We start from the raw sequence: 57,671 nt of genomic DNA, 5'->3' as shown, positions 1-57,671 counted from the left end.
ACAGCGCCCAGTCTCTGCAGGCGGCAAGCCTGATTGGCCACGGGGTGATGATCCCTGGAACCACGATTCTGGCGGGCACCAGCACCACCGAAGGCAACACCACAACGACCACCACGCCGTTTGGCGTTGAGTTGCAGCAGGCGGCGGAGAAAGTTACCGCCACCATTACCGACAGCAACGGCACGGTCGTGCGCACTATTGATATCGGCGAGCTGAAGGCGGGCGTTCACACCTTTACGTGGGATGGCAGCCTGACCGACGGCACTAAAGCACCAAACGGTTCTTACAAAGTAGCGATCAGCGCCAGCAACGGGACAACCCAGCTGGTGGCGCAGCCGCTGCAGTTCGCGCTGGTCCAGGGCGTGATTAAAGGAAGCGACGGCAACAAACTGGATTTGGGAACCTCTGGTTCCACCACACTCGACGAAGTTCGGCAGATTATCTAAGCCTTAACACTTATCAGGAGTAAGTCATGGCCTTTTCTCAAGCGGTCAGCGGCCTGAATGCTGCGGCCACCAACCTGGACGTCATTGGCAACAACATCGCCAACTCCGCGACCTATGGTTTTAAATCCGGTTCTGCTTCATTTGCGGACATGTTTGCCGGTTCCAAAGTCGGCCTGGGCGTGAAAGTTGCGGGCATCACTCAGGACTTTAGCGACGGCACCACCACCAACACCGGTCGTGGTCTGGACGTTGCTATCAGCCAGAACGGCTTCTTCCGTATGGTCGATTCCAACGGTTCTGTGTTCTACAGCCGTAACGGCCAGTTCAAGCTGGACGAAAACCGTACGCTGGTTAACATGCAGGGCATGCAGCTGACGGGCTACCCGGCAGCCGGAACGCCTCCAACCGTTCAGACCGGTGCGAACCCTCAGGCGATTACTATCCCGAACACCCTGATGGCGGCGAAATCAACCACCACCGCGACGCAGCAGATCAACCTGAACTCAACCGATCCTGTTCAAACTGCCCCGTTCGATGCGACCAACCCGGACACCTACAACAAAAAAGGGACCGTGACCGTATTCGACAGCCAGGGTAACGCCCACAACATGTACGTCTACTACGTGAAGACGGCCAACAATAAATGGGATCTTTACACTCAGGACGGCAGCGTTGCGGGTTCAACAGCGGCAAAAGCGGCGCAGATGAACTTTGATGCGAACGGTAACCTGGCGGGTGTCTACAACTACGACGCTGCGGGTGTACTGAGCGCAACGCCAAACGCCACGCCGGCCATTAACATCACCACGGGTTCTGTCAGCGGTGCGACGGCGGCGACCTTCTCCCTGAGCTTCCTGAACTCCATGCAGCAGAACACAGGCGCGAACAGCGTTGTGGCAACCACTCAGAACGGCTACAAGCCTGGCGATCTGGTGAGCTACCAGATCAACGACGACGGCACCGTAGTGGGAAGCTACTCTAACGAACAGTCTCAGGTTCTGGGCCAGATCGTGCTGGCAAACTTCGCCAACAACGAAGGCCTGAAATCGGAAGGCGACAACGTCTGGTCTGCCACCCAGTCCTCCGGCGTGGCGCTGCTGGGTACCGCAGGCACCGGTAACTTCGGCAAGCTGACCAACGGCGCGCTGGAAGCCTCCAACGTGGATATGAGTAAAGAACTGGTGAACATGATCGTCGCGCAGCGTAACTATCAGTCGAACGCGCAGACCATCAAAACCCAGGACCAGATCCTCAACACGCTGGTTAACCTGCGTTAAGCGGCTAACAGGAAAGCGCAATGGATCACGCAATATATACCGCGATGGGCGCGGCAAGTCAGACGCTCAATCAGCAGGCCGTTACCGCCAGCAACCTGGCAAACGCCTCTACGCCGGGCTTTCGCGCTCAGCTTAATGCGCTGCGCGCGGTGCCGGTTGAAGGGCTGTCCCTGCCGACCCGTACGCTGGTGACGGCATCAACCCCTGGCGCAGATATGACGCCAGGGCAGATGGACTACACCTCGCGCCCGCTGGACGTTGCCCTGCAGCAGGACGGCTGGCTGGCGGTGCAAACGGCCGACGGCAGCGAAGGCTATACCCGTAACGGCAATATCCAGGTGAGCGCGACGGGCCAGCTGACGATTCAGGGTCATCCGGTGATGGGGGAAGCGGGTCCGCTGACCGTTCCGGAAGGCTCTGAGCTGACTATCGCCGCGGACGGCACCATTTCGGCGCTGAACCCGGGCGATCCGGCCAACACCGTTGCACCCGTCGGACGTCTGAAGCTGGTTAAAGCGGAAGGCAAAGAGGTGCAGCGCGGCGACGACGGCATGTTTCGTCTGACCCAGGCGGCGCAGGCGACGCGTGGTGCCACATTACAGGCCGATCCGAGCATCCGCGTGATGTCCGGCGTTCTGGAAGGCAGCAACGTCAAGCCGGTAGCCGCCATGAGCGACATGATTGCCAGCGCCCGTCGTTTTGAAATGCAGATGAAGATCATCAGCAGCGTGGATGAAAACGCGGGCAAAGCTAACCAACTTCTGGCTATGAGTTAACAGGACTCCTTATGATCAGTTCTTTATGGATCGCGAAAACTGGCCTGGACGCCCAGCAAACCAATATGGACGTGATTGCCAACAACCTGGCAAACGTGAGCACCAATGGTTTCAAGCGTCAGCGTGCCGTTTTCGAAGATTTGCTTTATCAAACCATCCGTCAGCCGGGCGCGCAGTCTTCTGAACAGACGACGCTGCCGTCGGGCCTGCAGATTGGTACCGGCGTTCGCCCGGTGGCTACCGAGCGTCTGCACAGCCAGGGCAACCTGTCTCAGACCAACAACAGTAAAGACGTGGCAATCAAAGGCCAGGGCTTCTTCCAGGTGCAGCTGCCTGACGGGACCTCTGCCTATACCCGCGACGGTTCGTTCCAGGTCGATCAGAACGGCCAGCTGGTGACGGCGGGCGGTTTCCAGGTTCAGCCTGCGATTACCATCCCGGCGAACGCCCTGAGCATCACCATCGGACGCGACGGTGTGGTCAGCGTGACCCAGCAGGGACAGGCCGCGCCGGTTCAGGTTGGGCAGCTCAACCTGACCACCTTCATGAACGATACCGGTCTGGAAAGCATTGGTGAGAACCTCTACACCGAAACGCAATCCTCCGGTACGCCGAATGAGAGCACCCCGGGCCTGAACGGCGCGGGTCTGCTGTACCAGGGTTATGTTGAAACGTCCAACGTGAACGTGGCGGAAGAGCTGGTGAATATGATCCAGGTCCAGCGCGCGTATGAAATTAACAGTAAAGCAGTGTCGACGACCGACCAGATGCTGCAGAAACTGACGCAACTCTAAGGTGTAGCCCGGTGCGGTAAACGCCGCACCGGCTCCCTGTTTTCGAAGATGAAGGCAATGCAAAAAAACGCGGCGTTTCGTTATCCGATACTGACTGTTCTGGCTGTCACCCTCAGCGGGTGTGCTTTGATCCCGTCTAAACCATTGGTCCAGGGTGCGACGACTGCCCAACCCGTTCCCGGCCCTGCGCCAGTGGTCAACGGCTCCATTTTCCAGACCGCGCAGCCGATTAATTACGGCTATCAGCCGCTGTTTGAAGATCGCCGCCCGCGTAACGTCGGCGATACATTGACCATTGTGCTGCAGGAAAACGTCAGCGCGAGCAAGAGCTCGTCGGCGAACGCCAGCCGCGATGGCAAAACGAATTTTGGCTTCGATACCGTCCCGCGCTACCTGCAGGGACTGTTCGGCAACGCGCGAGCAGATGTCGAGGCCTCTGGCGGCAATACCTTTAACGGTAAAGGCGGCGCGAACGCCAGCAACACCTTCAGCGGTACGCTGACGGTCACGGTTGACCAGGTTCTGGTTAACGGCAACTTGCACGTTGTGGGTGAAAAACAGATCGCCATCAACCAGGGCACTGAATTCATTCGCTTCTCGGGCGTGGTTAACCCTCGCACCATCAGCGGCACCAACACCGTTCCGTCCACCCAGGTGGCGGATGCGCGCATTGAGTACGTCGGTAACGGCTATATCAATGAAGCCCAAAATATGGGTTGGCTGCAGCGCTTCTTCCTTAATTTATCGCCGATGTAAGCGAGGTGACCCATGTTTAAATCGATCTTCGCCGTGGCGCTCGCGCTGGTGGCCACGTTTGCCCAGGCTGACCGTATTCGCGACCTCACCAGCGTTCAGGGTGTGCGTGAAAACTCGCTGATTGGCTACGGCCTGGTGGTTGGTCTGGATGGTACCGGTGACCAGACGACCCAGACGCCGTTCACCACCCAAAGCCTTAACAACATGCTTTCCCAACTCGGCATTACCGTGCCGGCGGGAACCAACATGCAGCTGAAAAACGTGGCCGCGGTAATGGTCACCGCGTCCTACCCGGCGTTTGCGCGTCAGGGGCAGACCATTGATGTGGTGGTCTCCTCAATGGGTAACGCCAAAAGCCTGCGCGGCGGTACGCTGCTGATGACCCCGCTGAAAGGCGTTGATAGCCAAGTGTATGCGCTGGCGCAGGGGAACATTCTGGTTGGCGGTGCGGGGGCATCCGCAGGCGGAAGCAGCGTGCAGGTGAACCAGCTGAACGGTGGACGTATCACCAACGGTGCAATCATTGAGCGTGAACTGCCGACCCAGTTTGGCGCGGGCAACACCATCAACCTGCAGCTTAATAATGAAGACTTCACGATGGCGCAGCAAATTGCCGATACCATCAACCGCAGCCGCGGCTACGGTAACGCAACGGCACTCGATGCGCGCACCGTGCAGATCCGCACCTCCACCGGCAGCAGCAACCAGGTGCGCATGCTGGCTGATATTCAGAATATGGAAGTTAACGTTCCGGTCCAGGATGCGAAAGTGATCATCAACTCCCGTACCGGCTCGGTGGTGATGAACCGGGAAGTGTCGCTGGACAGCTGTGCCGTGGCGCAGGGTAACCTCTCCGTGACGGTTAACCGCTCCGCGAATGTGAGCCAGCCGAACACGCCATTTGGCGGCGGTCAGACAGTGGTAACACCGCAAACGCAGATTGATATGCGCCAGAGCGGTGGGTCGCTGCAGAGCGTTCGCTCCAGCGCCAACCTGAATAGCGTGGTGCGTGCCCTGAACGCCCTGGGCGCAACGCCGATGGATCTGATGTCCATCCTGCAATCCATGCAAAGCGCGGGCTGCCTGCGCGCCAAACTGGAAATCATCTAATGCTGACCGATAGCAAACTGTTGACCAGTGCAGCCTGGGACGCCCAGTCGCTCAACGAACTGAAAACCAAAGCAGGCAAAGACCCGGCGGCGAACATCCGCCCGGTCGCCCGCCAGGTGGAAGGGATGTTTGTACAGATGATGCTGAAAAGCATGCGCGAAACCCTGCCGAAAGACGGGATGTTCAGCAGTGATTCAACGCGTCTCTACACCAGCATGTATGACCAGCAGATTGCGCAGCAGATGACCGCCGGTAAAGGCCTCGGTCTGGCTGACATGATTGTGAAACAGACCGAAGCCGCGCAGGGCATTCAGCCTCAGGAACAGACGCAGCAGGTGCCGATGAAGTTCGACCTGGAAACGGTGACCAGTTATCAGAACCAGGCTCTGACGCAAATGGTGCGTAAAGCGATGCCAAAAGCCACTGGCAGCGGCGATGAGCCGCTCTCCGGTGACAGCAAAGACTTCCTGGCGCAGCTTTCTCTGCCCGCGCGTCTCGCCAGCGAACAGAGCGGCGTGCCGCATCACCTGATTCTGGCGCAGGCCGCGCTGGAGTCGGGCTGGGGTCAGCGTCAGATCCGCAAGGAAAACGGCGATCCGAGCTTCAACATCTTCGGCGTAAAGGCCACCTCCAGCTGGAAGGGGCCAACAACGGAGATCACGACCACCGAATACGAGAACGGTGCGGCGGTGAAGGTCAAAGCAAAATTCCGCGTCTACAGCTCCTATCTGGAAGCATTGTCCGACTACGTTGGCCTGCTGAGCCGAAATCCGCGTTATACCGCCGTTACGCAGGCGGCGACGGCGGAGCAGGGTGCTCAGGCCTTACAAAACGCGGGCTACGCGACTGACCCGAACTATGCACGCAAGCTCACCAGCATGATCCAGCAGCTGAAATCCATGGGCGAGAAGGTCAGCAAAGCCTATAGCACAGATATTGAAAATCTGTTCTGAAAGTTCTCAAGTCCCGGTGGAGGTTGCCGATAACCTTCATCAGGACTCGTGTCTGAACGTATAAAAGGAACCCCCATGTCCAGTTTGATTAACAGCGCCATGAGTGGCCTCAGTGCCGCGCAGTCGGCACTCAATACCGTCAGTAATAATATTTCAAGCTATAACGTGGCAGGTTACACCCGCCAGACCACGGTGCTGGGCGCATCTAACAGCACGCTGACCGGCGGTGGCTGGGTGGGTAACGGGGTTTATGTCTCCGGTGTCCAGCGTGAGTATGACGCCTTCATCACCAACCAGCTGCGCGCCGCGCAGACGCAGAGCAGCGGTCTGACGACGCGCTATCAGCAGATGTCAAAAATTGACGATGTGCTCTCCGATACCACCAACTCGCTCTCCACCACCCTGCAGGATTTCTTCAAAAGCCTGCAAACCCTGGTGAGCAACGCGGAAGACCCGGCTGCACGTCAGACGGTGCTGGGTAAAGCGAGTGGTCTGGTCAATCAGTTTAAAACCAACGATCAGTATCTCCGTGACCAGGACGCGCAGGTTAATACCGCCATCTCAAGCAGCGTGTCTCAGATCAACAACTACGCGGCACAGATTGCGAATCTTAACGATCAGATCTCCCGTCTGACCGGCGTTGGCGCGGGCGCGTCACCTAACGATCTTCTGGACCAGCGCGATCAGCTCGTGACTGAACTGAACAAAATCGTGGGCGTGGAAGTCTCCGTGCAGGATAGCGGCACGTTTAATATCTCTCTCGGTAACGGTTACAGCCTGGTACAGGGCAGCAAAGCCAGCCAGCTGGCGGCCGTGAAGTCCAGCGCCGATCCGGCTCGTACCACTATCGCCTACGTCGATGACGTGGCGGGCAATATTGAGATCCCGGAGAAATTTATCACCACCGGTTCTTTAGGCGGTTTACTGACCTTCCGCACGGAAGATCTGGATAAAGCCCGTAACAGCCTGAACCAGATGGCGCTGGCCTTTGCCGACGCGATGAACACGCAGCATGAAGCCGGTTTTGATGCGAACGGTGATGCGGGCGGTAAGCTGTTCAACTTTGGTTCTCCGGCGGTCCTGTCCAACAGCAAGAACGGCGGTTCGGCCGTTGTTACGGCGTCTGTGGCGGACAGCAAACAGGTCCAGGCGACAGACTATAAGCTGCAGTTTAACGGCACTGACTGGACGGTCACCCGCTCGTCAGACAAAACCAGCTTTACGATGAGCCCGGATGCCAGCGGCAATCTGTCTTTTGATGGCCTTAACGTCAACGTGAGCGGCACGGCAAATACCAAAGACAGCTTTACCGTGAAGCCTGTTTCCAACGTCATCATGAACATGGATCTCGCGATCAGCGACGAGTCTAAACTGGCGATGGCATCTGTGCAGAACGGCGGCGAAAGTGACAACCGTAACGGCCAGAAACTGCTCGATCTGCAAAACGGCAAAGTGGTGGGTGGAAATAAAACCTTCAACGATGCGTATGCCTCTCTCGTCAGTACCGTCGGTAGCTCAACGGCGTCACTGAAGGTAAGCAGCCAGACGAAAGCCAACGTGGAAACGCAGTTAATCAAGCAGCAGCAGACCATCTCTGGGGTAAACCTCGACGAAGAGTATGGCAATTTGCAGCGTTATCAGCAGTATTACCTGGCCAATGCCCAGGTTCTACAAACTGCCAGTACGCTCTTCGATGCAATTATCAACATTCGTTAAGGTTGAGGTGAACAATGCGTATTAGCACCCAGATGATGTACGAGCAGAACATGCGTGGGATCACCGATTCCCAGAGCAGATGGCTGAGCTACGGTGAGCAGATGTCCACCGGCAAGCGCGTCAATCGTCCTTCGGACGATCCTATCGCCGCGTCGCAGGCCATCGTGCTGTCACAGTCTCAGTCGCAAAACAGCCAGTTCGCGCTCGCGCGTACCTTTGCAACGCAGAAGGTCTCGCTGGAAGATAACGTGTTAACCCAGGTCAACACTGCGATCTCAAGCGTGCGCGAGAAGCTGGTTTACGCCTCAAACGGCACATTAAGCGATGACGACCGTCTTTCTCTGGCGACCGATATTCAGGGGATCCGCGATCAGCTGATGAACCTTGCCAACACGACGGATGGTAATGGCCGCTTTATCTTTGCGGGATACAAAACCGAGAGCGCACCGTTTGATGCCGCGACCGGAGATTACAACGGCGGCGCTGAGGCCATCACGCAGCAGGTTGATACGGCGCGAAATATGACCATCAGCCATACCGGCCAGCAAATTTTCGAAAGCATTACCAGTAATGCGGAACAGCTGCCGGGCGGTGGATATGGCCAGACCAACATGTTCAAAATTCTGGACTCTGCTATTGCCTCGCTGAAGACACCGATTGAGAACGATCCGGCTGCCGCAACGGCGCAAAGCCAGGTGATTGCCAATGCGCAAATCGGCATCAAAAACTCCCAGAACAATATCCTGACGGTCGTTGCGGATGTGGGAACCAAGATGAACGAGCTGGAAAAACTCGATACGCTGGGCGATGACCGCGCGCTGGGTCAGACCAAGCAGATGAGTGACCTGGTTGATGTTGACTGGAACGAAGCGATTTCCTCTTACACCATGCAGCAGGCGGCCCTGCAGGCGTCTTATAAAGCGTTTAGCGATATGCAGGGCATGTCTCTGTTCCAGCTGAACAAATAACATCTTGACCTCTTGGAACATGTCTTGAAACTGGGCATGTTTTACTGCCCAATCCGTCTGGATTGGGCATTTTTTTTATGCAACTTCTGCTGATGCGGAGGTGACTCGTGCGCTTTCTATCAGACGGATTGCCAGCGCAATGACGCCACAGACCGTCGCCAGCGCGACCACGCCCGTCCAGCCGGCCAGCGAGTAAATATTGCTGCCTAACGCGGAACCCAGCGCCATCCCGATAAAGACCACCGTAAAGAGCAGGGCGTTGAGACGGCCCCGCGCCTGCGGTTCAAGGCTATATACCAGGTTCTGGTGAACGACCAGGCTGGACTGCAGACCCAGGTCGAACCCAACGGCGGAGATGGCGATCAGAATCAGCTGTCCATGAACGCCCAGCGCGGGCATCAGGAACATCAGGGCAAATGAGACGGTCACAAGAACGGCACCAAGCTGCGTGACTTTTCCTGCGCCCAGTTTGTCTGCCAGACCCCCTGCCAGCGGGGCAGCTAACGCGCCGGCGGCACCTGCAATACCAAAACCACCCGCTACGGCACTCCCCAGGTGATAGCGTTCCAGCAGCATGACCGCAAGCGTAGACCAGAAGGCGCTAAAGGCAATCGACAGAAAACCCTGAGCCAGCGCCGCACGGCGCAGCGCCGGATAGCGACGCCAGAGATGTTCCATTGAGCGCATCAGCGCGGGGTAGCTCAGCGTGGAGTGAATGGCAAAACGGGGAAGCACAAACCACATCATCACCCCGATGAACGCAATGCTTGCCGCCGCCAGCTGGTACATGACGCGCCAGCCAAACGCTTCGCCCACCACGCCGCTCACGGTTCTGGATAATAAGATACCCATCAGCAGCCCGGTCATTACCGTGCCCACGGTTTTCCCCTGTTTACCTTCCGGCGCAAGGATGGCTGCGGCAGGGACGATATCCTGTGCCATGGTGGCGGCCATGCCGATGAGCAGGCTTGCCAGCAGCAGAGAGTGGATCTGCCCGGTCAGGCTACAGCCGAGAAGAAACAGCGCCAGCGCCGCACTCTTTATCAGGATTAACGTCCTGCGGTCGTGGCGATCGCCTAGCGGCAGCAGGAACAGGATCCCCAGGGCATATCCCGCCTGGGTGAGCGTCGGGACCAGGCCCATTCCTTCGATACTCAGATGAAGGTCTGCGCCCATCAGCGGCAGCAGAGGCTGGGCATAATAGATTGATGCCACGCTGAAACCTGCACCGATCGCCAGCATTAAGATTACCCAGCGGCTCACTGCATGGGCGGCGGTTGTTGTGTTCATAAGATGTTCCTCATTCGTCGTGTGAGGCTATTTTTTATCAGTACGCCTTGCGACGGTAGCTGGCCCGGTGGTAAAACGCTTATACGTTGAACGTATAAGTGAAAATGCGATGAAAAGAGCTGAGCGTATAGACAGGGTGGAGTTAATGCGGACGTTTGTTCGTATCGTTGAGGCGGGCTCCCTCTCAGCGGCGGCGCGGCAGCTGGCCACTACCCAGGCCACGGTAAGCAGACGGCTACAGTCGCTTGAGACCATGCTGGGCGTGCGCCTGATGTTGCGCACCACCCACACGACGCGGCTAACGGATGACGGCGAGCGCTGCTATCAGCACGCCCGTCGGGTGATTGACAGCTGGCTGGCGCTGGAAGATGAGGTGGGGCAGACGGAAGATGAGCCGGTAGGCGTGCTGCGGGTGCGCGCTCCGCACGCGTTTGGTCAGGACCAGCTTCTGAAACCCGTAACCGAGTTTTTGCAACGCTATCCCCAGCTTTCGATTGAGTGGATGCTCAACGATCGGTCGGCAGATTTTCTCGGTGACAATCTTGACTGCGCAATTCGGGTGGGTGTGGAGGTCGATCCGGCGACCGTATCCGTGCTGCTGGCGGAAGTGCCTCGCTCGGTGGTGGCCGCACCAGCGCTGCTGGCCCGCTTCCCGGCGGTGAATACGCCGGAGGATTTGCAGCAGTTTCCCTGGATAGCCATCAGCTCTTTCTACCAGCGCCACGTGGAGCTATTTCACGATGCTTCGCCCGCCACCGCGCGGATTGCTATTACGCCACGCCTCAGCACCGACAGCCTGTACGTTGCACGCAATACGGCACTGACCGGGCTCGGTGTGGCGGTCGTATCAAGCTGGACGGTACAGGATGATATTCGGGAAGGGCGGCTGGTGCATTTGCTGCCGGAGTGGCAGCCAGCGGCGCTACCGGTGCATCTGGTTTACCCCTGGTCGCGCTATTATCCGGCACGCTTGCGGCGTTTTCTGGAGTTGATGCGGGAGGTCATGCCTGAGGTGACCGGGATGAGAAAGCCTGTACAGCAGCCATAAAAAAAGCCGACCCGAAGGTCGGCTTTTTGCTTTCAGCGTCGTTATTCGACAGACTGCGGACGCGTCGCCGGTGCAGTCGCCTGATGCGTTGCACTGTGGCCGCCTGCAGCGCCTTTACCGTCGAAGCTGAACGCCGGGCGTACCCAGTCACTGTGACGCGGGGCTTCAGGCACGTAATCCGGTGCCGGGGCGCGCGTCATTGGTGCTGTCGCCACGTGGGCTGCGGCTGGTGCAGAAACAACCGGCTCAGGTTTCACCTCAGGCGCTTTCGCTTCTTCGACAACCGGTTCAACCTGAATCTCAACGTCCTGAACAACTTCTTCAGTGGTGGTTTCAATCAGGGTTTCGGCGGTGTTTTCCACTGCGGCTACAGGTTCAGCCTCTTCAGCGACTTCCTCAGCCACCACGGCATCTTCTTCGGCGATAAGCTGCGGTGCTGCATCAACCGGCGCGGCAATCACTTCTGGATGGGTGGTCTCTACTTCCACTGCGTGAGGGGCTTCAGCTTCAACAACCTCAGGTTCAACCACGGTTGCCGCTTCAGTCACGACAGCTTCTACCGCGGCTGCTGGTGCAATCACCTCTTCGGTTACAGGCTGTTCTTCAACAACCTGCTCCGGGCGAGCAACCGGGTAACGGATCCAGACTTTGCCGGACGCCATTTCTGGCGAAGCACAGGCAATAGTCAGCGGCATTGGCGACTGAGTCGGGTAACGCTCGTCACGATAGCGACGACGGCGCTGGCCGCTGACGCGCAGATGACGTGGAGAACGGCGTGAACGGCGCGGCATACCGGCGTTATCGCGGTTTTCACCGTTATCATCCTGCTCAACGTTGTTTTCAACGACCGCTGGCAGGTCAACTTTCGCCAGCTGCGTGCCGGTTGTGCTCTCGCTGGTTTCAACCGCGATAGCGCCAGACTCTTCGGTTGCTTCAGAGGCGAAGCGAACTTTCTGAGAAAGCTGGCGCTGCTTACGACGCGGCATTACCTGAGTGCGTTCTTCCTGCTCGCCGTCCTGCTGTTCAACAGGCTCTTCGCGGTTCAGGTTTTTGACTTCCTGCTGTGCCTGACGCTTCTCGTCGTTACGGCGACGGTTGCGTTCACGGCGCGGCTGCTGGTCGTCACGCTGTTTGCTCTTCTCAGACTCATCGCCCGCCTGCTGGCGAATTTCACGATCTTCAACATTCTGCTGCTGTTTCTCGCGACGGTTGCGACGGTTATCTTCGCGTTGCTCACGGCCTTCGTTATTCTCAGAGCGGTTGTCACGGTTGTCACGGTTGTCACGACGCTCGCTGCGGTCGTTACGATCGCGGCGGTTGTTCTGACGCTTGCGACGGTCCTGCTGACGCTCTGGCTTGGCTGCTTTTGGCTCTTCTTTCGGCTGCTCTGGCTGAACTTCTTCTTCAGCAAACATCTTCTTCAGCGCGCCGAAGAAGCGGCTCAGCAGACCCGGCTGTGCCGGCTGGGCTTTCGCTACCGCTGTTTCTGGTTTCTGCGCTGCAGGTTTGGCAGCAGGTTTTTCCAGAGCTGCTTCCGGTGGTGCTTCAGGCATGATGAAGGTCGCTAACGCAGGCTGCTCTGGCAGTTTGCGCTCGGCTGGCTCTTCATCGGAAGGCAGGGACATCTCTTCTTCATGCAGCTTCGGCAGCAGGTAGCTGAGGGTGGTCGTCTCTTCGCCCTTACGCACGCGCAGCACGTGATAGTGTGGGGTCTGCATCTGGTCGTTTGGCACGATGATGCAGCGAACGCCACCCTGACGCGCTTCAATCGCACTTACCGCTGCACGTTTTTCGTTAAGCAGGTAAGAGGCAACGGGCACCGGCACAATGGCGTGAACCTCTTTGGTGTTCTCTTTTAGCGCTTCTTCTTCAATCAGACGCAGAATGGAGAGGGACAGCGATTCGTTATCACGCACGGTACCGGTGCCGGAGCAGCGCGGACAAACGTGATGGCTGGACTCGCCGAGAGACGGGCTCAGACGCTGACGGGACATCTCCAGCAGGCCAAAGCGTGAGATATGGCTAATCTGGATACGCGCCCTGTCCTGACGCACCGCTTCGCGCAGACGGTTTTCAACCGCGCGCTGATGGCGAACAGGGGTCATGTCGATGAAGTCGATAACAATCAGACCACCCAGGTCGCGCAGGCGGAGCTGGCGGGCGATTTCATCAGCGGCTTCGAGGTTAGTGTTGTAGGCGGTCTCTTCGATATCGCCACCGCGCGTTGCACGCGCGGAGTTGATGTCGATAGCGGTCAGCGCTTCAGTGGTATCGATAACGATAGATCCGCCGGATGGCAGACGCACTTCACGCTGGAAGGCGGACTCAATCTGGGATTCGATCTGATAGTGGCTGAACAGCGGGATTTCGCCGGTGTACAGTTTAATTTTGCTGGTGAAATCCGGACGACCCAGCGCGGCGATGTGCTGGCGCGCCAGCTCAAGCACTTTCGGATTATCGATCAGAATCTCACCGATGTCCTGACGCAGGTAATCACGGAAGGCACGCACAATAACGTTGCTTTCCTGGTGGATCAGGAACGGAGCAGGGCGGCTTTCGGCTGCTTTCTGAATGGCTTCCCAGTGCTTCAGACGGAAGCTCAGGTCCCACTGCAGCGCTTCAGCTGATTTGCCAACGCCTGCGGTACGCACGATAAGCCCCATGCCGTCAGGCAGTTCGAGGCTTGCCAGCGCTTCTTTCAGCTCGGTACGGTCATCACCTTCGATACGGCGAGAGATGCCACCCGCACGCGGGTTGTTAGGCATCAGAACCAGATAGCTCCCTGCGAGGCTGATAAAGGTGGTCAGCGCGGCACCTTTGTTGCCACGCTCTTCTTTATCAATCTGAACGATAACTTCCTGACCTTCACGCAGCACATCTTTGATGTTTGGGCGGCCATGGGCGTTGTAGTTTGCGGGGAAATATTCGCGGGCGATTTCTTTCAGAGGGAGGAAACCATGACGCTCAGCACCGTAATCGACAAATGCAGCTTCAAGGCTTGGTTCAATGCGGGTGATTTTACCTTTGTAAATGTTCGCTTTTTTCTGTTCGTGTCCAGGACTTTCGATATCCAGATCGTACAGGCGCTGCCCATCCACAAGGGCGACACGCAACTCTTCTTGCTGAGTTGCGTTGATTAACATTCTTTTCATCGTAACTTACTCGTTATTCTTACATTGACGACAAAGCTGCGGGCAAGGTGACGCTTTCCGGGGTATGAACCGATGGCCTCGTGTCTGTTCACGTCGCCAACCTCACGGTTGTCGCTCGCTTAAGAGGCGCAGAGTGTCGGTTGCCTGTATTTCATACGGAAACACAGCGCAATTATCAGGGGAATTGCCTGGGTAGAACTCTCCAGAGAACAATCCTTATACCGGGAAGTACTGCAACCCGCAGCCCGCTAACTGCCTGAAAGATCAATACGTCTTACGCCATTGCTGCGTGGATGATCGGTCAGACAAAATTGGTCATTCCGTCAACATCCTTACTTAACCAGGATTTAACACGGAAAACAGCCTCATTATTCCACTGCTCGCCGGGTTATAGCAAGATGACTTTTACCAATTATCACCCGGTTACTCACAGTTTCTTCACTTCATAATGGCGATTGGTTTAATAACCACCAAATCGGTTGCGCGAAACGGGGAGCTGGCCGGATAAAAGTAAATATAAGCATAGAAAAATGAGTGGCGCTAATGGCTGACGATATTTAGAATCGCCAACCATGAAAACAGAGACTCCAGCCGTAAAAATGGTTGCCATCGCCGAAGATGACGCGGGGCAACGTATCGATAACTTTTTGCGCACCCAGTTGAAAGGTGTACCAAAGAGCATGATTTACCGCATCCTGCGTAAGGGCGAAGTGCGGGTGAACAAAAAACGCGTGAAGCCCGAGTACAAACTCGAGGCGGGCGATGAAGTGCGTATTCCGCCGGTGCGCGTTGCGGAACGTGAAGAAGAGACCGTTTCACCGAAGCTACAGAAAGTGGCGGCGCTGAGCGATGTGATCCTGTACGAAGATGACCACATTCTGGTGCTCAATAAACCGTCAGGAACAGCTGTTCATGGCGGTAGCGGCCTGAGCTTCGGCGTGATTGAAGGGCTGCGAGCCCTGCGCCCGGAAGCACGCTTCCTTGAACTGGTGCACCGTCTTGACCGTGATACCTCTGGCGTACTGCTGGTGGCGAAAAAGCGTTCTGCGCTGCGTGCACTGCATGAACAGCTGCGTGAAAAAGGGATGCAGAAAGACTACCTGGCGCTGGTGCGCGGTCAGTGGCAGTCCCATGTAAAAGTAGTGCAGGCGCCGCTGCTGAAGAATATTCTGCAAAGCGGCGAACGTATTGTCCGCGTAAGCCAGGAAGGGAAACCGTCTGAGACACGCTTTAAAGTTGAAGAGCGCTATGAGTTTGCCACGCTGGTGCGCTGCAGTCCGGTGACAGGTCGTACCCATCAGATCCGCGTGCATACGCAGTTTGCAGGGCACCCAATTGCCTTTGATGACCGCTATGGCGACCGCGAGTTTGATAAGCAGCTGGCGGGGACGGGGCTGTCGCGTCTGTTCCTGCATGCGGCAGCGCTGAAGTTTACCCATCCTAATACGGGGGAAGTCATCCGTATTGAAGCGCCGCTGGACGAGCAGTTGAAACGCTGTCTTAAGGTTCTGCGCGGCTGAGTTTGCGTTCCTCCCTCTCCCTGTGGGAGAGGGGCGGGGTGAGGGCATCAGGCCGCAACCTTCCAGTCACATGGACAGCGGATTACACTCTTCTCGTCTTAACATCTGACACAGGGCAATCAGCGGTAACCCCACCAGCGTGTTGGGATCGCGTCCGTCCAGCTTGTCGAACAGCGCAATCCCCAATCCTTCACTTTTAAAGCTTCCCGCACAGTTCAGCGGACGTTCCCGGCGCACATAATCCACGATCTCTTGCTCGCTGAGATGGCGGAAGTGTACGTCGAACGGCTCGCATTCGGTTTGCAGATGACCGGTGGCGGAGTTATACAGCGCCAGGCCGGTATAAAAGGTCACGATAGTGCCTCGCGCACGCAGAAGCTGCTGACAGGCGTTCTCCTCCGTATGGGGCTTGCCGGTGATTTCGCCGTCCAGCACGCAAACCTGGTCTGAGCCTATAATCAAATGTGCGGGGTAACGTGCGGTCAGCGACTGCGCTTTCTCTTTAGCAAGACGCATCACCAGATGACGCGGTGATTCGCCCGGCTGTGGCGTCTCATCCACCTCTGGCGCGGCGCATTCAAACGGGATCCCGAGCTTTTCCAGCAGCGTTCGGCGGTAGGGAGATGTGGAAGCAAGGACGAGATTTGGCATATTTTTATCACCAGATATAGCGTATCGATGCCAGCCATTTTAAACTACAGGCCGCAATGTGTGCGAATAATTGGCAAAAGGCAGCTCTGGTTGCCTTTTTCTTTGACTCTATGACGTTACAAAGTTAATATGCGCGCCCTATGCAAAAGGTAAAATTACCCCTGACTCTTGATCCGGTTCGTACGGCTCAAAAACGCCTCGATTACGAAGGTATCTATACTTCCGATCAGGCTGAGCGTATTGCCGAATCCGTAGTCAGTGTGGACAGTGATGTAGAATGCTCCATGTCGTTCGCTATCGACAACCAGCGTCTCGCCGTTTTAACCGGTGATGCAAAGGTGACGGTAACGCTCGAGTGTCAGCGTTGCGGGAAACCGTTTGTACAGCATGTTCACACAACGTATTGTTTCAGTCCGGTTCGTTCTGACGAACAGGCTGAAGCACTCCCGGAAGCGTATGAGCCGATTGAGGTTAACGAATTCGGTGAAATCGATCTTCTGGCTCTGGTTGAAGATGAAATCATCCTCACCTTGCCAGTGGTTCCGGTGCATGATTCTGAACACTGTGAAGTGTCCGAGGCGGACATGGTCTTTGGGGAACTGCCTGATGAAGCGCAAAAACCAAACCCATTTGCCGTATTAGCCAGCTTAAAGCGTAAGTAATTGAGGAGTAAGGTCCATGGCCGTACAACAGAATAAACCAACCCGTTCCAAACGTGGCATGCGTCGTTCCCATGACGCGCTGACTGCAGTTACCAGCCTGTCTGTAGACAAGACTTCTGGTGAGAAACACCTGCGTCACCACATCACCGCTGACGGTTTCTACCGCGGCCGCAAGGTTATCACTAAGTAATCACGCGCAAGCGTGATTAGGCTTAGTGAGGATTTCCCCGTGCAAACGGGGAATTTACCGAACCAGGCTGCGACGATACCTTGACACGTCTAACCCTGGCGTTAGATGTCATGGGGGGAGATTTTGGCCCTTCCGTGACAGTGCCTGCAGCATTGCAGGCACTGAATTCTAATTCGCAACTCACACTTCTTTTAGTCGGCAATCCCGACACAATCACGCCATTACTCGCAAAAGCTGACTTTGAACAACGTTCGCGTCTGCAGATTATCCCTGCGCAGTCAGTTATTGCCAGTGATGCCCGACCCTCGCAGGCCATTCGCAATAGTCGTGGCAGCTCTATGCGGATAGCGCTGGAGCTGGTGAAAGAAGGGCGAGCTCAGGCTTGCGTCAGCGCGGGGAATACCGGCGCGCTGATGGGCCTCTCGAAATTGCTGCTCAAACCTATTGAAGGTATTGAGCGTCCGGCGCTGGTAACGGTGTTACCGCATCAGCAGAAGGGCAAGACGGTAGTGCTCGATTTGGGCGCTAACGTCGACTGTGATAGTACTATGCTGGCTCAGTTTGCCGTGATGGGATCGGTGCTGGCAGAAGAAGTTGTCGGAATCAACACTCCCCGTGTTGCGTTACTGAACATTGGTGAAGAAGAGACCAAAGGCCTGGACAGCATTCGCGAAGCGGCTGAATTGCTCAAACAGGTTCCCTCCATCAACTATATTGGTTATCTCGAAGCCAATGAGTTGTTGACGGGTAAAACGGATGTTCTGGTGTGCGATGGCTTCACCGGGAACGTCACGTTGAAGACCATGGAAGGGGTCGTACGCATGTTTCTTTCTCTGCTGAAATCTCAGGGAGAAGGTAAAAAAAGCGCCTGGTGGCTGATTTTATTGAAGCGTTGGTTACAAAAGAGCCTGACGCGGCGATTCAGTCACCTCAACCCCGACCAGTATAATGGCGCCTGTCTGTTAGGATTGCGCGGCATCGTGATTAAGAGTCATGGCGCCGCCAATCAGCGAGCATTTGCTGTCGCGATTGAACAGGCAGTGCAGGCGGTGCAGCGACAAGTCCCTCAGCGGATTGCCGCTCGCCTGGAATCTGTATTAGCTAAAAGTGACTGAGCGTACATGTATACGAAGATTTTAGGTACCGGCAGCTACCTGCCAAAACAAGTGCGTACCAACGCCGATCTGGAAAAAATGGTAGATACGTCTGACGAGTGGATTGTCACGCGCACAGGTATCCGTGAACGTCGTATTGCCGCGCCAGACGAAACCGTGTCGACCATGGGTTACGAAGCCGCACAGCGTGCTATCGAAATGGCGGGCATTGATAAAGAACAGATTGGTTTGATCGTGGTCGCCACGACGTCTGCCACACATGCTTTCCCAAGCGCGGCATGCCAGGTGCAGAACATGCTCGGTATTAAAGGCTGTCCGGCGTTTGACGTCGCTGCCGCGTGCGCAGGCTTCACCTATGCGCTGAGCGTCGCCGATCAGTACGTGAAATCCGGTGCCGTTAAATATGCGCTGGTGATCGGCGCTGACGTGCTGGCGCGTACCTGCGATCCAACCGATCGTGGAACGATCATTATTTTTGGTGATGGTGCGGGCGCGGTGCTGCTGGGGCAGTCCGAAGAGCCGGGTATCATCTCTACGCATCTGCATGCTGATGGCAGCTACGGCGAACTGTTGACCCTGCCTAACGCCGATCGCGTTAATCCGGACAACTCGATTTACCTGACTATGGCAGGAAACGAGGTGTTCAAGGTGGCGGTAACCGAGCTTGCACACATCGTTGATGAAACGCTGGAAGCGAATAACCTTGAGCGTACCGCGCTCGACTGGCTGGTGCCGCATCAGGCGAACCTGCGTATCATCAGCGCGACCGCGAAAAAGCTGGGCATGTCGATGGATAACGTTGTGGTGACGCTGGATCGTCACGGCAACACCTCTGCGGCGTCGGTACCGTGCGCATTTGATGAAGCGGTACGCGATGGACGAATCAAACGGGGCCAGCTGGTCTTGCTTGAAGCCTTCGGTGGCGGGTTCACCTGGGGTTCCGCGCTGGTTCGTTTCTAGTATAAGGAATAAAAAATGACGCAATTTGCTTTTGTGTTCCCGGGCCAGGGCTCTCAAACCGTTGGGATGTTGTCTGAAATGGCAGCAAACTACCCGGTAATTGAAGAGACTTTCCGTGAAGCTTCTGATGCACTGGGTTATGATTTATGGGCGCTGACCCAGCAGGGTCCGGCCGAAGAACTGAACAAAACCTGGCAGACTCAGCCAGCGCTGCTGACCGCGTCCGTTGCGCTGTGGCGCGTCTGGCAGCAGCAGGGCGGTAAAGCGCCAGCGCTGCTCGCGGGTCATAGCCTGGGTGAATACTCAGCGCTAGTGTGTGCCGGCGTGATCGCGTTTGCTGACGCGGTACGTCTGGTTGAACTGCGCGGTAAATTCATGCAGGAAGCGGTGCCGGAAGGTACGGGCGGCATGTCTGCCATCATCGGTCTGGATGATGCTGCAATTGCAAAAGCGTGTGAAGAATCTGCTGAAGGCCAGGTTGTCTCTCCGGTAAACTTCAACTCGCCGGGCCAGGTGGTTATTGCCGGTCATAAAGAAGCGGTTGAACGCGCGGGTGCGGCCTGTAAAGCAGCGGGTGCTAAGCGTGCGCTGCCACTTCCGGTCAGCGTGCCGTCTCACTGTGCTCTGATGAAGCCTGCCGCCGAGAAGCTGGCGGTTGAGCTGGAAAAAATTACGTTTAACGCACCGACGATTTCCGTTGTGAACAACGTCGATGTGAAATGCGAAACCGCACCGGAAGCTATCCGCGACGCGCTGGTTCGCCAGCTCTACAGCCCGGTACAGTGGACCAAAACCGTTGAGTTTATGGCCGCTCAGGGCGTTGAGCATCTGTATGAAGTCGGCCCAGGTAAAGTCCTCACCGGTCTGACAAAACGTATTGTTGACACCCTGACAGCCTCGGCGATTAACGAGCCGGAAGCGATGTCAGCGGCACTCTCGCAATAAAAGAGGAATACCATGAGTTTTGAAGGAAAAATCGCCCTGGTCACTGGCGCAAGCCGCGGTATCGGGCGTGCAATTGCTGAAACACTGGTTGCGCGCGGCTCGAAGGTGATTGGTACAGCAACCAGCGAGAATGGCGCTCAGGCCATCAGCGAGTATCTGGGTGCAAACGGTAAAGGTCTGGTACTGAATGTGACTGAACCTACATCTATTGAATCTGTTCTGGAAAATATTCGCGCAGAGTTTGGTGAAGTGGATATTCTGGTAAACAATGCCGGGATCACTCGCGATAACCTGTTAATGCGAATGAAAGACGACGAGTGGAACGATATCATCGAAACCAACCTGTCATCTGTATTCCGTCTGTCAAAAGCGGTAATGCGCGCTATGATGAAAAAGCGTCATGGTCGTATTATCACTGTCGGTTCTGTGGTTGGTACCATGGGAAATGCTGGTCAGGCTAACTACGCTGCGGCGAAAGCAGGTCTGATTGGTTTCAGTAAGTCGCTGGCGCGTGAAGTTGCGTCCCGCGGTATTACGGTAAACGTTGTTGCTCCGGGCTTTATTGAAACGGACATGACGCGTGCGCTGACTGATGAGCAGCGTGCGGGTACGCTGGCGGCAGTTCCGGCGGGTCGTCTTGGCGACCCTAAAGAAATCGCCAGTGCGGTTGCATTTTTAGCCTCTGACGAAGCGGGTTACATCACTGGTGAGACCCTCCACGTCAACGGCGGGATGTATATGGTTTAACCACGATGAAAAATATTTGCGTTATTAGGGCGAATGGCCTCAAAATAACGTAAAATCGTGGTACGAACTGCCGGGATTTAGTTGCAAATTTTTCAACATTTTATACACTACGAAAACCATCGCGAAAGCGAGTTTTGATAGGAAATTTAAGAGTATGAGCACTATCGAAGAACGCGTTAAGAAAATTATCGGCGAACAGCTGGGCGTTAAGCAGGAAGAAGTTGTGAACTCCGCTTCCTTCGTTGAAGACCTGGGCGCAGATTCTCTTGACACCGTTGAGCTGGTAATGGCTCTGGAAGAAGAGTTTGATACTGAGATTCCGGACGAAGAAGCTGAGAAGATCACCACCGTTCAGGCTGCCATTGATTACATCAACGGTCACCAGGCGTAAGTGAACATCTCCAGGCGGTCATTCGACCGCCTGAGTTTTATCTTTATTTAGTCCCACGAATCTCTTTTTTTTATCCCTCCCTGGAGGACAAACGTGTCTAAGCGTCGTGTAGTTGTGACCGGACTTGGCATGTTGTCTCCTGTCGGCAATACCGTAGAGTCCACCTGGAAAGCTCTCCTTGCCGGTCAGAGCGGCATCAGCCTAATCGACCATTTCGATACTAGCGCCTATGCAACAAAATTTGCTGGCTTAGTAAAGGATTTTAACTGTGAAGATATCATCTCGCGCAAAGAACAGCGCAAGATGGATGCCTTCATTCAATATGGAATTGTCGCTGGCGTTCAGGCCATGCAGGATTCTGGTCTTGAAATTACGGAAGAGAACGCAACCCGTATCGGCGCCGCTATCGGCTCCGGGATTGGCGGTCTTGGCCTGATCGAGGAAAACCATACATCTCTGATGAATGGCGGCCCGCGTAAGATCAGCCCGTTCTTCGTTCCGTCCACGATTGTTAACATGGTGGCAGGTCACCTGACCATCATGTTCGGCCTGCGTGGGCCAAGCATTTCAATCGCGACTGCCTGTACGTCTGGCGTACATAACATCGGCCAGGCCGCGCGCATTATTGCGTACGGCGATGCAGATGCTATGGTTGCGGGCGGTGCTGAAAAAGCCAGTACCCCACTGGGTGTCGGCGGTTTCGGTGCGGCGCGTGCGCTGTCTACCCGTAATGATAATCCGCAGGCGGCGAGCCGTCCGTGGGATAAAGATCGTGACGGCTTCGTGCTGGGCGACGGGGCGGGCATGATCGTACTGGAAGAATACGAACACGCGAAAAAACGCGGCGCGAAAATTTATGCTGAAATCGTTGGTTTCGGCATGAGCAGCGATGCTTACCACATGACGTCTCCTCCTGAGAACGGCGCGGGTGCTGCGCTGGCGATGGAAAACGCGATTCGTGATGCGGGTATTACCCCAGCACAAATTGGCTACGTGAACGCGCACGGTACTTCTACACCTGCAGGCGATAAAGCTGAAGCTCAGGCGGTTAAGTCTATCTTCGGCGAATCTGCCAGCCGCGTAATGGTGAGCTCCACCAAGTCCATGACCGGTCACCTGCTGGGTGCGGCGGGTGCGGTAGAGTCAATCTACTCCATCCTTGCGCTGCGCGATCAGGCTGTTCCGCCAACCATCAACCTGGATAACCCGGATGAAGGTTGCGATCTGGACTTCGTTCCTCACGAAGCGCGTCAGGTTAGCGGTATGGAGTACACCCTGTGTAACTCCTTCGGCTTCGGTGGTACCAACGGTTCTCTGATCTTCAAAAAGATCTGATCCTGACGTCCCTGTCGCATTTAAAAAGGTCCGCTTGCCGGGCCTTTTTTATTAAGCCTAATCTTCTTGTCGGCTGCATGACATCCTGCCAGACTAATTGCCCACGCATAAGGAGCCACCATGTTTTTAATCAATGGCCTTGAGCAGGACACGCTGCCTGCCAGCGACAGGGCGATACAGTTCGGTGATGGTTGCTTTACGACGGCGCGCATTCTGGACGGCGATGTCTGCCTGCTTGAGGCGCACATTCGACGCCTGCAGCATGGCTGTGAAAAGCTCATGATCCCCTTTACGCACTGGGACACGCTGCGTCAGGAAATGTGCGAGCTGGGAACCGGGAAGGACAGCGGCGTACTCAAAGTCATCATCAGCCGCGGCAGTGGTGGCCGGGGTTACAGCGCTGCATCGTGCCTCAACCCAACGCGTATCCTCTCCGTTTCTGCTTATCCCGCGCATTATTCTCGCTGGCGAGAAGACGGCGTCACGCTGACGCTGAGCCCTGTACGACTGGGACGAAACCCGATGCTGGCCGGGCTTAAGCATCTCAACCGCCTCGAGCAGGTGCTCATTCGTACTCATCTTGAACAGACGGACGCCGATGAGGCGCTGGTTCTTGACAGCGAAGGGTTCATTACGGAATGCTGTGCGGCTAATTTACTCTGGCGGCAGGGGGAAGAGGTGTTCACTCCGTCGCTGGAATACGCTGGCGTAAATGGGTTAATGCGTCAGTTTTGTCTGCAACAGCTGGCACGCTCTGGCTTTCGCGTTGTCGAAGTTAGCGCAGGAGAAGCGGCGCTACGGACCGCAGATGAAGTCATCATCTGCAATGCGCTGATGCCTGTTGTACCCGTCCGTGCGTATGGCCAACAACGCTGGTCTTCGCGCGAGCTGTTTCAGTTTTTAGCCCCGATATGTGAGCAAACCAGATAGTCATGAAAAAAATGTTGCGCTTTGTCCTTATCCTCATCGTTGCGCTGGGCGTCGCCGGCGGAGCGGGCGTATGGAAAGTTCGCCAGCTGGCGAACAGCAAGATCCTGGTTAAAGACGAAACGATCTTTACCCTGAAAGCGGGAACCGGCCGTCAGGCGCTTGGGGAACAGCTCTATGGCGACAAGATTATCAATCGTCCACGGGTCTTCCAGTGGCTATTGCGCGTGGAGCCTGAGCTGTCACATTTCAAAGCTGGTACCTATCGCTTTACGCCGGGAATGACCGTCAGAGAGATGCTGCAGCTGCTGGAAAGTGGTAAAGAAGCCCAGTTCCCCCTGCGGTTTGTGGAAGGGATGCGCCTGAGCGATTACCTCAAACAGCTGCGTGACGCGCCGTATATCAAACATACGTTAAAAGACGATAGCTATCAGACGGTGGCAGAAGCGCTGAAGCTTGAACATCCGGAATGGGTGGAAGGCTGGTTCTGGCCAGACACCTGGATGTACACGGCAGGCACGACCGATGTGGCTATCCTGAAGCGGGCGCACAAAAAAATGGTTGCCGCCGTAGATGCCGCCTGGGAAGGGCGGATGGAAGGATTGCCTTACAGCGATCCGAACCAGTTCGTGACCATGGCCTCGATCATCGAGAAAGAGACTGCCGTCGCTGCTGAGCGCGATCGGGTGGCGTCGGTATTTATCAACCGTCTGCGCATCGGCATGCGCCTGCAAACCGATCCTACCGTTATCTACGGCATGGGCGAGAGCTATATGGGCAAGATTTCCAGAAAAGATCTGGAGACGCCAACGGCGTATAATACCTACGTGATAAGCGGTTTACCGCCAGGCCCGATTGCCACGCCGAGCGAGGCGTCGCTGAAAGCCGCCGCGCATCCGGCTAAAACACCGTATCTCTATTTTGTGGCTGATGGAAAAGGGGGGCATACCTTTAACACCAACCTTGCCAGCCACAATCGCTCTGTTCAGGACTATCTGAAGGCACTTAAGGAAAAAAATGCGCAGTAAATACATTGTCATTGAGGGACTCGAAGGGGCGGGTAAAACCACTGCCCGCAACGTGGTGGTGGATACGCTCAAAGCGCTTGGTGTGGCGGACATGGTATTTGCCCGCGAGCCGGGCGGCACGCAGCTGGCTGAAAAGCTGCGCAGCCTGGTACTGGATATCAAATCCGTCGGCGACGAAGTTATCACTGACAAGGCCGAAGTGCTGATGTTCTACGCGGCGCGCGTTCAGCTGGTTGAGACGGTGATCAAACCCGCCCTGGCCGAGGGCAAGTGGGTGATCGGCGACCGTCACGATCTGTCGACTCAGGCGTATCAGGGCGGAGGACGCGGCATCGACCAGACAATGCTCGCAACGCTGCGTAATGCCGTATTGGGTGATTTTCGCCCCGACCTGACGCTCTATCTGGATGTGACCCCGGAAGTGGGTCTCAAACGTGCCCGCGCGCGCGGCGAGCTGGACCGCATTGAACAAGAGTCGTTTGATTTCTTTAACCGCACCCGCGCGCGCTATCTTGAGCTGGCCGCACAGGACAGCTCAATTTGTACCATTGATGCGACGCAGTCCCTGGACGACGTCACGAGCGACATTCAACACACCATTACGCAGTGGGTGCAGGAGCAGCAGGCATGAAATGGTATCCATGGTTGCGCCCACACTTTGAACAGCTGATCGGCAGCTATCAGGCGGGTCGGGGGCATCATGCGTTACTGATTCAGGCAATGCCAGGGATGGGTGATGATGCGCTGATTTATGCCATCACCCGTTTTCTGATGTGTCAGCAGCCGGAAGGGCACAAGAGCTGTGGTAAATGCCGTGGCTGCCAGCTCATGCAGGCGGGGACGCATCCAGACTACTACACCCTTGAGCCTGAGAAGGGCAAAAGCGCGCTCGGTATTGATGCCGTGCGTGAAGTCAGTGAAAAATTGTATGAGCACGCGCGACTGGGCGGCGCTAAAGTGGTCTGGCTTAAAGACGCCACCTTGCTTACCGAGGCGGCGGCTAACGCCCTGCTTAAAACCCTGGAAGAGCCGCCGGTTAAAACGTGGTTTTTCCTCTCATGCCGTGACCCGGGACGATTGCTGGCGACGTTGCGCAGCCGCTGTCGTCTTCATCACCTGGCGGTACCTCAGGAATCGTGGGCGCTGAGCTGGCTTGAACGAGAGGTGACAACGTCACCAGAGGGCGCGCTGTCCGCCTTGCGCCTGAGCAGCGGCGCGCCCGCGGCGGCGCTGGCACTACTGCAGCCTGACGTCTGGTCAGAGCGAGAAACGCTCTGCCGGGCCCTGGATGCCTCACTGAACAGTCAGGACTGGCTAAGTTTACTGCCTGCGCTTAACAGCGATCGGGCCGTTGAGCGTCTGCACTGGCTGGCCTCCTTGCTGTTGGATGCGCTCAAAATCCAGCAGGGGGCTACGCTTCTGACCAACCCGGACGCGTTGCCGCTGGTGAATACGCTGGCGAACCGCCTCTCAGGGAAGATTCTTCACGCGATGCTCCATGACATCTGCCAGAGCCGTGAACAGCTTTTAACCGTGACGGGTCTTAATCGCGAGCTTTTACTGACAGACCAGTTACTGCGTATCGAACATTACCTGCAACCCGGCGTCACACCGCCTGTTTCCCATCTCTGAGAGAGACATTATGTTTTTAGTCGACTCACACTGCCATCTTGATGGCCTGGATTATCAATCCCTGCATAAAAACGTGGATGACGTGCTGGCAAAAGCCGCTGCCCGCGATGTGAAATTCTGTCTTGCGGTGGCGACCACGCTGCCGGGCTACCGCTCCATGCGTGAGCTGGTGGGCGTTCGCGATAACGTGGTGTTCTCCTGCGGCGTGCATCCGTTGAATCAGGACGAGGCGTACGACGTTGAGGATCTGCGCCGACTGGCAGCCGAAGAGGGCGTGGTGGCGATGGGCGAGACCGGGCTGGACTATTTTTACACGCCGGAAACCAAACCGCGCCAGCAGGAGTCCTTCCGCAACCATATTCGCATTGGCCGGGAACTGAACAAGCCGGTTATCGTCCACACCCGCGATGCGCGCGCGGATACCCTGGCTATCCTCCGGGAAGAAAAGGTGACGGATTGCGGTGGCGTACTACACTGTTTCACAGAAGACAGAGAAACGGCGGGGAAGCTGCTTGATTTGGGGTTTTATATCTCGTTTTCGGGGATCGTGACGTTCCGTAACGCTGAGCAGCTGCGTGATGCTGCACGTTATGTTCCGCTCGATCGCATTCTGGTGGAGACGGATTCTCCGTACCTGGCACCGGTACCGCATCGCGGTAAAGAGAACCAGCCCGCTATGACGAGAGATGTGGCTGAGTACATGGCCGTACTGAAGGGCGTCAGCATCGATGAGCTGGCCCGCGTGACGACGGAAAACTTCTCCACGCTGTTCCATATCGACCCCTCCCGCCTGCAATCTGTCTGATACACCTGTTTTTTTTAGGCTCGTAATTAATAAGTAAAGCGAGTAAAGTTCACCGCCTCATTTGGGGCGGTGAGTGTGTATTTAGACACATCCGGACATGCTTTTTGTAAATAACTGAAAGTTTTTCGACCGCCTTAAGCTGAAACGTGATAGCCGTCAAACAAACTCAGAGGGAATTATTTTACTCTGTGTAATAAATAAAGGGCGCTTAGATGTCCTGTCCACGGCACGGTACTCCCCCCGGGCCAATGCGTGAAAGCGTAAAAAAAGCACAAATACTCAGGAGCACTCTCAATTATGTTTAAGAATGCATTTGCTAACCTGCAAAAGGTCGGTAAATCGCTGATGCTGCCAGTATCCGTACTGCCTATCGCAGGTATCCTGCTGGGTGTCGGTTCTGCTAACTTCAGCTGGCTGCCAGCCGTAGTGTCCCACGTGATGGCCGAAGCAGGCGGTTCTGTCTTTGCTAACATGCCACTGATCTTCGCGATCGGTGTGGCTCTGGGCTTCACCAATAACGACGGCGTTTCTGCGCTGGCTGCAGTGGTTGCCTACGGCATCATGGTGAAAACCATGGCTGTGGTTGCGCCGCTGGTTCTGCATTTACCGGCAGAAGAGATTGCCGCGAAACACCTGGCGGACACCGGTGTTCTGGGCGGTATCATCTCCGGTGCGATTGCAGCGTATATGTTTAACCGCTTCTATCGCATCAAGCTGCCTGAGTATCTGGGCTTCTTCGCGGGCAAGCGTTTCGTTCCGATCATCTCTGGTCTGGCAGCGATTTTCACTGGCGTGATCCTGTCCTTCATCTGGCCACCAATCGGCTCTGCTATCCAGACTTTCTCTCAGTGGGCTGCTTACCAGAACCCGGTTGTGGCGTTTGGTATCTACGGCTTCATCGAGCGTTGCCTGGTGCCATTCGGTCTGCACCACATCTGGAACGTTCCATTCCAGATGCAGATTGGTGAATTCACCAACGCAGCAGGCCAGGTATTCCACGGCGATATCCCACGTTACATGGCGGGCGACCCAACTGCAGGTAAACTGTCTGGTGGCTTCCTGTTCAAAATGTACGGTCTGCCAGCCGCGGCGATTGCTATCTGGCACTCTGCTAAGCCAGAGAACCGTGCAAAAGTGGGCGGTATCATGATCTCCGCAGCTCTGACCTCGTTCCTGACCGGTATCACCGAGCCGATCGAGTTCTCCTTCATGTTCGTTGCGCCGATCCTGTACGTTATCCACGCGATTCTGGCGGGCCTGGCGTTCCCAATCTGTATCCTGCTGGGTATGCGTGACGGTACGTCCTTCTCTCACGGTCTGATCGACTTCATCGTTCTGTCCGGTAACAGCAGCAAACTGTGGCTGTTCCCAATCGTGGGTGCGTGCTATGCCGTTGTTTACTACACTATCTTCCGCGTGCTGATTAAAGCACTGGACCTGAAAACTCCGGGTCGTGAAGATGCGACAGAAGACAGCAAAGCTGGCGCTACCAGCGAAATGGCTCCGGCACTGGTCGCAGCGTTCGGCGGTAAAGAGAACATCACTAACCTGGACGCGTGCATCACTCGTCTGCGTGTGAGCGTTGCCGACGTAGCGAAAGTAGACCAGCCGGGTCTGAAAAAACTGGGCGCAGCGGGCGTAGTTGTTGCAGGTTCTGGTGTACAGGCAATCTTCGGTACTAAATCCGATAACCTGAAAACCGAAATGGATGAGTACATCCGCAGCAACTAAGTTGTGACCTGGGGAGACTAAGGCAGCCGAATGGCTGCCTTTTTTATTTGTGTCTTAAAAAACGCCACTGAGACGCGAGAGCGGTCACTCTTCAGTCAGCTGATGAACATTCAGGAAAGAAATCGAGGGAGGAGGTTGAAAGGACAGGAGAAACTCGCTCATACTCTTGGATTGTGTCACACACCGAACCCCGGGAGTGTGTTTACAGCGGACGCATTGCGCCAGATTAAACAAAAAAGGAAAAGGTCATGGCTGAAGAAACGATTTTCAGTAAAATTATCCGCCGCGAAATTCCGTCAGATATCGTCTATCAGGATGAACTGGTGACGGCTTTCCGGGACATTTCCCCTCAGGCTCCGACGCACATCCTTATCATCCCCAATATTCTGATTCCGACTGTAAACGACGTAAAAACCGAGCATGAAGTGGCGTTAGGTCGTATGCTGACGGTGGCTGCCAAAATCGCTGAACAGGAAGGGATTGCAGAAGACGGTTACCGTCTGATCATGAACTGCAACCGCCATGGTGGCCAGGAAGTTTATCATATTCACATGCATCTGCTGGGTGGACGTCCTCTGGGGCCGATGCTGGCACATAAAGGTCTTTGACATGCTGAAAGGGCGTATTGCAGCGCTGGTAATGGCGATGATGATTGTGGGGTGCAGCTCGCGTCCGGCGATCCCCGTGAATGATGAACAGACGCTGGTCATGGAATCTTCCGTGCTTGCCGCGGGCATCACGGCGCAACAGCCCGCGTTGACTATCAGTGAAATCAACTCATCTGCCTCTTCTACGCTCTTTAATGAAAGACATGAACCAGTGACGGTCCACTACCGTTTTTTCTGGTATGACGTAAGAGGTCTTGAAATGCATCCGCTGGAGGCGCCGCGCAGCGTCACCATTCCGGCCAGGTCGTCGGTAACGCTCTATGGCAGCGCCAACTATCTGGGTGCGCATAAGGTGAGACTTTATCTTTATCTCTGAGGGGTGAACCTTGATTAAAAATTTGAGCCGCTATGCGCTCGTGACAGCTTTCGCTCTGTTTCTCGCAGGGTGTGTGACCCGAACTGAACAGCCTGCGCCTGTGGAAGAGGCTAAACCGGGTACTGAACAGCCGACGCCGCCAACGCAGCAGCAGCCAACCGTGCCGTCTGTACCGTCTATTCCGGCGCAGCCAGGCCCGATTGAACATCCGGACCAGACGTCACAGCCCACGCCGCGCGTGCGCCATTACGACTGGAACGGGGCAATGCAGCCGATGGTAGGCAAAATGCTGCAGGCGCAGGGCGTGACGGCGGGCAGCGTGTTGCTGGTCGACAGCGTCAACAACCGTACCAACGGTTCGCTGAACGCGGGTGAAGCCACGGAAACCCTGCGTAATGCTCTTGCTAATAACGGCAAGTTTACGCTGGTCTCGGCTCAGCAGCTCGCCGTCGCCAAACAGCAGCTGGGCCTGTCGCCGCAGGATAGCCTCGGCACCCGCAGCAAGGCGATCGGCATTGCCCGTAACGTTGGCGCACAGTATGTGCTGTACTCTAACGCCACCGGTAACGTGAACACCCCAGCCCTGCAGATGCAGCTGATGCTGGTTCAGACAGGAGAAATTATCTGGTCAGGTAAAGGTGCGGTTACGCAACAATGACAGCACGCGTGAAGAGATTCTGACGCGCTATTTTCCTCAGTACCGCCTTATCGCGCCGCAGGCCCATTCCGGGCTTGGCGGCGCGAGTTGCATTATAGAGCAGGGCGAACGACGTCTGGTCTTGCGGCAAAATCACGACCCCTCTGCTCCTGCCTCTCATTTTCGTCGTCAGTTTCGTGCCCTGAGACGTCTTCCGGCGGATCTCGTACCTGCCCCTCGTTTTTTCAGACAGGGCTGGATGGCCGTGGACTATCTGGAAGGTGAAGTTAAAAGCGCGCTGCCGGACACGCCGGAGCTTGCGGCGATACTGTATCATCTGCACCGGCAGCCACGCCTGGGGTGGCGAACGACGTTATTCCCTCTACTGGAACAATACTGGCAGCAAGCCCTGCCAGACAGACGTACTCCAGTGTGGCTGGCACGTCTTAAGCGGCTGCGTAAAACGGGCGAGCCGCAGCCGATTCGGCTCGCGCCGTTGCATATGGATGTTCATGCCGGGAATATTGTTCATACGCCAGCGGGCATCAGGCTTATTGACTGGGAGTATGCCGGAGATGGCGATGTGGCGCTGGAGCTGGCGGCAGTCTGGACAGAGAGTGAAGCCGCGCGGCAGATGCTCATCAGGGGCTACGCCCGGATGGCACATATTGACCCCGACGCGCTGAGGCGTCAGGTCAAACGCTGGCGGCCCTGGGTCGTCATGTTAATGGCTGGCTGGTTTGAAATGCGCTATCGGCAGTCCAGAGAGAAACAATTTATTGCGCTGGCAGACGATGCCTGGCGTCAGTTACAAACTAAAGGATAAGAGAGGTGGATGTGGGTCCAGTCATGTTGGATGTAGAAGGGTTTGAGCTGGATGCGGAGGAGCGTGAAATTCTGGCGCATCCGCTGGTGGGTGGACTGATCCTGTTTACCCGCAACTATCACGATCCGGCGCAGCTGCGTGAGCTGGTGCGTCAGATCCGCGCCGCATCGCGCAATCATCTGGTGGTGGCCGTCGATCAGGAAGGCGGGCGCGTGCAGCGTTTTCGCGACGGTTTTACCCGTCTCCCGGCAGCCCAGTCATTTGCCGCGCTGCTCGGCACAGAAGAGGGAAGAAAACTGGCGCAGGAGGCCGGCTGGCTGATGGCCAGCGAAATGATTGCCATGGATATCGACATCAGCTTTGCCCCGGTGCTGGATGTAGGGCATATCAGCGCTGCCATTGGCGAGCGCTCATACCATGAAGACCCGCGTATTGCGCTGGCAATGGCGACCCGGTTCATCGACGGCATGCACGATGCCGGGATGAAAACCACCGGGAAACACTTCCCGGGTCACGGGGCGGTTACGGCGGATTCTCACAAAGAGACCCCGCGCGATCCGCGCCCGGAAGCGGAGATTCGCGCCAAAGATATGTCGGTTTTCCAGTCGCTTATCACCGATAACAAGCTGGATGCCATTATGCCCGCGCACGTGATTTACAGCGACGTCGACCCGCGTCCTGCCAGCGGTTCTCCGCACTGGCTGAAAACCGTTCTGCGCCAGGAACTGGGCTTCAACGGCGTGATTTTCTCTGACGATTTGTCGATGGAAGGGGCCGCGATCATGGGCAGCTACGCTGAACGCGGTCAGGCATCTCTGGATGCAGGTTGCGATATGATCCTGGTCTGCAATAATCGTAAAGGTGCCGTTAGCGTGCTGGATAACCTGTCGCCGATCAATGCAGAGCGTGTTACACAATTGTATCATAAAGGTTCATTTAGCCGTCAGGAGCTGATGGATTCGGCGCGCTGGAAGACGGTCAACGCCCGGCTTGAAGACCTGAATGAGCGCTGGCAGGCACATAAAGCCAGCCTGTAAACCCTCCCGGAAGGCGTAGCGTGGTGAGAAGACGATGATCATCTATTTACACGGTTTTGACTCAAACAGTCCTGGTAATCATGAGAAGGTGCTGCAGCTGCAGTTTATCGATCCGGATGTACGGTTGATCAGCTACAGCACGCGCCATCCGAAGCATGATATGCAGCATCTGCTCAAAGAGGTGGACAAGATGTTGCAGCTCAACGTCGACGATCGTCCGTTGATTTGCGGCGTGGGGCTGGGCGGCTACTGGGCGGAGCGGATTGGCTTCCTGTGCGACATTCGCCAGGTGGTGTTCAATCCAAATCTGTTCCCGAACGAGAACATGGAAGGCAAAATTGACCGCCCGGAAGAGTATGTCGATATTGCGACCAAGTGCGTGAGCAACTTCCGTGAGAAAAACCGCGACCGCTGCCTGGTGATCCTTTCGCGTAATGATGAAGCGCTCAACAGCCATCGTGCAGCAGAGCTCCTGCATCATTACTATGAGATCGTCTGGGACGAAGAACAGACCCACAAGTTCAAAAACATCTCTCCGCATCTGCAGCGTATCAAAGCGTTTAAAACGCTGGGTTAATCAATTACCCGCATGCATCAAAGCCCGGCCGCGAAAGCGTACCGGGCTTTCTTTTTGACCAGAATTGTCTACTTTTAAGCCATCAAAACTTGATGCATATCAATTTTGGTATGACCAATGCGCCTGACGTGGTATTCTCAATGCACCTGAATGGTTTCAGTGCTGTAACCTGTTGTTAATTAAGGGTTATTTTTATAACTTTTAATTAACAATTGGTTAATAATTTGAGGGGGTCACGTTGACTACGCCATTGAAAAAGATAGTGATTGTAGGCGGTGGTGCTGGCGGGCTGGAGCTGGCTACACAGCTGGGCAAGAAGCTGGGTCGCGGTAAAAAAGCCAAAATTACGCTGGTGGATCGTAACCACAGCCACCTGTGGAAACCGCTGCTGCACGAAGTGGCGACCGGTTCTCTGGATGAGGGCGTGGACGCGCTCAGCTATCTGGCGCACGCGCGCAACCATCATTTCCAGTTCCAGCTGGGCTCGGTGGTGGACATCAACCGTGAAAGCAAAACCATCACCCTGGCAGAGCTGCGCGATGATAAAGGGGATCTGCTGGTTCCCGAGCGTAAACTGGCGTACGACACGCTGGTCATGGCGCTGGGCAGTACCTCCAACGACTTCAACACGCCGGGGGTGAAAGAGCACTGTATCTTCCTCGATAACCCGCATCAGGCGCGTCGTTTCCATCAGGAAATGCTGAACCTGTTCCTGAAGTACACCAGCAATATGGGTGCGAACGGTAAGGTGAATATCGCTATTGTCGGCGGCGGCGCGACGGGCGTTGAGCTGTCAGCGGAGCTGCACAATGCGGTGAAACAACTGCACAGCTACGGTTATAAAGGGTTAACTAACGAAGCGCTGAACGTCACGCTGGTTGAAGCCGGTGAACGCATCCTGCCTGCGCTGCCTCCGCGTATTTCCGGTGCTGCGCACAATGAGCTCACCAAATTGGGCGTGCGGGTGCTGACGCAGACCATGGTGACCAGCGCCGACGAAGGCGGCCTGCATACCAAAGACGGCGAGTATATCAAAGCGGATTTGATGGTCTGGGCGGCAGGTATCAAAGCGCCTGACTTTATGAAAGAGATCGGCGGTCTGGAAACCAACCGCATTAACCAGCTGGTAACCGAGCCAACGCTGCAAACCACGCGCGATCCTGAAATCTTTGCCATCGGTGACTGTGCCTCCTGTGCGCGTCCTGAAGGTGGATTCGTGCCGCCGCGCGCGCAGGCCGCTCACCAGATGGCAAGCCTGGTGCTGCACAACATTCTGGCGCAGTACAAAGGCAAGCCAATGAAAGCCTATGTCTACAAAGACCACGGTTCACTGGTGTCGCTGTCAAACTTTTCTACCGTCGGCAGCCTGATGGGCAACCTGATGCGCGGCTCAATGATGGTAGAAGGGCGCATTGCCCGCTTCGTGTATATCTCCCTGTACCGCATGCACCAGATTGCGCTGCACGGCTACTTCAAAACCGGGCTGATGATGCTGGTGGGCAGAATCAACCGCGTGATCCGTCCGCGTCTGAAGCTGCACTAATCTTTCACTCCCTCCGGGCCCTCCGGAGGGAGTTTTTAGCATTTCATGCTGTAGATCACAGTTTGACTGCTTAAGAGTTCTCCTAAATACAATATATCTCCTCTCAACGCTCCTTTTTTGATCCTTTATCTTATTGGCGAAGCCGTGCCTCCATTGCAAAATTGTTACCAATAGCAATAAAGGAGGAAGTCCCGTGAATAAATCAATGTTGGCGGGTATAGGGATTGGCGTCGCGGCTGCGTTAGGTGTGGCTGCCGTTGCCAGTCTCAACGTATTAGATCGCGGCCCGCAGTATGCACAGGTGGTTTCTGCTACACCGATTAAAGAAACCGTAAAAACCCCTCGTCAGGAGTGCCGCAACGTTTCCGTGACGCACCGTCGTCCGGTGCAGGATGAAAACCGCATTGCCGGTTCTGTTCTGGGTGCGGTAGCGGGTGGCGTAATTGGTCACCAGTTCGGCGGCGGCCGGGGTAAAGACGTAGCGACCGTGGTCGGCGCGCTGGGTGGCGGCTATGCCGGTAATCAGGTGCAGGGCGCGATGCAGGATAATGATACCTACACCACGACTCAGCAACGCTGCAAAACCGTCTATGATAAGTCGGAAAAAATGCTGGGCTATGACGTGACGTACAAAATTGGCGATCAGCAGGGCAAAATCCGCATGGATAAAGACCCGGGCACGCAAATCCCACTGGATGGAAACGGCCAGCTGGTTCTGAATAACAAAGTGTAAAAAAGATGTTCTCTGAATTTAGCTCCTCATGCGCTCAGGCTGAGGAGCTTTTTTTTTGCTTTAGATTTTGAGTAGCTCAGGCCACAGCCGCAGCGTGGTTTCGCTAATATGCTGCAGTTTTTCCAGCGTGGCTCCTTCACGGGCGCTGATCGACATCCCCTGTAAAATACAGCTCAGGTATTGTGCCAGCAGCTGAGGGTTGCATTGTGCGGGGAGTTCACCGCGCTGCTGGCGCTGAGCCAGAAAGGCGCTGAGGGTCTCCTCCTGCCTCGCATGCCGCGATTTCACCGTATTGGCAATCTCTTTGGAGGACGCCGCAAGGGTGGCAGAAGTGTTAATCATAAAGCAGCCCGCAGGCGTCTCTTTACTGGTAAAGCAGGTCGCGACGGCGGTGAAATAGTCGCGAAGCGCCTGTTCAACGCTTTTCTCTTCGCAGAACAGCTGGGCTTCGTGTTTCGCCGCAAAACGCGAAATGTATCTGTCCAGCACCGCCCTGAACAGTCCCTCTTTATTGGTAAATTCGGCATACAGCGTCGGCGCTTTGGCTCCGGTGGCTTCTACCAGATCGGAAAGCGAGGTTGCTTCATACCCATGTTGCCAGAAGAGAGTCATGGCCTTATCAAGCGCTGCATCCCTGTCAAACACTTTTGGTCGGCCACGGCTTTTCTTCGCACAACTCGTGACATCGGTTGTCATTTGCCGTTGGTCCTCTGTTGGTTTGGTGAATGACCATTATAAAAATAAACGCAACCCACCACCAGTGCAGAATGCTTAAAAATAAATTAATCATATATGTATGAAAAATAACAATTTTAAAATTAAGTTAATGGTCGTTATAAAATTATGTTGACGCGTGACCTGGATCACGTTTATGATTTACCTATCGATCGTTAACTAAATGATTAACGACCTCCAAATTCATCTGCTAAAGGTAAACATCATGAAAAACGTAAAAACCCTCATCGCTGCTGCTGTTCTGAGTTCACTCTCTTTCGCAAGCTTTGCTGCTGTACAAGTGCAATCCACCCCTGCTGACCAGCATAAAGTCGGGACAATCTCCGCGTCTGCCGGTACTAACCTGGGTTCACTGGAAGATCAGCTGGCACAAAAAGCGCAAGAGATGGGTGCTAAATCTTACCGCATCACCTCCGTGACCGGTCCTAACACCCTGCACGGCACTGCGGTCATCTACAAATAAGCTGGGCATAAACCCTCATTTATGCCACTGCAATAAAAAACGCCCTGCTCAGCAGGGCGTTTTTTTATTTCTGATTTACATCGACTGCTGGACGACGTCGTGATGCCGGGTGACATCGGTCGGCATGCCTGACCGGGCTTCCATCGCGCGCTCCATCACCACGCTGTTGGTATTCGCATTCGTTTTGAAGCTTACCATCGCGGCATTCAGGTTAATGGGCAGCGTCTGCGGATCGTCGCCAATGTTTTTCGATAACGGCTGATGAATCTCAACCAGCCGCACGCCGCCGGGCTCCTCTGAAACCTTAATCGGCGTATTGATAATATTCACTTTGGTTCCAGGCGTAACGACGTTAAACAGCGTTTTGATATCGTCATCGCGCAGACGAATACAGCCGGAGCTGACGCGCATGCCGATGCCAAAGTCTGCATTCGTTCCGTGCAGCAGGTAGACGCCGCCGTATGCCGCGAGGCGTATCGCGTGATGCCCCATCGGGTTATCCGGACCAGCCGGCACCACGGCAGGAAGATCGATCCCCTGGGCCTTATAGCGGGCACGAATGTTGGCCGTCGGGGTCCAGGTTGGATTCGCGCGTTTATCCGAGACGGTGGTAACCATCGTCGGCGTCAGGGTGTCGCCGCCCAGCTGACCAATACCAATCGGGTAGACGGTGACTTCATTTTTACCCGGCGGATAATAGTACAGACGCAGTTCGGCCAGGTTTATCACCATCCCCTCGCGCGGCGCGTCCGGCAGGATAGTCTGTAACGGGATGGTCAGTACGCTGCCCGCGCGCGGGACATACGGGTCGACGCCGGGGTTTGCCTGCAGCAGGGCCAGAAAACCGACGTTATATTTTTTGGCAATCGCTTCCAGTGAACCACCATTATTTTCAACCACATGAAAGCGGTTTTCGCCCACGACATTGCTGCCGGGAGGGGGAAGGGGCCAGGTGTTTGCCCGAGCGGGAAGCGCAACCGCGACGGTGGCTGCCAGCGCAAACAGGGTCATCCAGCGAGTAAAACGCGAAGAGGTCATCATCACCATAATCCATGTAAATGATAAGGTTATTGTTTTATAAGGCGTTAAACATAATTATGGCGAATGGGTGTGTCGGGAAGATCGGGTGAAGTGCAAAGAGTTTGTAAATTGTCCCCCCGTAGCGCTGGGCTAACAGGGGAAGGGATCCCCATAAAATAATGCCTGCACGGACGACCCCCTCTCCCTTGAGGGAGAGGGCTGGGGTGAGGGGGAACATACGACTCTGGTGGTCATTCCGTTCACTTTATGTTCCTTAGTACTCTGTAACGACATGACCTGTGAACGTGCCAGGGTGGCTCAGTCGCCACCACCCTGGCGACCCGGGCTCCCGGCGGTAAATCGCCGCTACGCGGTACCTTCGGCTTATTCCTTCCGGCTTTTCGGGAACGGGCGGAGGTAACATCCCTGTAAAGCCCGCCCTCTCGGCGCATCCCTGCGCCTCGCCCCGGCCTGCAGGAAACGCCTCAGCGATTTACAGCCGGACCAGGGTGTCGCTGTAAGCTATTCATTTTCCGGAAGCAACTTTTATCGCTTCTGGTTAATAAACTACATGAAATTCCTCAGTTAAGAGGGGAATGGAGGTCAGGCGATCGCGTTCTCTTCCAGCTGGCGCATAAAGTTACGCACCCAGTCCATACGGGTTTTGCGCTCCGTCAGTTCCTGGGTAAATTTCAGACGGGTTGGACCATCCAGACGGAAATGCTGCGGCTGTTTTTGCAGCAGGCCGATCAGCCACATCGGGTTGACGTGATTCTTCTCGGCGAATTCAATCACGCCGCCTTTTTCATTGCCTTCGAGCTTGCGGATCCCCAGCTTTTGCGCCTGCTGGCGCAGCCTCGCGATATCCAGCAAATTTCTCGCTGGATCGGGCAGCAGGCCAAAGCGGTCAATCAGCTCCACCTTAATCTCTTCCAGCTCGTTCTCCTTCTTCGCGCTGGCGATGCGCTTGTAGAACGACAGTCGGGTATTCACGTCCGGAATAAAATCGTCCGGCAGCAGGGAAGGCATACGCAGCTCGACCTCGGTCTGCTGGCTGGTGAGATCTTCCAGCGACGGCTCGCGTCCGGCCTTCAGGGCATCAACCGCGTTTTCCAGCAGCTCCATATAGAGCGAGAAGCCGATGGTTTCCATGGAGCCGCTCTGGTCTTCACCCAGCAGCTCGCCGGCACCGCGGATCTCGAGATCGTGCGTGGCCAGCGCAAAGCCTGCGCCGAGGTCTTCCAGCGAGGCGATGGCTTCCAGACGCTTTTGCGCGTCGGTGGTCATCGCTTTCGGATGCGGCGTCAGCAGCCAGGCGTAGGCCTGATGGTGCGAACGCCCGACGCGGCCGCGCAGCTGGTGAAGCTGCGCAAGGCCAAAGTGATCCGCACGCTCAATGATGATGGTGTTTGCCGTCGGAATGTCGATCCCGGTTTCAATGATGGTGGTACACACCAGCACGTTAAAGCGCTGGTGGTGGAAGTCGTTCATTACCCGTTCCAGTTCGCGCTCGCGCATCTGCCCGTGACCGATAGCAATACGCGCTTCCGGCACCAGCTCTGCCAGCCTGTCGGCGGCTTTCTGGATGTTTTCCACGTCGTTGTATAGGTAATAGACCTGACCCCCACGAAGCACCTCACGCAGAATGGCCTCCCGCACCACCAGATTATCGTACTCGCGGACAAAGGTTTTCACCGCCAGACGGCGCGCCGGCGGCGTAGCAATAATCGACAGATCGCGCATGCCGCTCATCGCCATGTTGAGGGTTCGCGGGATTGGCGTTGCGGTCAGGGTCAGGATATCGACGTCGGCGCGCATCGCTTTGATGCGCTCTTTATGACGCACCCCGAAGCGGTGCTCTTCGTCGACGATCAGCAGCCCCAGATCTTTCCACTTCACGTCGCTTTGCAGCAGCTTGTGGGTGCCGATCAGAATATCGATTTTGCCTTCGCTTGCCTGTTCGAGGATCTGCGTCTGTTCTTTGGTACTGCGAAAACGCGAGAGCATCTCGATACGTACCGGCCAGTTGGCGAAACGGTCGCGGAAGTTGTCGAAGTGCTGCTGAGCGAGCAGGGTGGTCGGCACCAGCACCGCCACCTGCTTGTTGTTTTCCACCGCAAGGAAGGCGGCGCGCATCGCCACTTCGGTTTTACCGAAGCCGACGTCGCCGCAGACTAAGCGGTCCATAGCCAGCGGCTGGCACATGTCGCTCAGCACGGCGTTGATGGCCTGGGCCTGATCCGGCGTGGTTTCAAACGGGAAGCTGTCGCAGAACAGCTGGTACTGTTCTTTATCATGCTTAAAGGCGAAGCCCTGTTTAGCCGCGCGCTGGGCGTAGATATCCAGCAGCTCGGCCGCCACGTCGCGCACTTTTTCCGCCGCCTTCTGGCGCGCGCGCGCCCAGGCGTCGCCGCCCAGCTTGTGCAGCGGCGCATTCTCTTCGGCGCCGCCCGCGTAGCGGCTGATCAGATGCAAGGAGGAGACCGGGACATACAGTTTGGCGTCGTTAGCATAGGTGAGCATCAGGTATTCACCTTTGATGCCGCCCGCTTCCAGCGTGGTCATCCCCTGATAGCGCCCAACGCCGTGCTCCAGGTGAACAATCGGCTGGCCCGGGTGCAGCTCGGCAAGGTTACGGATCAGCGTGTCCGGGTTGATGGTCCGACGGCTGTCCTGACGGCGGCGCGCGACGCGCTCGCCCAGCAGGTCGCTTTCGCAAATCAGCGCCAGGTTGTTGAGCGTGTCGATGAACCCGTGCTCGGCGGCGCCAATCATCAGATAACGACCGTTTCCGGTCGCTTCGCTCAGGCGCAGGATGCGCTTCGGCGCCACCTTAATGCGTCCCAGCAGTTCACCTAACGCTTCACGGCGGCCTTCACTCTCAACGGAGAACACCACCGGGCCGGTGAAGGACTCCAGGAACTTGCGCAGATTATCCAGCGGGGATTTCTGCTGCGCCTGAACGGCCAGGTCCGGCAGCGTCCGGAAGGCGAGGTTGGTATTGGCGGCCTTATCGGCAAGCGAATCGGTTTTCAGCTGCATGCGCGGCCAGCGCTTCAGCTCGGCGTTGAGCTCGTCGGTGCGCAGCCACAGCGCTTCCGGCGGCAGCAGTGGACGCATTGGGTCAACGCCACGGTTTTCAAAGCGGGCGCGGGTTTCGCTCTCAAAGCGGCTGGCGCTGGCGTCGATATCCCCGGTGTTGACAATCAGCGTATTCGCCGGGAAGTAGCTGAACAGGGCAGGCAGCGGCTCGTTGAAGAACAGCGGCTGCCAGTATTCGATCCCGGCAGGAAGCGTGCCTTTACTGACCTGCTGATAAATATGTTCCGCGTCGCGCTTCACCTCGAACTTATCGCGCCACTGGCTGCGGAACAGTTCAATAGCGGTTTTGTCCGTGGGGAACTCATGCGCGGGCAGTAAATTGATGGACTCCACCTCTTCCAGCGTGCGCTGCGTGTCGGCGTCGAATACGCGCAGGCTGTCGATTTCATCATCAAAGAAATCCAGACGATACGGCTGGTCGCTGCCCATCGGGTAAAGGTCAAGCAGCGCGCCGCGGGTCGCGTATTCCCCGTGCTCCATCACCTGGTCGACGTGGCGATAGCCGGCACCGTCAAGCTGCGCGCGCAGGGCGTCACGGGACAGGCGCTGGCCTTTTTTCATCACCAGCGCGTGACCGTGCAGATAGCTGTGCGGACAGACGCGCTGCATCAGGGTGTTCACCGGCACAATCAGCACGCCGCGCTGCATGGTCGGCAGCTGATAGAGCGTCGACAGGCGCGAGGAGATGATCTCCTGATGCGGAGAGAAGCTGTCATACGGCAGCGTCTCCCAGTCGGCCAGGCTGAACACCAGGCTATCGGTGAACTGGCGAATTTCATCGTGCAGGCGTAGGGCGTTTTGCATATCCGGGGCAACCAGAATCACCGGGCCTGGATGACGCTCGGCGATTTCCGCCACCAGCGTGGCGCACGCCGCGCCCGTGAGTTCACCCAGCTGGCGCTGGTCGCCCGCTTTGACAGGCAAGGAATAACGATAGTGTTCAGGCATGGCTATGTCAGAGTCTCTTATGGATATACCAACAGTATTGGGGCATATCACTGATACGCAATGTCTTTATTATCCTCGATCGTTTTACATAAGCAAATCGTAACCGCACGGCAGGGCTAAACGCCCCCAAAACGGGGGCGGAGAGGGCATTAACGCGTTGAAGGTGACAGGGTCAGCGTAGACGGAGGAGAGAAGAAAACGTCCCCAAAAAGCGCGGTGGAGATCTTACGCACCCCGAGCCCGGCAAGGGTACAGATAAACAGGCTGGCAAACGGATAGACCAGCACCAGGGTGAGCTCTGCCCAGACCGGCCACGAGGCGGCATTCATTTCGCCAATCAGGAACAGGCTAAAGGCCTCAATCAGGATGCGGTGGGTGGTATAAATCGCAATGGTATTTGAGCCAATCACGTTCAGCAGATTGTTCGGGTGAACGGCATAGCGCTGCTCAAGGCTGTAGAACAGCTTCATGATCAGCACAATCGACAGCAATGAGAGCAGCAGCGGAACGTTAGCAAACCACAGCACCACGGAGACGGCGGCGAAAGCCCCGGTTGCCAGCCAGATGCGGCGCAGGTTGACGCTTTTCATCCACGCCATCAGCTCTGCGCCATACCACGCCCCGAGGCTGTAGTAGATCATGTTGCGTACCACGCTGTTCATTCCCCACCACGGCAGCGGCAGGAAGTTAATCGCGATGCTTGCCAGCGCCAGCAGTCCCAGTACCGGCAGCTTCCAGCGGCTCAGCAGTTTAGACAGCGTGAAGTAGACCACCAGAGCATACAGATACCACAAACTGGTGCTGGCGGTGATCATCCCCAGCACAAAGCCTGAGAACGAGTCGGCGTAGGCCGCGTTCGACAAGGTGGCAAGCTCACGCTCGGGCGCCAGCCAGGCGTTCAGGTGGGTCAACGCCTGCCATTGCAGGACGCCCCACAGCGCCAGGACCCAGACAATGCTCCAGATCCGTTTATCGAGACTGGTTCGCCAGTCCACTTCGTCAATATAACGACGGATCAGATAGCCGGAGATAAAGAAGAAGACCGGCATACGAAACGGTGCGAGATAGAGGTTAAAATAGACCCAGCATTTGGCGAGAAGGCCGGAGAGCGGGTGTTGTAGCCCGATCAGATGCGGATAAAACGTGATAACCGAATGATAGATAACCACCAGGCAGATACACAGCCCTTTTATCTGGTTAATCCATAATGCTTTTTGCTTCATTGTTCGCCACTACCTTATTGCCATAAACGAACGAGCAATTGTTGTAAAACGACACCAGGATGTAATGGGTAACAGTCTGTATCAGGAGGTTTTTCGGAAAAGGTGGAGGTTGCGAGGTGAGTATTCAGACAATAGCACCCTGATTTATCTGAATTTTTCGGAAAAATGATTACCAAAGCTTACTGTTTCAGTCATTTACGCTTAACGGATTCGCTTATATACTCGTGGGTCTGCTATCAGCAAACAGACGGATTTCATGTATCAACCTGTCGCACTCTTCATAGGCTTACGCTACATGCGTGGGCGCGCCGCGGACCGCTTCGGTCGCTTTGTCTCCTGGCTTTCGACTATTGGCATTACGCTTGGCGTGATGGCACTGGTGACGGTGCTTTCCGTCATGAATGGCTTCGAACGCGAGCTGCAAAACAATATCCTGGGGCTGATGCCGCAGGCCGTTCTTTCATCATCCAACGGTTCGGTTAACCCGCACCAGCTGCCGGAAAGCGCGGCGAAGTTACAGGGCGTCACGCGCGTAGCGCCGTTGACGACCGGCGACGTGGTGCTGCAAAGCGCCCGCAGCGTGGCGGTCGGCGTGATGCTGGGTATTGACCCGGCGCAAAACGATCCGCTGACGCCGTATCTGGTTAACGTGAAGCAGACCGATCTGGAAGCCGGGAAATACAACGTGATTCTGGGCGAACAGCTTGCCGGACAGCTTGGCGTCAACCGTGGCGATCAGCTGCGCGTGATGGTGCCTTCTGCCAGCCAGTTTACGCCGATGGGGCGCCTGCCAAGCCAGCGCCTGTTCAATGTGATTGGTACCTTTGCCGCCAACAGCGAAGTCGATGGCTACCAGATGCTGGTGAACATTCAGGACGCTTCACGCCTGATGCGCTACCCGGCAGGGAATATTACCGGCTGGCGCCTGTGGCTCGATGCGCCGCTGAAGGTTGATACCCTCAGCCAGCAAAAACTGCCGGACGGCACTAAATGGCAGGACTGGCGCGAGCGTAAAGGCGAACTGTTCCAGGCCGTGCGGATGGAAAAAAACATGATGGGGCTGCTGCTGAGCCTTATCGTGGCCGTGGCCGCATTTAACATCATTACCTCGCTGGGCCTGATGGTGATGGAGAAGCAGGGCGAAGTCGCCATTCTGCAAACCCAGGGGCTCACGCCGCGCCAGATCATGGCGGTGTTTATGGTGCAGGGGGCCAGCGCAGGCATCATCGGCGCGCTGCTCGGCGCCGTGCTGGGGGCCTTGCTTGCCAGCCAGCTTAATAACTTAATGCCGATCATCGGTGCCCTGCTCGACGGCGCGGCGCTGCCGGTGGCTATCGAGCCGCTGCAGGTGGTCGGTATTGCGCTGGCCGCGATGGCCATTGCGCTGCTTTCTACGCTTTATCCTTCCTGGCGCGCTGCCGCCACTCAACCCGCTGAGGCTTTACGTTATGAATAAGATCCTGTTGCAATGCGACAACCTGTCCAAACGCTATCAGGAAGGCACTGTGCAAACCGACGTGCTGCACAATGTGAGCTTCAGCGTGGGCGAAGGCGAGATGATGGCGATTGTTGGCAGCTCCGGCTCGGGCAAAAGTACGCTGCTGCATCTGCTGGGCGGGCTGGATACGCCAACCGAAGGCGACGTGATTTTCTCCGGCCAGCCGATGAGCAAAATGTCCTCCGCGGCGAAGGCCGAGCTGCGCAACCGCGAGCTGGGCTTTATCTACCAGTTCCACCACCTGCTGCCGGATTTCACGGCGCTGGAAAACGTGGCGATGCCGCTGCTGATTGGTAAAAAGAAACCGGCAGAAATTAACGCCCGCGCCAGCGACATGCTGAAAGCGGTAGGCCTGGGCCATCGCGGTAACCATCGTCCCTCTGAGCTTTCCGGCGGCGAGCGCCAGCGCGTGGCGATTGCCCGCGCGCTGGTCAACAACCCGCGTCTGGTGCTGGCGGATGAGCCTACCGGTAACCTGGATGCCCGCAATGCGGACAGTATTTTCCAGCTTCTGGGCGAGCTGAACGCCTCGCAGGGCACCGCGTTTCTGGTCGTAACCCACGATCTGCAGCTGGCAAAACGCATGGGGCGTCAGCTTGAGATGCGCGACGGCCATCTGAACGCGGAACTGACCCTGATGGGAGCAGAGTAATGGCGTCACCGTTATCCTTACTCATCGGTTTACGTTTTAGCCGCGGCCGCCGTCGCGGCGGCATGGTGTCGCTGATCTCCATCATCTCGACCATCGGCATTGCGCTCGGTGTGGCGGTGCTGATTGTGGGCTTGAGCGCCATGAACGGCTTTGAGCGCGAGCTGAATAACCGCATTCTGGCGGTGGTGCCGCACGGGGAGATCGAGCCGGTTAACCAGCCATGGACGAACTGGAGCGATGCGCTCGCCAAAGTCGAAAAGGTGCCGGGCATTGCCGCGGCCGCGCCCTATATTAACTTTACCGGGCTGGTGGAGAGCGGGGTCAACCTGCGCGCCATACAGGTGAAAGGGGTTAACCCTGCCCAGGAAGCGCGTCTCAGCGCGCTGCCAAACTATGTGCAGAACGGCGCGTGGGCCAACTTTAAGGCCGGCGAGCAGCAGATCATCATGGGTAAAGGCGTGGCCGATGCCCTGAAGGTGAAGCAGGGCGACTGGGTGTCAATCATGATCCCGAACGCCAGCGCCGACCACAAGCTGCAGCAGCCTATGCGCGTGCGCCTGCACGTCACCGGTATTCTTCAGCTGAGCGGTCAGCTTGACCATAGTTTTGCGATGGTGCCGATGGAGGATGCGCGCCAGTATCTCGACATGGCTGACAGCGTGACGGGCATTGCCATTAAGGTGAACGACGTCTTTAACGCCAATAAGCTGGTACGCGACGCGGGCAGCGTGACCAATAACTATGTCTACATCAAAAGCTGGATCGGCACCTACGGATATATGTACCGTGATATCCAGATGATCCGCGCAATTATGTATCTGGCGATGGTGCTGGTGATTGGTGTGGCGTGCTTTAATATCGTCTCGACGCTGGTGATGGCGGTCAAGGACAAGAGCGGCGACATCGCCGTGCTGCGTACGCTGGGGGCGAAAGACGGTCTTATTCGCGCCATCTTCGTCTGGTACGGTTTGCTGGCGGGGCTGTTCGGCAGCCTGTGCGGCGTGGTGATTGGCGTGGTGGTTTCCCTGCAGCTGACCCCGATTATCAACGGGATCGAAAAGCTTATCGGCCACCAGTTCCTGTCGGGTGATATCTACTTTATTGACTTCCTGCCGTCTGAACTGCACTGGCTGGACGTTTTTTATGTGCTGGTTACAGCACTTTTACTGAGTCTGCTGGCAAGCTGGTATCCGGCGCGTCGCGCAAGCCGAATTGATCCGGCGAGGGTATTAAGTGGCCAGTAATTACGTCATGATCTAGCGGCTTTCGGGCCGCCAGGTTAAAAGAGGAATGCGTTATGTATTACGGATTTGATATTGGCGGCACCAAGATTGCGCTCGGCGCGTTTGATAAAGACCTCAAACTGCAGTGGGAAACCCGCGTTCCTACGCCGCGCGAAAGCTACGACGAATTTTTAACCGCGATTGCCGCGCTGGTGGCGCAGGCCGATGAACGCTTTGGCGTCAAAGGCAGCGTCGGCATCGGCATTCCGGGTATGCCCGAAACCGACGACGGCACGCTGTATGCCGCCAACGTGCCTGCCGCCAGCGGTAAACCGCTCCGCGCCGATCTCTCTGCTCTCCTTGAACGCGACGTGCGTTTAGACAATGATGCTAACTGCTTTGCGCTCTCTGAAGCCTGGGATGATGAATTCCGTCAGTATCCGCTGGTGATGGGGCTGATCCTCGGTACCGGCGTCGGCGGGGGAATCGTCGTCAACGGTAAGCCCATCACCGGTCGCAGCTATATTACCGGCGAGTTTGGCCATATCCGCCTGCCGGTGGATGCTCTCGAGGTGGTGGGGCGTGATTTCCCGCTGACCCGCTGCGGCTGCGGCCAGCACGGCTGTATTGAGAACTACCTTTCCGGCCGCGGGTTTGCATGGCTTTACGAACACTTCTATCATCAGAAACTTGAGGACCCTCAAATCATTACCCTGTGGGAGCAAGGGGACGCGCAGGCGCGCGAGCACGTCGAGCGCTATCTGGATCTGCTGGCGGTGTGTCTGGGAAATATTCTCACCATCGTCGACCCGGATCTGCTGGTGATCGGGGGAGGGCTCTCAAACTTTACCGCGATTACGGAACGGTTGTCCGGGCGTTTGCCCCGACATTTATTGCCGGTTGCCCGCGTGCCGCGTATTGAACGCGCGCGACACGGGGACGCAGGAGGTATGCGCGGAGCCGCATTCCTTCATCTCACCGATTAGTTTACGAGGTTTCTATGCTGTCGCGTCGCCAGGGTCGACTCAGCCGTTTTCGCAAAAACAAACGCCGCTTGCGTGAGCGCTTGCGCCAGCGGATCTTTTTCAGAGACAGAATGATGCCAGAAGCGATGGATAAACCCAGAGTGGTGGTGCTGACCGGGGCGGGGATCTCCGCCGAGTCAGGAATTCGAACCTTCCGCGCGGCGGACGGGCTGTGGGAAGAGCACCGCGTGGAGGATGTGGCCACGCCGGAAGGCTTTGCCCGCGATCCGGATCTCGTCCAGGCGTTTTACAACGCCCGCCGCCGTCAGCTTCAGCAGCCTGAAGTCGCGCCGAATGCGGCGCATATGGCGCTGGCGAAGCTGGAAGAGGCGCTCGGCGATCGTTTTCTGCTGGTAACGCAGAATATCGACAACCTGCACGAGCGGGCCGGTAACAAGAACATCATCCACATGCACGGCGAGCTGCTCAAGGTTCGCTGCGCCTGGAGCGGTCAGGTGCTGGACTGGCAAGAGGACGTGCTGCCTGAGGATAAGTGCCACTGCTGCCAGTTCCCGTCGCGCCTGCGTCCGCACGTGGTCTGGTTCGGCGAAATGCCGCTGGGAATGGATGATATCTACAGCGCGCTGGCGATGGCCGACGTATTTATCGCCATCGGCACATCCGGCCATGTTTACCCGGCGGCGGGGTTTGTCCACGAAGCGCGACTGCACGGCGCGCATACGGTAGAACTCAATCTTGAGCCAAGCCAGGTGGGCAGCGAGTTTGAAGAGAAACACTACGGTCTGGCAAGCACGGTCGTCCCGGAGTTTGTCGACAAGCTGCTGAAAGGGCTGTAACGGCAATCGCGTGAAAAGGCACCCGTCCAGCGGGTGCCTTTTTATTTATGAATGGAAGAACGCCAGCGTCTTCTCGAGCGATTTAGCCTGCTCATCCAGCGAGAGCGCCGCCGCAGAGATCTGCTGAACCAGAGAGGCATTCTGCTGGGTCGTGCTGTCCATCTGGTTAACGGCGGTGCTGACCTGGCTTATCCCGCGATTTTGCTCGTCCAGCGCCTGAACGATATCGTTGATGACCAGATGCACATGCGATACCGCTTCAATCACCTGTTTCATCATCACCCCCGTTTCATTGACCAGCTCAACGCCTTTGCTCACGCGCCCTGAGGACTCGGCAATCAGCTGAGAGATCTCTTTTGCCGCGTTAGCGCTTCGCTGGGCAAGATTGCGCACTTCCCCAGCGACTACCGCGAAGCCGCGCCCCTGTTCGCCTGCCCGTGCCGCTTCAACGGCAGCATTCAGCGCCAGGATATTGGTCTGGAAGGCGATGCCATCGACAATGCTGTTAATCTCGCCGATCTTACGCGCGCTCTCGTCAATCTCCCCAATCACCACGACCACGTCGTTCACCAGCGTTTCGCCATGCCCGGCGAGGCTTGCGGCGCGATCGGTCAGCGTGGTCGCCTTGTGGGCGTTGTCGGCGTTATTTTTCACCGTGACCGAAATCTCTTCCATGCTGGCTGCCGTTTCAACAATCGCAGCTGCCTGTTCCTCGGTTCGCGAGGCGAGGTCAAGGTTGCCCGCCGAAATTTCACTGGTGCCGCCGTGCACGGAGTGGCTGGCTTCGCTGATATTGTCGACGATGCGCTTGAGCTGCATCTGCATGGTGTGCAGGGCATAAAAAATGCTGTGGGTATCTCCGGAACGAACCGGGATGGTGTTGTTCAGATCTCCCCGGGCAACGGCCAGGGCGATCCCGGCGGCCTCCGAAGGTTCGCCCCCAACCGGACGGTCAACTTTACGGGTGAAGATCTGTGCCATGACCAGGCTAACCGCCACGATGCTTAACACCATCATGATGATGGCTTTCAGTAAAAATGCGCGCGCTTCGGCCATCACTTCGCTGACCGGCGTGATAATGGCGAGTTTCCACGGCGTCTGGCTGTTACCGACGGCGATGTCCTGCCAGGTGATGAACACGTCCTCCTTCAGCAGCGGATCGTTTACCCGGGTGACGTCATGACCGGCAATCTGACCGGCGTAAGGCTTGCCCGCCGCGCGCTTGTCCGGGCTGGACACCACGTTATTAGCTGCGGAGAGGAGCAGGGCGTAGCCTGTGCCGTTCCACGGTTTAATCGCGCCGATGGTCGATTGCAGCGTGGCGAGGGAGAAGTCAGAGGTGACCGAACCCAGAAACTGACCGTCGCGCATGATGGGGGCGGCAATCGAGGTGAGCATTACGTCCACGCCGTTGTAGGGATAGATATAGGGTTCGATGATCACATCTTTATGCCGTTGTTTCGGCAGCAGATAATAATCACTGCTGCCGGGCGTTTCGATGTCCGTCAGCAGGTGTAATGCCGGTTTGCCAGTGGCGTCCCGGTCAACGTAGCGGGCGTAGCGCCCGGCAGGATCTTCACCGCTCTGACCGGCCCAGACGGCATCTTTATCGTCGAACGCGTTAGACTCAAAGGCCATCGACATGGAGAGAAACTGTGGGTGAGCCGAAAGGTAGTGGATGAGCAGCTGGTTCAGGCTCTGGCGTTCGGTCACGCCCGCCTCGCGCAGCGCCAGGGCGCTGTTGCCCATGTCCCGGGCGGCAGTCAGGGCAGAATCCAGCTGTTTGCTGACCTGCAACGCTTGCACCTCGGCAATCTGGCGGATATGTTTTTTGGCCAGAACCTCCTGCTGTGCCATCCACTGCCACATCATAAACCCGATCGTTGCCGTAAAGCCCACCGTTACGGTGAGGAAAATGGACAACAGCATCAACGTCTTGACGCTTATTTTTTTTCTTCGGACCATGGCGTCTTTCATTCTCATCTCCCGTAATATCGTGCATGTCGGGCAGGCACATATTCCTTATCGGATATTTTCTCCTCTTTCTGTAGAGCGTCAGGAATATTTAATTTAAATTTTGTTTCGTAAATCCAGTTAATTAGTGTGGATGCTTTTATTTTGTGCATTCAATCAAAATAGTGCTCGATAAAGCTCGTTATCGTCGTGTAGAAAGAGGATGCTAATAAATATAAAGTTGTAGAGGAGGATGGGATATGTACGGATTTATTGCGCGACAACCCATTTTTAACCCTGAGATGAAGACGGTGGCCTACGAGCTGCTGTTCAGAGATGGGATGACAAACCGTTTTCCGGATGTGTCGGCGGAATATGCCACCTCCAGGATGATCTCAGATCAGTTTTTATGCGTGCCGTCCCAGCGCATCGCCGGGGCACATACGTCGTTTATTAATTTCCCGTCGCGAATGGTCATAGACCGCAGTGGAGAAGCGCTGGATAAAGAAAGCGTGGTCATTGAGATCCTGGAAGATGCTGTGCCGGGAGCGGAGCTGTTGCAGGCCGTCAGGGAGATGAGTGCGGATGGTTATCAGTTTGCGCTTGATGATTTCACGCTTGCGCCAGAATGGGATGTTTTTTTACCCTATATTTCAATACTGAAGTTTGACGTCAGGAATTATACCTTAGCGCAAATTAAACAGTATCTGAAAGAGCGTAAACATTTAACCGGGCATATTAAATATCTCGCTGAAAAAATTGAGACTAAAGAGGAATTCAGCGAATACAGGGAAGAGGGATTCTCGCTGTTCCAGGGCTATTTTTTCTGCCGTCCGGAGGTCATTAAATATAAACGGCTATCGCAAAATCAGCTGGCGATTTTTCGGCTGCAAATGGAGGTCGGACGCAATAAACCCGATTTTCGGATCGTCGAGTCGTTGATTAAAACCGATCTCACGCTGTCCTATAAGATTATGCGCTACATGAAGCACACCGCATTTAAACATATCGGTGCCTGTAATTTCAGCAAGTTAACCCTGAGCGAAGTCCTCAGATACCTCGGGGAAAACCAGCTGAGACGGTTTGTTGCGGTCGTGGTCCTCGCCAGTGCGGGCAATGACACCGTCAGCGAGCTTTACCCGCTGAGCATGATGCGCGGCAAGTTCTGCGAACTGATCGCCGAGACGATGAACGAACCGACGCTGGCTGAAAATGCCTTCATGTGCGGCCTGTTTTCTCTGCTCGATACCCTCCTTGAGCTGCCGATGGCCGAGTTGATGAAGCAAATTGCGGTCCCGCAGAGCGTAAGCAATGCCCTGTGCCACCAGGAGGGACGGTTAGCCGATATGGTGAGCCTGTGCCGATACTATGAACAGCAGCAGTGGGACGAGGCGACCCGGGTTCGTCAGGCGCTGGGTCTGTCGGATGAGGATGTGGTTGAGGCGATGAGAAAGGCGACAATCTGGGCAGGGGAGAATGCGGTCAGTTAATCCTCCTCACGCCGTCCGGGCGGCGTGAGGAAGAACGCGATACCGTTACCGGCCCGCTTTTAATTTCTGGTAATACTCTTCGTAGAGGCGGCTGGCGTCACCGACATCGTTCTGCCATTCACCTTTGCTGATGGTTTCGGCATCCGGATAGAGCGATTTATCGTTAGCTACCTCAGGCTTCAGCAGCTTGCGTGCGGCGAGGTTTGGCGTCGGGTAGCCAATCGTCTCGGCAACCTGTTTCGCTACGTCCGGACGCAGCAGGAAGTTAATCAGCTTGTGCGCCCCTTCAGCGTTTTTCGCGTTGGCGGGGATCGCAAGGCTGTCCATCCAGAAGATCCCGCCTTCTTTCGGCCAGACCACCTCAAGCGGCGTACCGGCCTGGCGGGCGACATACGCGGAGCCGTTCCACACCATCCCCAGGTTCACTTCGCCTTCCATATACGGATTTGCCGGGTTATCAGAGTTGAACGCCGCCACGTTAGGCATCAGCTTTTTCAGCTCGTTATACGCCGCTTCAATCTCTTTCGGATCCGTCGTGTTGCCCGAGTAGCCCAGCTTGCGCAGCGCGACCTGGAACACTTCACGCGCGTCGTCGGTTAACAGCAGGCTACCCTTGTACTCTGGTTTCCAGAGATCGGCCCAGCTTGTCACCGTTTTTGGATCGACGGCCTCGCTGTTCACGCCGATCGCGGTTGCCCCCCAGATATACGGAATGGAGTAGTCGTTATTCGGGTCGAACGGCTTGTTGAGCATCTCAGGATCGAGGTTTGCAAAATTGGTTAGCTTCGTTTTGTCGATCTTCTGGATCATGCCCTCTTTGCGCATTTTGTCGACAAAGTAGGTGGAAGGCACGACCAGATCGTACGCGCCGTCTTTGTAGGTTTTCAGCTTGGCGTACATGGTTTCATTCGACTCGTAGGTCGAGTAGATAACCTTGATGCCCGTTTCCTTTGTGAACTGTTCCAGCAGGCCCGGCGGCACGTACTCGGTCCAGTTGTAGAAGTAGAGCGTTTTGCTGTCATCAGCGTGCGCGGCACCCATGCCAAGCACCAGCGCCGCAGCGGCGAGCATTTTTTTCATTTCATTGTCCCCTGAGATTTTGTTTTATCACGAGCAATAACCTGGCTGGCAATCACCAGAACCAGCGAAAACACCAGCAGAATGGTCGCCAGCGCGTTCACCTCCGGTGAGACGCCGACTTTCACCATTGAATAGATCTTCAACGGCAGAATTTCATAGCTCGGACCGGTGACGAAGGAGGACACGACCACGTCATCCATCGACAGGGTGAAGCTAAGTAGCCATCCGGCCGCCACGGCGGGCATCGCCAGAGGCAGGATGATTTTGCGCAGGATGATCATCTCGCTGGCACCCAGATCTTTCGCCGCCTCCAGCATGCGCACGTCGAACCCTTTCAGGCGCGCGAAAACGGTCACCACCACAAACGGCAGGCAGAAGGTGATGTGCGAGAACAGCAGCGACCAGAAGCCAAGCTGTACGCCCAGCAGCATAAACAGCACCAGCAGCGAAATGGCCATCACGATGTCCGGCGACATCATCACCACAAACAGCATGCCGCTGACGAACGGTTTGCCGCGAAAGCGATAGCGGTAGAGCGCCACGGCGGTGAGCGAGCCAATCAGCGTCGCGAAGGTGGCGGAGAAGATCGCCATCGTCAGCGAGTGCTGCGCGGCCTGCAGCAGGCTATCGTTGTTCATCAGCAGGCTGTACCAGTTGGTGGTAAAGCCCTGCCAGTTAATCCCGAAGCGTGAGCTGTTAAACGAGTTCACGATCAAAATAACGATCGGGATATACAGGTAAGCGTAAATGGCGGTCATAAAACCGCCGCGAAGCAGTCGACCGATCATTCGAGTTCCACCTTCTTGTTCAGCAGCCGTGAAGCGCGCCAGTAGACCAGCAGCATCAGGCCCATGACCACCGTCAGCGTAATGCTCGTCGCGGACCCGAACGGCCAGTCGCGGATGTTCAGGAACTGGCTCTTGATTACGTTACCGATCAGCAGGTTTTTCGCGCCGCCCATCAGATCCGACACGTAGAACAAACCCATCGCCGGGAGCATTACCAGCAGACAGCCCGCGATAATGCCGGGCATGGTCAGCGGGATAATAATGCGGATGAAGGTCTGCATCTTATTAGCGCCCAGATCTTTTGCCGCCTCCAGCAGCGGTTTATCCAGCTTCTCGATGCTGGAGTAGAGCGGCATAACCATAAACGGCAGCAGGATATAGACCAGGCCGACAATCACCGCGCTCGGGGTAAACATGATGCGGATCGGCGTATCAATCACTCCCAGCCACAGCAGAAACTCGTTGAGATAGCCTTTAGTGCTAAGGAAGATCTTCAGCCCGTAGATGCGGATTAACGAGTTGGTCCAGAAGGGAACAATCAGTAAAAACAGCAGCAGGGGCCGCACCTTTTGCGGCAGGCCCGCGAGGAACCATGCGAAAGGATACCCCAGCACTAGACAGGCAAGGGTGGCAATCAGCGCCATGTTGAGCGAGTGCAGCAGCACGTCAAAATAGAGCGGATCGAGCAGGCGCGCGTAGTTGTCCAGCGTAAAGACCAGCGAAACGAAGCTAGCGTCGTCGCGGGTCAGAAAGCTGGTGGCAACGATCATCAGGTTGGGCAAAAAGACAAACAGCACAAGCCAACCGACGATCGTGGCAATCGCCACATTCTGGAATTTACTTGTGTTCTTCATCAGCCAGCACAACCTCCCAGCTTTCTACCCAGTTGATAACCATTTTCTGGTCGAGAGAGTGGTCGAAGTCAGGGTCGTCTTCGTTAAAGAACTCGCTGACCATCACCATTTTGCCGTTCTCCAGCTCGACAACGGACTCCAGCGTCATCCCTTTGTAGTTGCGCTCGCGGATATAGCCGATTAACCCTTCGGCCTCGGTATTGCCGTGAATTTCATCGACGCGCAGATCTTCCGGGCGCAGCAGAACGTTGAGCTTTTGTCCCTTTTCGACGGGGAAAGTCACCGTGATATTGCACTCGCGTCCTTCGACGCTGGCGCGCACGCGCTGGTCGTCCAGACGCTCAATCACCGTGGCGTCGAAGATATTGATCTCGCCAATGAAGCTGGCGACAAACAGATTCTTCGGCTCTTCGTAGATTTCGCGCGGCGTGCCGTCCTGCTCGATTTTGCCGTCGCGCATCACCACGATGCGGTCGGACATGGTCAGGGCCTCTTCCTGATCGTGGGTAACGAAGACAAAGGTAATGCCGAGCTTGCGCTGCAGGGCTTTGAGCTCGTTCTGCATCTGCTTGCGCAGCTTGTAATCCAGCGCCGAGAGGGATTCATCCAGCAGGAGCAGGCGAGGCTTGTTGACGACGGCGCGGGCGATGGCCACGCGCTGCTGCTGGCCGCCGGAAAGCTGATGGGGTTTACGCTGGGCAAACGTCTCAAGCTGCACCATGCGCAGGGCGTCGGTGACGCGCGGTTCGATCTCGTTCGCCGGTGTTTTTTGCATCCGCAGGCCAAACGCCACGTTTTCAAACACGGTCATGTGCGGGAACAGGGCGTAGCTCTGAAAGACGGTATTGACGTGGCGATCTTCGGCAGGAACCCGGGTGATGTCCTGGTTTTCAAGATGGATATGGCCGTTATCGACGCTTTCCAGCCCGGCGATAAGGCGCAGTACGGTTGTTTTGCCGCAGCCCGAGGGGCCAAGCAGCGTCAGAAACTCACCGTCATTGATGGTCAGAGTGAGGTCGGAAATAACGTCTTTACCATCAAAACTTTTACGAATTCGTTCCAGTTGCACCAGCGGTGAACGTGAACGGGATTGTGTATTCAATTTTTGCGCTGTCCCATATAGACGCCTCAGGCAGCAGACTGAAGCGGGGTTTGTGTGTAACCACCTTGGTGACTCGTAATGAGGGCGGACATTCTACGGCAATCCCCTGCAATCGCCAATCCTTGTCACTGATTCATAAGCTACATTAACTAACGCATAACGATATAAACGGAATCTATGGTCACTCCCGTTTTTGCAACACCGATTTTGACGACAAGTTGGCTTGCTTGAATCTATCCGGCGTCTGAATGGGATTTTATTCCCGCGCCTTGATGAGTTCCGCGCCTGATGAACCTCCAGAAAATATACGGCTTCAATGAGCCTTTCCGTTTTACAGGTTCCTCAACAGGCCGGTGGGCCGTTAGTATCATCAATATCAGTATTCGCAAAACCAGATCAGTAATTCTTTAAACCGGTGTATTTCTGCCGTTATGCTACATAAGTTTGCTGTCGTGCCGTTAGGGCCCAGGCTATTCTGGCCAGCTTGTTTGCCAGAGCACAAGTGACGACAAAGTTGCTTTTCCGGCACAGTAAATCCCTGACCCAATCGGCCAATTTGCCAGACTGGTGTTCCAGTTTTTGTATGAATACCCTGGCACATTGAACCAAAAAAGTTCGGATCTTTTTATTACCTCGCTTACTAATTCCCAGCAATGTCGTCCTACCTCCCGTGCTGTACTGCCGAGGTACAAGCCCTGTTGCCGCCGCAAAGTCACGGCTGCTGGCGTACTGCTTCCCGTCGCCAATCTCAGTTGAAATAGTACTCGCTGTCAGTGTTCCGACGCAGGGAATGCTCAGCAAGCGCTGTCCAACCTCATCTTCGTCCAACTTTCGTTTCAACTGGGATTCCAAATCTTTAATCTGCTCAACAAGATAGTGATAATGCTGTTGTAATTTCAGCAATAACTGGCTGAGGTAAAGAGGCAAACTATTATCCTCAAGAATGGTACTCAGTCGGCTAATAACGGCAGCTCCTCGGGGAACGCTAATGCCAAATTCCAGCAGAAAAGCATGCATTTGATTGGTTGTTTTTACCTTATCCTGAACCAGGGATTCACGGACACGATGCAGAGCCCGCATTGCCTGCTGAGATTCCGTTCTGGGCTGCACAAAACGCATAGACGGACGCGATGCAGCTTCACAAATAGCTTCGGCGTCGACAAAGTCGTTTTTATTGCTTTTAACGAACGGGCGGACAAATTGTGGTGATATCAGCTTTGGGGAATGCCCCAACTCTTCCAACTTGCGTGCCATAAAGTGAGAACCGCCACAGGCTTCCATTGCGATGGTTGTAGCGGGGCATGTCGCCAAAAATTCGATCAACTTTGGCCGGGTAAATTTTTTACGGTAAACAGCCTTCCCGCGACGATCCTGGCAATGAATATGGAAAGAGTTTTTACCCAGATCGATACCAATGAGCGCAATGTTTTCCATGATAGTTCTCCGAATGAAAGCCTGTCCTCAGCATAGTACCGGGAAGGAGGGAGTGACCATCTCATTAAATATTCTCGTTTGCGGGATAAAAGTGACCTGACGCAATATTTGCGTTTTGATGCTTATTGATAATGTTGTCACAAAAAGTGAGGGTGACTGCATGGATAAATTACTTGAGCGTTTTTTACAGTACGTTTCGCTGGATACCCAATCTAAGCCGGGTGTTCGCCAGGTGCCGAGCACCGAAGGCCAGTGGAAGTTGTTAAACCTGCTGAAAGAGCAGCTTGACGCCATGGGGCTGGTCAACGTCACGTTAAGCGAAAAAGGCACTGTGATGGGAACGCTGCCGGCGAATGTCCAGGGTGATATTCCCGCGATTGGCTTTATCTCCCATGTCGACACCTCTCCGGATTTTAGCGGTAAACATGTGAACCCGCAGATTGTGGAAAATTACCGCGGTGGCGACATTGCGCTGGGCATTGGTGACGAAGTGCTCTCGCCGGTGATGTTCCCGGTACTGCATCAGCTGCTGGGCCAGACGCTGATCACCACCGACGGTAAAACGCTGCTGGGGGCGGATGACAAGGCGGGGATCGCGGAGATCATGACCGCGCTGGCGGTGCTGAAGGGCAAAAATATCCCGCACGGGGATATCCGCGTGGCCTTTACGCCGGACGAAGAGGTGGGCAAGGGCGCGAAGCACTTCGACGTGGAGGCCTTTAACGCGCAGTGGGCCTATACCGTTGACGGCGGCGGCGTCGGTGAACTGGAGTATGAAAACTTCAATGCCGCGTCTGTCACCATCAAAATTGTCGGCAACAACGTTCATCCCGGCTCGGCGAAAGGCGTCATGGTGAACGCGCTGTCGCTGGCGTCGCGAATTCATGCGGAAGTCCCGGCGGAAGAGAGCCCTGAACAGACCGAAGGGTATGAAGGTTTCTATCACCTGACCAGCATCAAAGGCACCGTGGACAGCGCGCAGATGCACTACATCATCCGCGATTTCGACCGCAAAGCCTTTG

General features: G+C 55.9%; 54 protein-coding genes (2 of these 54 cut by a window edge). 41 read left to right on the top strand and 13 right to left on the bottom strand.

All coding sequences use genetic code 11. The annotated features are described in order from the left end of the window. From flgD to flgL, 9 genes are all read left to right on the top strand, one after another. Window positions 1–446, top strand: partial view of a flagellar hook assembly protein FlgD gene (gene flgD / locus AC1VYI_RS15800; RefSeq protein ID WP_023615711.1) — the 3' portion only. The gene continues 265 nt to the left of window position 1, outside the view; only the last 446 of its 711 coding nucleotides appear in the window; its start codon lies off the left edge, out of view; the stop codon is at window positions 444–446. A 26-nt stretch (window positions 447–472) separates the two neighbouring features. Continuing rightward, entirely contained in the window at window positions 473–1,723 is a 1,251-nt protein-coding gene (gene flgE, locus AC1VYI_RS15795) for a flagellar hook protein FlgE (RefSeq protein WP_134866536.1), read from the top strand. A 20-nt stretch (window positions 1,724–1,743) separates the two neighbouring features. Then, on the top strand, window positions 1,744–2,499 hold the full coding sequence (locus AC1VYI_RS15790; protein ID WP_023311138.1) for a flagellar basal body rod protein FlgF: 756 nt from the start codon (window positions 1,744–1,746) through the stop codon (window positions 2,497–2,499). Window positions 2,500–2,510: 11 nt separating this feature from the next. Next, window positions 2,511–3,293 carry a flagellar basal-body rod protein FlgG gene (flgG, locus tag AC1VYI_RS15785; RefSeq protein ID WP_008500810.1) on the top strand — a complete coding sequence of 261 codons (783 nt, stop codon included), beginning with the start codon at window positions 2,511–2,513 and terminating at the stop codon, window positions 3,291–3,293. Between the two features lie 57 nt (window positions 3,294–3,350). Continuing rightward, window positions 3,351–4,049, top strand: a complete 699-nt coding sequence (gene flgH, locus AC1VYI_RS15780) for a flagellar basal body L-ring protein FlgH (protein WP_023311139.1) — start codon at window positions 3,351–3,353, stop codon at window positions 4,047–4,049. Between the two features lie 12 nt (window positions 4,050–4,061). Then, entirely contained in the window at window positions 4,062–5,159 is a 1,098-nt protein-coding gene (locus AC1VYI_RS15775) for a flagellar basal body P-ring protein FlgI (RefSeq protein ID WP_029740346.1), read from the top strand. Then, window positions 5,159–6,112: a flagellar assembly peptidoglycan hydrolase FlgJ gene (flgJ, locus tag AC1VYI_RS15770; RefSeq protein ID WP_023311141.1), complete on the top strand. Its 954-nt coding sequence runs from the start codon at window positions 5,159–5,161 to the stop codon at window positions 6,110–6,112. Before AC1VYI_RS15775 ends, flgJ begins: the two co-directional genes overlap by 1 nt. A 75-nt stretch (window positions 6,113–6,187) precedes the next feature. Continuing rightward, entirely contained in the window at window positions 6,188–7,828 is a 1,641-nt protein-coding gene (gene flgK / locus AC1VYI_RS15765) for a flagellar hook-associated protein FlgK (RefSeq protein ID WP_023311142.1), read from the top strand. A 14-nt stretch (window positions 7,829–7,842) separates the two neighbouring features. Next, window positions 7,843–8,796: a flagellar hook-associated protein FlgL gene (gene flgL, locus AC1VYI_RS15760; protein WP_023311143.1), complete on the top strand. Its 954-nt coding sequence runs from the start codon at window positions 7,843–7,845 to the stop codon at window positions 8,794–8,796. A gap of 75 nt (window positions 8,797–8,871) precedes the next feature. Here the strand turns inward: flgL and AC1VYI_RS15755 are convergent, their stop codons facing one another. After that, window positions 8,872–10,086 (bottom strand): MFS transporter, encoded by a 1,215-nt coding sequence (locus AC1VYI_RS15755; protein WP_134866535.1) that lies wholly within the window; start codon window positions 10,084–10,086, stop codon window positions 8,872–8,874. 145 nt (window positions 10,087–10,231) lie between these two features. Between AC1VYI_RS15755 and AC1VYI_RS15750 the strand changes: the two genes are divergently transcribed. Then, window positions 10,232–11,134 carry a LysR substrate-binding domain-containing protein gene (locus AC1VYI_RS15750; protein ID WP_406807666.1) on the top strand — a complete coding sequence of 301 codons (903 nt, stop codon included), beginning with the start codon at window positions 10,232–10,234 and terminating at the stop codon, window positions 11,132–11,134. A gap of 41 nt (window positions 11,135–11,175) precedes the next feature. On the opposite strand, the gene rne is transcribed toward AC1VYI_RS15750, so the two are convergent. Then, entirely contained in the window at window positions 11,176–14,286 is a 3,111-nt protein-coding gene (rne, locus tag AC1VYI_RS15745; protein WP_134866533.1) for a ribonuclease E, read from the bottom strand. A gap of 572 nt (window positions 14,287–14,858) precedes the next feature. Between rne and rluC the strand changes: the two genes are divergently transcribed. Further along, window positions 14,859–15,806, top strand: a complete 948-nt coding sequence (gene rluC / locus AC1VYI_RS15740; RefSeq protein WP_134866532.1) for a 23S rRNA pseudouridine(955/2504/2580) synthase RluC — start codon at window positions 14,859–14,861, stop codon at window positions 15,804–15,806. A gap of 66 nt (window positions 15,807–15,872) precedes the next feature. Here the strand turns inward: rluC and AC1VYI_RS15735 are convergent, their stop codons facing one another. Next, on the bottom strand, window positions 15,873–16,457 hold the full coding sequence (locus AC1VYI_RS15735) for a Maf family protein (RefSeq protein ID WP_134866531.1): 585 nt from the start codon (window positions 16,455–16,457) through the stop codon (window positions 15,873–15,875). A 140-nt stretch (window positions 16,458–16,597) separates the two neighbouring features. Here AC1VYI_RS15735 and yceD point away from each other — a divergent pair, with 140 nt between their 5' ends. The 22 genes from yceD (at window position 16,598) to AC1VYI_RS15625 (ending at window position 35,262) form a co-directional block, all read left to right on the top strand. Continuing rightward, window positions 16,598–17,119 carry a 23S rRNA accumulation protein YceD gene (gene yceD, locus AC1VYI_RS15730; RefSeq protein WP_014883375.1) on the top strand — a complete coding sequence of 174 codons (522 nt, stop codon included), beginning with the start codon at window positions 16,598–16,600 and terminating at the stop codon, window positions 17,117–17,119. A gap of 16 nt (window positions 17,120–17,135) precedes the next feature. Next, window positions 17,136–17,309 carry a 50S ribosomal protein L32 gene (gene rpmF, locus AC1VYI_RS15725; protein ID WP_003857964.1) on the top strand — a complete coding sequence of 58 codons (174 nt, stop codon included), beginning with the start codon at window positions 17,136–17,138 and terminating at the stop codon, window positions 17,307–17,309. Between the two features lie 80 nt (window positions 17,310–17,389). Beyond that, window positions 17,390–18,424: a phosphate acyltransferase PlsX gene (gene plsX / locus AC1VYI_RS15720; protein WP_059290957.1), complete on the top strand. Its 1,035-nt coding sequence runs from the start codon at window positions 17,390–17,392 to the stop codon at window positions 18,422–18,424. A gap of 6 nt (window positions 18,425–18,430) precedes the next feature. Further along, a complete protein-coding gene (locus AC1VYI_RS15715; RefSeq protein WP_023311150.1) occupies window positions 18,431–19,384 on the top strand; it encodes a beta-ketoacyl-ACP synthase III in 954 nt (317 codons plus the stop codon). A gap of 15 nt (window positions 19,385–19,399) precedes the next feature. Then, window positions 19,400–20,329, top strand: a complete 930-nt coding sequence (gene fabD, locus AC1VYI_RS15710) for an ACP S-malonyltransferase (protein WP_111965541.1) — start codon at window positions 19,400–19,402, stop codon at window positions 20,327–20,329. 12 nt (window positions 20,330–20,341) lie between these two features. Next, window positions 20,342–21,076 (top strand): 3-oxoacyl-ACP reductase FabG, encoded by a 735-nt coding sequence (fabG, locus tag AC1VYI_RS15705; RefSeq protein WP_226483705.1) that lies wholly within the window; start codon window positions 20,342–20,344, stop codon window positions 21,074–21,076. Window positions 21,077–21,230: 154 nt separating this feature from the next. Continuing rightward, the gene (gene acpP, locus AC1VYI_RS15700) at window positions 21,231–21,467 is read left to right on the top strand and encodes an acyl carrier protein (RefSeq protein ID WP_003857954.1); all 237 of its coding nucleotides are present in this window, start codon (window positions 21,231–21,233) and stop codon (window positions 21,465–21,467) included. Between the two features lie 93 nt (window positions 21,468–21,560). Next, window positions 21,561–22,802, top strand: coding sequence for a beta-ketoacyl-ACP synthase II (gene fabF / locus AC1VYI_RS15695; RefSeq protein ID WP_023311152.1), 1,242 nt, complete (start codon window positions 21,561–21,563; stop codon window positions 22,800–22,802). A gap of 120 nt (window positions 22,803–22,922) precedes the next feature. Then, window positions 22,923–23,732, top strand: coding sequence for an aminodeoxychorismate lyase (gene pabC / locus AC1VYI_RS15690; RefSeq protein WP_063408615.1), 810 nt, complete (start codon window positions 22,923–22,925; stop codon window positions 23,730–23,732). Between the two features lie 2 nt (window positions 23,733–23,734). Then, a complete protein-coding gene (gene yceG, locus AC1VYI_RS15685) occupies window positions 23,735–24,757 on the top strand; it encodes a cell division protein YceG (RefSeq protein WP_045357060.1) in 1,023 nt (340 codons plus the stop codon). Beyond that, window positions 24,747–25,388 carry a dTMP kinase gene (gene tmk / locus AC1VYI_RS15680; RefSeq protein WP_134866529.1) on the top strand — a complete coding sequence of 214 codons (642 nt, stop codon included), beginning with the start codon at window positions 24,747–24,749 and terminating at the stop codon, window positions 25,386–25,388. Before yceG ends, tmk begins: the two co-directional genes overlap by 11 nt. Further along, a complete protein-coding gene (holB, locus tag AC1VYI_RS15675) occupies window positions 25,385–26,389 on the top strand; it encodes a DNA polymerase III subunit delta' (RefSeq protein WP_134866528.1) in 1,005 nt (334 codons plus the stop codon). Before tmk ends, holB begins: the two co-directional genes overlap by 4 nt. Before the next feature lie 10 nt (window positions 26,390–26,399). After that, complete coding sequence (locus tag AC1VYI_RS15670) at window positions 26,400–27,194, top strand: metal-dependent hydrolase (RefSeq protein ID WP_059445989.1); 795 nt, start codon at window positions 26,400–26,402, stop codon at window positions 27,192–27,194. 297 nt (window positions 27,195–27,491) lie between these two features. Continuing rightward, window positions 27,492–28,925 carry a PTS glucose transporter subunit IIBC gene (gene ptsG, locus AC1VYI_RS15665; RefSeq protein WP_023311158.1) on the top strand — a complete coding sequence of 478 codons (1,434 nt, stop codon included), beginning with the start codon at window positions 27,492–27,494 and terminating at the stop codon, window positions 28,923–28,925. Between the two features lie 248 nt (window positions 28,926–29,173). Continuing rightward, entirely contained in the window at window positions 29,174–29,533 is a 360-nt protein-coding gene (gene hinT / locus AC1VYI_RS15660; protein ID WP_006809243.1) for a purine nucleoside phosphoramidase, read from the top strand. A gap of 1 nt (window position 29,534) precedes the next feature. Beyond that, window positions 29,535–29,909 carry a YcfL family putative periplasmic lipoprotein gene (locus AC1VYI_RS15655; RefSeq protein ID WP_023311159.1) on the top strand — a complete coding sequence of 125 codons (375 nt, stop codon included), beginning with the start codon at window positions 29,535–29,537 and terminating at the stop codon, window positions 29,907–29,909. Window positions 29,910–29,922: 13 nt separating this feature from the next. Continuing rightward, a complete protein-coding gene (lpoB, locus tag AC1VYI_RS15650) occupies window positions 29,923–30,567 on the top strand; it encodes a penicillin-binding protein activator LpoB (protein ID WP_103791505.1) in 645 nt (214 codons plus the stop codon). Next, a complete protein-coding gene (gene thiK, locus AC1VYI_RS15645) occupies window positions 30,548–31,372 on the top strand; it encodes a thiamine kinase (RefSeq protein WP_134866527.1) in 825 nt (274 codons plus the stop codon). Before lpoB ends, thiK begins: the two co-directional genes overlap by 20 nt. 11 nt (window positions 31,373–31,383) lie before the next feature. Then, the gene (gene nagZ / locus AC1VYI_RS15640; protein WP_134867383.1) at window positions 31,384–32,409 is read left to right on the top strand and encodes a beta-N-acetylhexosaminidase; all 1,026 of its coding nucleotides are present in this window, start codon (window positions 31,384–31,386) and stop codon (window positions 32,407–32,409) included. A gap of 34 nt (window positions 32,410–32,443) precedes the next feature. After that, on the top strand, window positions 32,444–32,986 hold the full coding sequence (gene ycfP / locus AC1VYI_RS15635) for an alpha/beta hydrolase YcfP (RefSeq protein ID WP_008500781.1): 543 nt from the start codon (window positions 32,444–32,446) through the stop codon (window positions 32,984–32,986). Between the two features lie 238 nt (window positions 32,987–33,224). Further along, complete coding sequence (locus AC1VYI_RS15630) at window positions 33,225–34,529, top strand: NAD(P)/FAD-dependent oxidoreductase (RefSeq protein WP_023311163.1); 1,305 nt, start codon at window positions 33,225–33,227, stop codon at window positions 34,527–34,529. Between the two features lie 193 nt (window positions 34,530–34,722). Next, on the top strand, window positions 34,723–35,262 hold the full coding sequence (locus AC1VYI_RS15625; RefSeq protein ID WP_008500779.1) for a glycine zipper 2TM domain-containing protein: 540 nt from the start codon (window positions 34,723–34,725) through the stop codon (window positions 35,260–35,262). Between the two features lie 60 nt (window positions 35,263–35,322). Here AC1VYI_RS15625 and AC1VYI_RS15620 read toward each other — a convergent pair whose 3' ends face one another. Then, window positions 35,323–35,958 carry a TetR/AcrR family transcriptional regulator gene (locus tag AC1VYI_RS15620; RefSeq protein ID WP_134866526.1) on the bottom strand — a complete coding sequence of 212 codons (636 nt, stop codon included), beginning with the start codon at window positions 35,956–35,958 and terminating at the stop codon, window positions 35,323–35,325. A gap of 244 nt (window positions 35,959–36,202) precedes the next feature. Here AC1VYI_RS15620 and bhsA point away from each other — a divergent pair, with 244 nt between their 5' ends. Beyond that, window positions 36,203–36,460: a multiple stress resistance protein BhsA gene (bhsA, locus tag AC1VYI_RS15615; protein ID WP_023616599.1), complete on the top strand. Its 258-nt coding sequence runs from the start codon at window positions 36,203–36,205 to the stop codon at window positions 36,458–36,460. 75 nt (window positions 36,461–36,535) lie between these two features. On the opposite strand, the gene ldtC is transcribed toward bhsA, so the two are convergent. The 3 genes from ldtC to AC1VYI_RS15600 form a co-directional block, all read right to left on the bottom strand. After that, window positions 36,536–37,501 (bottom strand): L,D-transpeptidase LdtC, encoded by a 966-nt coding sequence (ldtC, locus tag AC1VYI_RS15610; protein ID WP_063440351.1) that lies wholly within the window; start codon window positions 37,499–37,501, stop codon window positions 36,536–36,538. 582 nt (window positions 37,502–38,083) lie between these two features. After that, on the bottom strand, window positions 38,084–41,530 hold the full coding sequence (mfd, locus tag AC1VYI_RS15605; protein WP_023311167.1) for a transcription-repair coupling factor: 3,447 nt from the start codon (window positions 41,528–41,530) through the stop codon (window positions 38,084–38,086). 149 nt (window positions 41,531–41,679) lie between these two features. Beyond that, complete coding sequence (locus tag AC1VYI_RS15600) at window positions 41,680–42,753, bottom strand: acyltransferase family protein (RefSeq protein ID WP_134866525.1); 1,074 nt, start codon at window positions 42,751–42,753, stop codon at window positions 41,680–41,682. A gap of 256 nt (window positions 42,754–43,009) precedes the next feature. Between AC1VYI_RS15600 and lolC the strand changes: the two genes are divergently transcribed. From lolC to cobB, 5 genes are read left to right on the top strand one after another with little or no spacing between them, the layout of a single operon-like run. Next, window positions 43,010–44,209, top strand: a complete 1,200-nt coding sequence (gene lolC, locus AC1VYI_RS15595) for a lipoprotein-releasing ABC transporter permease subunit LolC (protein WP_226483707.1) — start codon at window positions 43,010–43,012, stop codon at window positions 44,207–44,209. Beyond that, the gene (gene lolD / locus AC1VYI_RS15590; RefSeq protein ID WP_010429765.1) at window positions 44,202–44,903 is read left to right on the top strand and encodes a lipoprotein-releasing ABC transporter ATP-binding protein LolD; all 702 of its coding nucleotides are present in this window, start codon (window positions 44,202–44,204) and stop codon (window positions 44,901–44,903) included. The genes lolC and lolD overlap by 8 nt, the downstream gene beginning before the upstream one ends. Next, window positions 44,903–46,147, top strand: coding sequence for a lipoprotein-releasing ABC transporter permease subunit LolE (lolE, locus tag AC1VYI_RS15585; RefSeq protein ID WP_134866524.1), 1,245 nt, complete (start codon window positions 44,903–44,905; stop codon window positions 46,145–46,147). The genes lolD and lolE overlap by 1 nt, the downstream gene beginning before the upstream one ends. A 53-nt stretch (window positions 46,148–46,200) precedes the next feature. Then, window positions 46,201–47,112, top strand: a complete 912-nt coding sequence (gene nagK / locus AC1VYI_RS15580; RefSeq protein ID WP_134866523.1) for an N-acetylglucosamine kinase — start codon at window positions 46,201–46,203, stop codon at window positions 47,110–47,112. 14 nt (window positions 47,113–47,126) lie between these two features. Next, entirely contained in the window at window positions 47,127–47,948 is an 822-nt protein-coding gene (gene cobB / locus AC1VYI_RS15575; RefSeq protein WP_045357033.1) for a Sir2 family NAD+-dependent deacetylase, read from the top strand. A gap of 45 nt (window positions 47,949–47,993) precedes the next feature. Here the strand turns inward: cobB and AC1VYI_RS15570 are convergent, their stop codons facing one another. Further along, window positions 47,994–49,925: a methyl-accepting chemotaxis protein gene (locus AC1VYI_RS15570; RefSeq protein ID WP_134866522.1), complete on the bottom strand. Its 1,932-nt coding sequence runs from the start codon at window positions 49,923–49,925 to the stop codon at window positions 47,994–47,996. 236 nt (window positions 49,926–50,161) lie between these two features. Here AC1VYI_RS15570 and AC1VYI_RS15565 point away from each other — a divergent pair, with 236 nt between their 5' ends. Continuing rightward, window positions 50,162–51,391 (top strand): EAL and HDOD domain-containing protein, encoded by a 1,230-nt coding sequence (locus AC1VYI_RS15565; protein ID WP_045357027.1) that lies wholly within the window; start codon window positions 50,162–50,164, stop codon window positions 51,389–51,391. 45 nt (window positions 51,392–51,436) lie between these two features. On the opposite strand, the gene potD is transcribed toward AC1VYI_RS15565, so the two are convergent. From potD to AC1VYI_RS15540, 5 genes are all read right to left on the bottom strand, one after another. Beyond that, window positions 51,437–52,471 (bottom strand): spermidine/putrescine ABC transporter substrate-binding protein PotD, encoded by a 1,035-nt coding sequence (gene potD / locus AC1VYI_RS15560; protein WP_023311175.1) that lies wholly within the window; start codon window positions 52,469–52,471, stop codon window positions 51,437–51,439. Then, entirely contained in the window at window positions 52,468–53,259 is a 792-nt protein-coding gene (gene potC / locus AC1VYI_RS15555; protein ID WP_023311176.1) for a spermidine/putrescine ABC transporter permease PotC, read from the bottom strand. Before potC ends, potD begins: the two co-directional genes overlap by 4 nt. Further along, window positions 53,256–54,113: a spermidine/putrescine ABC transporter permease PotB gene (gene potB / locus AC1VYI_RS15550; protein ID WP_134866521.1), complete on the bottom strand. Its 858-nt coding sequence runs from the start codon at window positions 54,111–54,113 to the stop codon at window positions 53,256–53,258. The genes potC and potB overlap by 4 nt, the downstream gene beginning before the upstream one ends. Continuing rightward, the gene (potA, locus tag AC1VYI_RS15545) at window positions 54,097–55,245 is read right to left on the bottom strand and encodes a spermidine/putrescine ABC transporter ATP-binding protein PotA (protein ID WP_176600594.1); all 1,149 of its coding nucleotides are present in this window, start codon (window positions 55,243–55,245) and stop codon (window positions 54,097–54,099) included. The genes potB and potA overlap by 17 nt, the downstream gene beginning before the upstream one ends. 399 nt (window positions 55,246–55,644) lie before the next feature. Beyond that, window positions 55,645–56,649, bottom strand: a complete 1,005-nt coding sequence (locus AC1VYI_RS15540; RefSeq protein ID WP_482878183.1) for an IS110-like element IS4321 family transposase — start codon at window positions 56,647–56,649, stop codon at window positions 55,645–55,647. Between the two features lie 160 nt (window positions 56,650–56,809). Here AC1VYI_RS15540 and pepT point away from each other — a divergent pair, with 160 nt between their 5' ends. Next, window positions 56,810–57,671 carry the 5' portion of a peptidase T gene (pepT, locus tag AC1VYI_RS15535; protein WP_134866520.1) on the top strand. It continues 362 nt past the right edge of the window, so 862 of the gene's 1,224 nt are visible here — the first part of the coding sequence; the start codon lies at window positions 56,810–56,812; its stop codon lies off the right edge, out of view.

Source organism: Enterobacter sp. QK-SA4 (genome assembly GCF_056856775.1).
The sequence above is the reverse complement of the archived record's forward strand: the minus strand, read 5'-3'. Positions and strand labels throughout refer to the sequence as shown.

What these genes read in the sequence shown, in the direction of transcription:
- flgE (WP_134866536.1), top strand. Translation starts at nt 473, where the DNA reads ATGGCCTTTTCTCAAGCGGTCAGCGGCCTGAATGCTGCGGCCACCAAC.
- AC1VYI_RS15790 (WP_023311138.1), top strand. Translation starts at nt 1,744, where the DNA reads ATGGATCACGCAATATATACCGCGATGGGCGCGGCAAGTCAGACGCTC.
- flgG (WP_008500810.1), top strand. Translation starts at nt 2,511, where the DNA reads ATGATCAGTTCTTTATGGATCGCGAAAACTGGCCTGGACGCCCAGCAA.
- flgH (WP_023311139.1), top strand. Translation starts at nt 3,351, where the DNA reads ATGCAAAAAAACGCGGCGTTTCGTTATCCGATACTGACTGTTCTGGCT.
- AC1VYI_RS15775 (WP_029740346.1), top strand. Translation starts at nt 4,062, where the DNA reads ATGTTTAAATCGATCTTCGCCGTGGCGCTCGCGCTGGTGGCCACGTTT.
- flgJ (WP_023311141.1), top strand. Translation starts at nt 5,159, where the DNA reads ATGCTGACCGATAGCAAACTGTTGACCAGTGCAGCCTGGGACGCCCAG.
- flgK (WP_023311142.1), top strand. Translation starts at nt 6,188, where the DNA reads ATGTCCAGTTTGATTAACAGCGCCATGAGTGGCCTCAGTGCCGCGCAG.
- flgL (WP_023311143.1), top strand. Translation starts at nt 7,843, where the DNA reads ATGCGTATTAGCACCCAGATGATGTACGAGCAGAACATGCGTGGGATC.
- AC1VYI_RS15755 (WP_134866535.1), bottom strand. Translation starts at nt 10,086, where the DNA reads ATGAACACAACAACCGCCGCCCATGCAGTGAGCCGCTGGGTAATCTTA.
- AC1VYI_RS15750 (WP_406807666.1), top strand. Translation starts at nt 10,232, where the DNA reads ATGCGGACGTTTGTTCGTATCGTTGAGGCGGGCTCCCTCTCAGCGGCG.
- rne (WP_134866533.1), bottom strand. Translation starts at nt 14,286, where the DNA reads ATGAAAAGAATGTTAATCAACGCAACTCAGCAAGAAGAGTTGCGTGTC.
- rluC (WP_134866532.1), top strand. Translation starts at nt 14,859, where the DNA reads ATGAAAACAGAGACTCCAGCCGTAAAAATGGTTGCCATCGCCGAAGAT.
- AC1VYI_RS15735 (WP_134866531.1), bottom strand. Translation starts at nt 16,457, where the DNA reads ATGCCAAATCTCGTCCTTGCTTCCACATCTCCCTACCGCCGAACGCTG.
- yceD (WP_014883375.1), top strand. Translation starts at nt 16,598, where the DNA reads ATGCAAAAGGTAAAATTACCCCTGACTCTTGATCCGGTTCGTACGGCT.
- rpmF (WP_003857964.1), top strand. Translation starts at nt 17,136, where the DNA reads ATGGCCGTACAACAGAATAAACCAACCCGTTCCAAACGTGGCATGCGT.
- AC1VYI_RS15715 (WP_023311150.1), top strand. Translation starts at nt 18,431, where the DNA reads ATGTATACGAAGATTTTAGGTACCGGCAGCTACCTGCCAAAACAAGTG.
- fabD (WP_111965541.1), top strand. Translation starts at nt 19,400, where the DNA reads ATGACGCAATTTGCTTTTGTGTTCCCGGGCCAGGGCTCTCAAACCGTT.
- fabG (WP_226483705.1), top strand. Translation starts at nt 20,342, where the DNA reads ATGAGTTTTGAAGGAAAAATCGCCCTGGTCACTGGCGCAAGCCGCGGT.
- acpP (WP_003857954.1), top strand. Translation starts at nt 21,231, where the DNA reads ATGAGCACTATCGAAGAACGCGTTAAGAAAATTATCGGCGAACAGCTG.
- pabC (WP_063408615.1), top strand. Translation starts at nt 22,923, where the DNA reads ATGTTTTTAATCAATGGCCTTGAGCAGGACACGCTGCCTGCCAGCGAC.
- yceG (WP_045357060.1), top strand. Translation starts at nt 23,735, where the DNA reads ATGAAAAAAATGTTGCGCTTTGTCCTTATCCTCATCGTTGCGCTGGGC.
- tmk (WP_134866529.1), top strand. Translation starts at nt 24,747, where the DNA reads ATGCGCAGTAAATACATTGTCATTGAGGGACTCGAAGGGGCGGGTAAA.
- holB (WP_134866528.1), top strand. Translation starts at nt 25,385, where the DNA reads ATGAAATGGTATCCATGGTTGCGCCCACACTTTGAACAGCTGATCGGC.
- AC1VYI_RS15670 (WP_059445989.1), top strand. Translation starts at nt 26,400, where the DNA reads ATGTTTTTAGTCGACTCACACTGCCATCTTGATGGCCTGGATTATCAA.
- ptsG (WP_023311158.1), top strand. Translation starts at nt 27,492, where the DNA reads ATGTTTAAGAATGCATTTGCTAACCTGCAAAAGGTCGGTAAATCGCTG.
- hinT (WP_006809243.1), top strand. Translation starts at nt 29,174, where the DNA reads ATGGCTGAAGAAACGATTTTCAGTAAAATTATCCGCCGCGAAATTCCG.
- AC1VYI_RS15655 (WP_023311159.1), top strand. Translation starts at nt 29,535, where the DNA reads ATGCTGAAAGGGCGTATTGCAGCGCTGGTAATGGCGATGATGATTGTG.
- ycfP (WP_008500781.1), top strand. Translation starts at nt 32,444, where the DNA reads ATGATCATCTATTTACACGGTTTTGACTCAAACAGTCCTGGTAATCAT.
- AC1VYI_RS15620 (WP_134866526.1), bottom strand. Translation starts at nt 35,958, where the DNA reads ATGACAACCGATGTCACGAGTTGTGCGAAGAAAAGCCGTGGCCGACCA.
- bhsA (WP_023616599.1), top strand. Translation starts at nt 36,203, where the DNA reads ATGAAAAACGTAAAAACCCTCATCGCTGCTGCTGTTCTGAGTTCACTC.
- ldtC (WP_063440351.1), bottom strand. Translation starts at nt 37,501, where the DNA reads ATGATGACCTCTTCGCGTTTTACTCGCTGGATGACCCTGTTTGCGCTG.
- mfd (WP_023311167.1), bottom strand. Translation starts at nt 41,530, where the DNA reads ATGCCTGAACACTATCGTTATTCCTTGCCTGTCAAAGCGGGCGACCAG.
- AC1VYI_RS15600 (WP_134866525.1), bottom strand. Translation starts at nt 42,753, where the DNA reads ATGAAGCAAAAAGCATTATGGATTAACCAGATAAAAGGGCTGTGTATC.
- lolC (WP_226483707.1), top strand. Translation starts at nt 43,010, where the DNA reads ATGTATCAACCTGTCGCACTCTTCATAGGCTTACGCTACATGCGTGGG.
- lolD (WP_010429765.1), top strand. Translation starts at nt 44,202, where the DNA reads ATGAATAAGATCCTGTTGCAATGCGACAACCTGTCCAAACGCTATCAG.
- lolE (WP_134866524.1), top strand. Translation starts at nt 44,903, where the DNA reads ATGGCGTCACCGTTATCCTTACTCATCGGTTTACGTTTTAGCCGCGGC.
- nagK (WP_134866523.1), top strand. Translation starts at nt 46,201, where the DNA reads ATGTATTACGGATTTGATATTGGCGGCACCAAGATTGCGCTCGGCGCG.
- cobB (WP_045357033.1), top strand. Translation starts at nt 47,127, where the DNA reads ATGCTGTCGCGTCGCCAGGGTCGACTCAGCCGTTTTCGCAAAAACAAA.
- AC1VYI_RS15570 (WP_134866522.1), bottom strand. Translation starts at nt 49,925, where the DNA reads ATGAAAGACGCCATGGTCCGAAGAAAAAAAATAAGCGTCAAGACGTTG.
- AC1VYI_RS15565 (WP_045357027.1), top strand. Translation starts at nt 50,162, where the DNA reads ATGTACGGATTTATTGCGCGACAACCCATTTTTAACCCTGAGATGAAG.
- potD (WP_023311175.1), bottom strand. Translation starts at nt 52,471, where the DNA reads ATGAAAAAAATGCTCGCCGCTGCGGCGCTGGTGCTTGGCATGGGTGCC.
- potC (WP_023311176.1), bottom strand. Translation starts at nt 53,259, where the DNA reads ATGATCGGTCGACTGCTTCGCGGCGGTTTTATGACCGCCATTTACGCT.
- potB (WP_134866521.1), bottom strand. Translation starts at nt 54,113, where the DNA reads ATGAAGAACACAAGTAAATTCCAGAATGTGGCGATTGCCACGATCGTC.
- AC1VYI_RS15540 (WP_482878183.1), bottom strand. Translation starts at nt 56,649, where the DNA reads ATGGAAAACATTGCGCTCATTGGTATCGATCTGGGTAAAAACTCTTTC.